The organism is Burkholderia pyrrocinia (assembly GCF_022809715.1).
Classification (GTDB): Bacteria; Pseudomonadota; Gammaproteobacteria; order Burkholderiales; family Burkholderiaceae; genus Burkholderia; species Burkholderia pyrrocinia_C.
The window spans coordinates 57,672-115,342 of the sequence record NZ_CP094460.1 but is presented as its reverse complement, the minus strand read 5'-3'; the positions used below and the strand labels follow the sequence as shown (position 1 = coordinate 115,342).

Here is a 57,671-nt window from a genome sequence, read left to right as displayed (position 1 = left end):
TAGTCGAGGTCGTAGATGCTGCCGTTCCACACGACCTTCAGGTTCTTGCCTTCCTTCTGCGCGGCATCGATGCGGCCGTTGTACGCGGTCGACATCACGACGTCGCCGGCGACGAGGAACTGCGGCGGCTGCGCGCCCGCTTCCCACCACTGGATGTACGGCTTCAGCTCGTCGAGCTTCTTGAACGCGCGGTCCTGGCCGGCCTTCGTGCCGAGCACCTTGTACACGTCCTTCGTCGCGACGCCGTCGGCCATCAGCGCGAATTCGAGGTTGTAGCGCGCGCCCTTGCGCATCCCGCGCTTGCCGGGGAATTTCTTCACGTTCCAGAAATCGGCCCAGCCGGTCGGTGCCGACTTCAGCTTGTCCGCGTTGTACGACAGCGCCGTCGACCACACGAAGAAGCCGACGCCGCACGTTTGCGGCGATTCCGGAATCAGGTCGGACTTCTTCGCGATCTTCGACCAGTCGAGCTTCTCGTACAGCCCTTCGTCGCAACCGCGGTTCAGGTCGCCCGACTCGACTTCGACCACGTCCCAGTTGACGTGCTTCGCCTCGACCATCGCCTTCACCTTCGCCTGCTCGCCGTTGTATTCGACGGCGGTGACCTTGTTGCCGGTTGCCTTCTCGAACGGCTGGTTGAACGCGACCTTCTGCGCGTCGCCGTTCGCGCCGCCGAAGTTGACGACCGTGAGTTCGGCGGCCGTTGCCGATGCGCCGACTACGGCGAGCGCCAGTGCCAGCGCGGTGCGACGCGCCGTGAAGCTTGCTCGTTTCATGATGGTTCCTCTCCTCTCGTGGTGGAAGTGGGCAGTTGTTGTTGACGACGTGCTGCGGTAAATCGGGGAAACCCTGTTCATGCGAACACGCGCAGGTGCTCGGGCGCGAATGCAAGCGAGACCGGCGCGCCGGGCGAGAACGCATCGAGCGCGCCGGTACCGAGCGGCACCTTCACGAAGCATTCGTCCTGGCCCGGCAGCGCGCAGCGCATGCGCACGTGATCGCCGAAATAGATGAGGCTGCGCGCCTCGCCGGTCAGCCGGTTCGCGGCCGCGCCGTTCGCATGCCCGTTCGCGCCGTGCGCGGCGAGGCTCATGCGTTCGGGGCGGATGCACGCGACGGCCGACGCGCCCTCGGCGGCTTCGCCGATATGACGGCCGACGAGCTTCGTGCCGTCGTCGAGCCGGAACTCGCAGAATTCGCCGTCGACGCTCGCAATGGTGCCGCGCAGCCGGTTGCTGTCGCCGATGAAGTTCGCGACGAATTCGTTGCAAGGCGATTCGTACAGGCGGTCGACGGTGTCGAGCTGCTGCACGATGCCCTTGTCGAACACGGCCACACGATCGGACATCGTCAGCGCCTCGCCCTGGTCGTGCGTCACGTACACGAAGGTCACGCCGAGCTTTTCGTGCAGCGCCTTCAGTTCGTACTGCATGTGTTCGCGCAGCTGCTTGTCGAGCGCGCCGAGCGGCTCGTCCATCAGCACGAGCTTCGGCTCGAACACGAGCGCACGCGCCAGCGCGATACGCTGCTGCTGGCCGCCCGACAGCTGCGCCGGGTAGCGTTTCGCGAAGCGCTCCATCTGCACCATCTTCAGCGCATGCGCGACGCGCTCCGTGCGCTCGGCGGCCGGCAGCTTGCGCACGGTCAGCGGATACGCGACGTTCTGCTCGACCGTCAGGTGCGGGAACAGCGCGTAGTTCTGGAACACCATGCCGATGTTGCGCTTGTGCGGCGGCACGTTGTTCAGGAGTTCGCCGTCGAGGCGGATCTCGCCGCCGGTCGGAAACTCGAAACCGGCGAGCATCATCAGGCAGGTCGTCTTGCCCGAACCCGACGGCCCGAGCAGCGTCAGGAATTCCCCTCGGTGGATATCGAGGTCGAGCGATTTGACGACCAGCGTTTCACCGTCATAGGTCTTCCGCACGCCGCGAAAGCTGACGATCACATCATCGGACTTCATCATGCTGTCCCCTTGCGTCGCGACAATCGTTTTTGAGATGCGATCCACTATACGGTGCGCACGGTTCTATACTAGGGAACCATTTCAATATTCCAAGTAGGACCACTTTGGATACCGTGATCCTTGCCGACTGGCTCTCCGCCCGCCTCGACCGCGGCTCGTCCGAGCCGATGTACCGGCAGTTGCTGCAACAGATGCAGCAGGCCATCCTGACCGGAGAATTGGGGCCAGGAACAAAGCTGCCCAGTTCCCGGACGCTCGCGGCGGACCTGTCGATCGCGCGCAATACCGTGCTGCACGTGTACGACCAGCTGACGGCCGAAGGCTATGTGCTGACGACGACCGGCAGCGGCACCTACGTGGCCGACACGCGGCCGGACGCCGCCGCGATTCGCGCGCCGGGCGCCGCGCCGCCGCCGTCCGACGCCGGCGCGCTGCCGCCGCCGGACGCGCAGGGCAGCCTGTCGATGCGCGGCCGGCAACTGATCGAGCACGCGGGCGTGTCGCGGCGCCAGTGGGGTGCGTTCATGCCGGGCGTGCCGGACGTGTCGGAGTTTCCGAGCCGCACGTGGAGCCGCCTGCAGGCGCGGCTGTGGAAGGACGCGAACCCCGAGCTGCTGACCTATGCGCCGGGCGGCGGCTACCGGCCGTTACGGCGCGCGCTCGCCGATTACCTGCGCGTCGCGCGCTCGGTCAAATGCTCGCCGGACCAGGTGATCATCACGACCGGCATTCATCAGTCGATCGATCTCGCGGTGCGGCTGCTGTCCGACATCGGCGATCGCGCGTGGGTCGAGGAACCGTGCTACTGGGGCGTGCGCAGCGTATTGCAGGCGGCCGGCCTCACGCTCGCGCCGGTGCCGGTCGACCAGGAAGGGCTCGCGCCGCGTGCCGGCGACATGCAGCATCCGCCGCGGCTCGTGCTCGTCACGCCGTCGCATCAGTACCCGCTCGGGATGGTGATGAGCCTCGCACGGCGCCGGATGCTGCTCGAATACGCGCGTCAGCACCGCTGCTGGATCATCGAGGACGACTACGACAGCGAATTCCGCTACGGCAGCCGCCCGCTCGCGTCGCTGCAGGGGCTCGACGACGGCGGCCGCGTGATCTACGTCGGCAGCCTCGGCAAGATGCTGTTCCCGGGCCTGCGGATGGGCTACATGGTCGTGCCCGAGCATCTGGTCGACACCTTCCGCACCGGGCTGTCGGAGCTGTACCGCGAGGGCCAGCTGATGCAGCAGGCCGTGCTCGCCGAATTCATCATGGACGGCCACCTGACGTCGCACGTCAGGCGCATGCGCACGCTGTACGGCGAGCGCCGGCAACTGATGATCGACGCGATCCGAGCGCGCTTCGGCGACGCGCTGCCCGTGATGGGCGACGAGGCCGGCCTGCACCTGGTGCTCGGCCTGCCCGACACGTGCGACGATCGCGCGGTCACGCAGAGCGCATTCGACGCGGGCGTGATCGTACGCCCGCTCACCAGCTACTACAGCAACCTCGACACCGCTCGGCGCGGCCTGCTGCTCGGCTATGCGTGCGTCCCGCACGAAAGCATCGGGCCCGCGTTCGACACGCTCGCGGATACCATCGAGCAGCATCTGCCGCGGCACATCACGCGCGCGGCATAAGGCCGGTCACATGCGGCGGCGCCCGCGTTACTGCGCGCTGCCCGCGCCGCGATCGAGCGACGCCGCGCGCACGGCTTCGCCGGGCTTCGTGAACATGCGCTGCCGCAGTGCGGCGATCTGCGCGTCGCGGTCCGGCGGCGACAGGCCGGCCGACTCGATCTGCGCACGCTGTGCCGCATAGTCCGCGTAGCGGCTCTGCCACGATGCGTCGTCCTGCTGCATCTGCGCGACGCGTGCGGCGGCCTCGGGCCCGAGCGTCTGCGTCAGTTGCGCGCGCATCGCATCGGGCGTCGCCCCGCTCTTCTGCAACTGCGCGATCTGGTCGATCGCGGCCCGCTGCCGGTCGACCCGCTGCTGCGCCGCGCGTTCGTCGGCCGGCATCTGCTGCTCGAGCGCCGCGAGCCGTTCGGCCTTCTGCGCATCGGTCAGCGTGCGATCCTGCGCGATCTTCAGCCGTGCGAGATCGTAGCGCTGCCGCCACTGCTCCACGCCGAAGAACGGCTGACTCCAGTCGCCGAGCGTGCGATACGCGATCGACGCGCGCTGGTCGAGCGCGAGCTGCAGCGCGCCCAGGTCGGACTTGTCGACCGCGCCGGCATCGCGCAGTTTCGCGAGCGCGTCGAGATACGCGCGATACCGGCGCCACACGTCGAGCGCGTCGGCCTGCGCAGCCGTACCGTCGAGCTGCGCGGCAATCTCGCGCGCGACGAGCGCATCGAGCGCGGCCGCACTGAGATCGCTCTGCGCGGTCAGGCAGTAATCGAAGAAATCGCGTACCGCGCGCACCTTCGCGAGATGGCCGCCGGCATCGAGCGGCAGCCGCGGCGCGCTGGAACCGGCCAGCGACGACGGCAGGCCCGCGCTCGCCGGCACGGCGGCCCGCGGCGGTGCCGCAGCCACGCCGCCCACCGCCGCAGCATCGGGCGACTCGCCGGTGCTACCCGTATCGCGATGCCATCCCGCACCGCTCCACATCGCGACGCCGACGATCGCCGCCAGCCCCGCGACACCGTAGACCACAGCGCGCCGCGCCCGCGGCGCGCGCCCTTCACGTGCCGTCATCGATTACACGCCCGCCAGTTTCAGCCGGTTCGCATGCGTGCGGATCACCGCGACCGGATCTTCCGCATACGCGCCGCGCACGCCAAGCAACTGGTTGATCTCGTCGATATGGTTCCACTTGTAGCTCGTGCTCAGCACCTGGCCGTACAGCGCGCTGCACTTCGACACGAGCCCGTCGTTCTGGCCCGAGCCGCGGTTGATCATCACCGTGCCCGTGCCGAACAGCGCGAGCGTCGACAGATCGAGCGCGTTCGCCGGGTCGACGAGCGGAATGGTGCTCGTATCCGTCGCACCCGTGACACCGAACACGGAGAGCGTCGGCTGGATCGCCGTGCCGGCCCACGAATACAGCAGATGCGTGTTGCCGCCGACGGTTTCCGTCGGTGCGCCGGTCTGGCAACTGCCCGGCGCGCCAAGGCCCGCGCTCGGATAGTTCTGGTTGTACGTGGCGGCCTGTGCGGTCGTCAGCGTCTTCAGCGACGCGAGCGCGTCCTGGTTCGTGTTGTGACTGCTGCTCGTCAGGATTCCGAACACATTGACGAACGCGGCGATCACCGACGACGAAAGCCCGGTCGGATCGTATGCGAGCACGCTCTGCACGAAGTCGGCGAACTCGGAGCCGCGATGCGGCGTGCCGATCGTCGTCACCGACGCGACGAGATCGGGCGCGACGGCCGCGACATAACGCGACGTGAGCCCGCCCTGGCTGTGACCGACGAGATTGACCTTGGTCGCGCCCGTCGCGGCGAGCACCGTCTTCACGTAAGCGAGCAGCTGTTCGCCGCGCCCGTTCGGGCCGTCATCGCTCTGGAAGCCCGACAGGTTCGCGACGTAGACGGTCGCGCCATGCTGCTGCAGGTCTTCCTGGATGCCGTACCAGTACTCGAGCACGCCCGCGTACTTGTCGGTGCCCGTGAGCCCGTGCACGAGGATGATCGGATAACGCGTCGTCGCGTAGTCGTCGGCGGGCCCGGTCGCCGCCATCGCCGCGTGCGTCGTCGCAAGCGTCATCACCGCGGTCGTCCCCGCGAACGGCGCGACGCTCATCGCGCATGCCACTGCCCCTGCCACCACCCTGGAACGCATCGATCTGGCCATGCATGTTCTCCTGATTATTGTGCTGCCGGTACGAATGAACTCGAATCGACGCACGCGGCACCCTCGTGTGCGCCGTGACCGTCGAATGCCGGAGTGAAACACGAGCGGCCAACGTTTGCGCCCCGACTAGACACGGTTCTCTAATCGGTTGACGCGCCCCGCCCGTTCGGGCGGGGCTGCGTTCATGTGCGCGCATGCTGCAACGCACACGCGCAACGCGCTACAGCTTTGCGCTCACGCGTACCCATGCGGTACGGCCCGGCTCCATCACCGGCGCGTTCGCGGGATAGCCGAAGCCGGCATTACCCGCGAGGTTCAGATGCTCGGTGTAGGCCTTGTTCAGCACGTTGTCGACGCCGACCGAGACCTGCACGGTCTTGCTGACGTTGTATTGCGTATGCAGCGACAGCACGCCGAATCCGGCGCTCGGGCCGAAGTCCTTGCCGACCACGTTGCCCTCGTTCAGCGCATAACGATGCTGCGGCGCAACGATCCGCCACAGGCCGCCGGCCGACCACGCGCCGCGCGTGTATTCGAGCCCGATGCGCGCCTCGAGCGGCGGCATTTGCGGCAGCGGATCGCCGCTCGCCACGTTGCGCCCCCATGCATACGCGAGCGACGTCTCGACGCGCAGCGGCGCAACCGGCCGCCACGACACGCCTGCTTCGCCGCCCATGATCTGCGCGTTGACGTTGGTCGCCTGCGTGGTCGGGCCCATCATGCCGGCCGCGTAGTTGAACAGGATGAAGTCCTGCACGTAGCCTGCGTAGGCCGACACCCACGCATCGAACCGGTCGCTCTTGTATTGCGCGCCGATGTCGAGCTGCGTGGTCTTCTCCGGCTGCACCGCCGAGAATGCGTTGACCGAACCGGTCGGCCCGCGCTTCGCGGAGAACAACTCCCAGTAGTCGGGATAGCGCTCCGCATGACCGATCCCCGCGTACCACGTGACGGGCAGCGACGCGAGATCGCGCTCGTAGCGCACGAAGCCGCTCGGCAGCACACGTGCGCGGTCGTCGTCGAAGGTCGGGTTGGGTTTTTTCATCATCATCCCGCTCGTCGTCGCGCGCTTGTCGCGTGCGCTCGCATAGTCGACACGCGCGCCGCCGATCACGCGCGACACGTCGCTCGCGTACCACGTCAACTCGCCGAACGCGCCCGCGTTCCACATCGTCGCCTGCGCATCCCACGGCTGGTCGCCGTAGTTCTGCCGCCCCATCGCCGAGCGCGAATCGAGCCGGTTCGACTGCGCGTCGACACCCGTCACGAGCTTGAAGTCGTCGCCGAAACGGAACGTCGCGGCAGCGCGCGCGCCGACCGTGCGGCGGCGCACCTCCGACGCCATCCGCATCGGCATGCTGCTGGTCGGGTCGGGCTGCCGCAACGTGTAGTTGTCCATCACGTGGTCGGCTTCGTTGTAGTACACGCGTGCCTCGATCCGGTCGAGCACGTCGCCGAGATGCCGCTTGTCGAACGACAGGCCGAACGTCTCGCGGCGAAAATGCGCGCCGTCCATCCCGCGGCCCGCATACTTCGCGTAGCCGTCGCCCGTGCCGGCCGTCAGTTCGACCCGCGTATGGTCGTCGGGCGTCCAGCCGAGCGCCGCATCGGCGTTCCACTTGTCCCACTGCGACGGCACCGTGTTGCCGTTGCCGTCCTTGTAGTCCTGCGAATGCGCGTGGTTCGCGGTCACACGGCCATAGACGTCCGGCGTGCCGGCCGTCACGTCGATGTTCTGGTCGTTGCGACCGAACGAGCCGCCGACGAGGCTGCCCTCGAAACGCATGCCCGGCTTGTCGAAACGCGGCGTCACGCGCTCGAACAGCACGGTGCCGGCCGACGCGCCCGGGCCGTACAGCACGGTCTGCGGCCCCTTCACGACGGTGACCTTGTCATAGCTTTCCGGCGCGATGTACGACGTCGGCGCATCCATCCGGTTCGGGCAGGCACCGAGCGTCGGCATCCCGTTCGCCAGGATATTCAGCCGCGAACCGAACATCCCGCGCAGCACGGGGTCGCCGTTCGTGCCGCCGCCGCGGATCGACGTGAAGCCGGGGATCGTCTTCAGGTAATCCGCGCCGTCGCTGGCGGGCAGCGGCTGGCGCGGCGCCTTCGGATCCGTGACGACGACGAGCGGCGTCGTCAGCGGCGACGCGACGACCTCGACGGGCGGCAGCAGCGCGGCCGCGTCGTCCGCAGGCGCGCCGGCCGCGCGAGCCGTTTCGGCCGCGGCAGCGGTCGCGGCCAGCGCGCCGACGGCGAGCGCGGGAACGGTGAGTTTCAACATGCGCGGCACGCGCCGCGCACAGGCATTGCGTGACGCCCGCGGCGCACGCAACTGGAAAATGGTCATGATCGAAAGCCCGAGTGACGCCCTCCACGCGGCCTCGACGGGCCGCACGGATATCGGCGGTGGAAAGAACGGAAGACAGCGCGTCAGGCGCGCTCGGGCGGTGCGCGTGGATACGCGCGCGGATAGCGGTCGGCGCGCGCCGCGACGGCTGGCGACGCGGCGGCGGAAACGGAAACGACGGAAACGGAAGCGAACGACGCGGCGGCAGGCGCGCCGATCGCGGGGCTGTGTGCGAAGAATCCGCAATAGCCGCACGCATCGAGATGCAGCGCATGATCGTGCATGCGGCCCGCATCGGGCGACCGATGCGCGCCGTGCTCTGCACTGCAGACGATCGCGTCGGGTGTGGCCGCCTGCGCGATGCGCCACTGCGACACCAGCGGCGCCGCGATCGCGAACCAGATCGCGAGCACGCCAAGCCAGGCGGTCAGGTGACGATGTCGGTGCAGCATGCGCGGCGGCGAGTAAGCGGAACGTAAAAACAGCCGAGATGTTACAGAATGTTCGCCTCGATGGCCAGCCGCGGATGACGGTAAACGAAGCGGGGCGCATGGTTGTCAACACAACCATGCGCCCCCGCCTGCTGCGCGCGTCCGGAGTGCGGCGATCAGGGCACCATGCGCCGCAGCACGTTATCGCGCCGGATGAAATGGTGGTACAACGTGGCCAGCGCATGCAGGCCGATCACGAAGTAGAACGCGTTGCCGATCAACTCATGCGCTTCCTTGATCGTCGGCCGCAGCGCCTTGTCTGGGCCGAACAGCGTGAACGACACGCCGAGCCAGTCGAGCGACACCGGCTTGCCGCCCATATTGATCATCATGATGCCGAGCAGCGGCTGCGCGATGATGAACACGTAGAGCGCCAAATGCGCGAGCTTCGAGAGCCAGCGCAGCAGCGCGGCCTGCGGAATGGCTTCCGGCACGCGGCTGACGACCCGCCACAGCACGCGCAGCACCGACAGCACGAGCACGAACGTGCCCGCGGTGAGATGCACGTTCATCCAGAACACCCGGCTGTCGCTGCCTTTCGGCCCGCGGATCTCGATGGCCAGGTACGCCAGCGCGACCAGCAGGAAGATGGCCCAGTGGAAGAAGATCGCGGGCGAGCTGTAGCGCGTCTGTTTCGCGAGGATGTTTTTCATGCTTGGTCTCGTGTTGTATGCGGGGAGGGGCGCATGCCGCAGCCGGCTCTGCGCCCGGCGGAGCTGCCACGATTGTAGCCGCACGGACGTCCGGTTTTGCTCGGCGCGGTCAAATATCCGACGAATCGTCAACACGCACCGCGCGCGGCTGCCATATGGAAAATCCGCATCGCGCACGGGAACGGCTGTGGCACGATGAAGCTTTGGTGTCGACGTTGCGCGCGCATCATGAGCAAGGCGTTCTTCGTTGCGGCCTACCGGCTGACTGCCGCGTTGCTCGCGGTGTCCACGACGTTGCACAGCATCGCCGGCTACTGGGGCATGCCCGCAATTCATCTCGGCAACTTCCTCAGCTATTTCACGCAACTGAGCAGCCTCTATGCGTCGGCGATGCTGACCGCGGGGATCTGGTGCATCGCGCGTCCCGGCTCGGCCCGCTACGAATCGATGCGCGGCGCGGCCGTTTTGTACGTGCTGATCACCGCGATCGTCTACGAACTGCTGCTCGCACGCCTCGATACGCTGCATCACGTCACACCTGCGTTCAATAACTGGGTGCTGCACCGGATCGTGCCGCTCGTCATGCTGTGCGACTGGCTGTACGTGGAGCCGCGCTCGCCGATCGCACGGCGCAGCGCGTTCGCGTGGCTCGGTTTTCCGGTCGTCTATCTCGGCTATACGCTCGTGCGCGGCGCGCTGGAGAACTGGTATCCCTACCCGTTCGTCGATCCGCGGCCGCATGGCTACCTGCCGGTCGCGATCCAGTGCTCGCTGATCGCGCTCGGCGCGGCGGCGCTCGCATTGGGCATCCGCTGGCTCGGCAATCACGCGAGACAATCCGACACCGCGACGCTGAAGGAAGGATGAAAGCGAAAGAAGGCGGGAGCGTGTGCGCCGCCCGGCGCACACGCGGCGATGCGGCTCGTCAGCCGCCGTTGCGCGGCAGGAAGTTCATCGGATCGACGACCTTGCCGTTCTGGCGGACTTCGAACTCGAACGTCGAACGGCCGTTTGCGTCGGCGCCCATCTCGGCGACCGGCTGGCCCTGGCGCACCGCGTCGCCTTCGTTGACGAGCAGCTTGCCGTTATGACCGTAGGCCGTGATGAGCCCGTTGTCGTGCTTCAGGATCACGAGCGGGCCGTACGCCTTGACGCCGGACCCGGCATAGACCACCCGCCCGTTCGCCGCGGCCCGCACCGAACGGTCGGGCCCGGACGCGGCGATCACGATGCCGCGCGTCTTGCCGGCCGCAAACGGCGCCGTGACGACGCCCGTGGCCGGCCATGCGAGCGAGCCCGGCTGCGCGGCCGCCGCGGGCGGCTGCCCGAACGACGTCGCGGCAGGCGGCGCGACGCGCAGCACCTGGCCGGGCGACACCGCGTCGGTAGGCGCCATGTGGTTCCAGCTCGCCACATCCTGCACGCGCTGCCCGTAGGCGTTCGCGATGCCCGCGAGCGTGTCGCCCGGGTTCACGCGGTAATAGCCGGCGATCACGCCCGGGGTCGCGGCCGACGTCGGCCCCGACGAACGCGCCGGCTGCCAGTTGTCGGTCCACGGCGTCAGCGTACAGCCCGACAGCGCGACGGCCGCGGCGACGAGCGCCGCCTGCGGCAGCCAGTGCGCCAGCGAATCGTGGATGGGAATAGTTTTTCTCAAGGGTCCTCCCGGATTTGCGTCGTTGCGCCGCCCACCGCCCTCCGGCGCGCGACGCACGATGTCCGGCCGGACGGCCGGACCAACCAGTATCCGACCGCTCTCGCGGCCGTCAGTTTCCACAGCGGAACGTCGGCGCGAACGGGCTCACCGGCCCCTTTTTCGCGTCGCTCCGACCGGCAAAGATACCATTTGTCGCGGTCAGGGCCGCGACAGACGCAGGTTCCGGCAACAATCTTGCGGCTTCGCCGATGCGGGCCGGCGGCCCGCGAACCGCACCGCGCGGGCCGTCCGGCGGCCCAGCCGCAGGTCTTCCGCCCGCGTCGCAGCCGTCTGCCGTCTCGGCTCCGTCACATTCTCCCCTTCGATCGCCGCCTATACTCGGTGATGCGCAGCGTAATCCAACGACAACGAGGAGCATGACAATGAACAATGCGACGTTTCTTTCCGTGCAGCTCAATGCGGACGATTTCGCCGGTTCCAGCGGCCTGGTCGAATTGCTCAACCGGCACCTGCTGTTCGCGACCGACGTCGCCGAGGCGGCCGATGCGCTCGTTCAGCTGGCGAGCGTCGCGCACCTGACGGGCGCCACGCGCCACAGCGTCGAGCTGCCGGTCCTTGCGATCGAGCGGCTGCGCGACGCGCTCGACACGCTGAGCGGCTACGACGAAACGTGGCTGCAGGTGCTGGAGCCGGCCGAAGCGCTGTTCCGGGAGATCGGGCGCGGCACGCGCCCGCTGCACTGACTGCCGGCGCCGCAGGCGCCACCAATGAAAACAGCCCGTCGTTTCGCGTTGCGAAACGACGGGCTGTTTGTACTACATGGGGTCAGGTCCGGCCGCCGGGGCGGCCGCGCCATTAACGACCCTTGTAGACCGGTGCGCCGTCAGCGATACGCTTGACTTGCCAGCCGGTCTTTGCTGCGGCCGGAGCGCCGGATTCCTGCGCGGCGGCCGGTTGCGCGCCATAGCCGGTCGTGTCGGCGGCGGCGACGTTCTGTTGCGGGTTCACACGAGCTTCAGCTGCCTGGATGCCTGCCGGGTAGTCCGTGCGGTCGCTGCCCAGCTTGTAGCCGGCCTGTTGCAGTTGAACCAGTTCGGCCTTCACCTGCGCACGGGTAACGGGCGCGTTCTGTTGGGCGAACGAGACGGCGGGAACGGCGAGGACAGCAGCTGCAGCGAACGTTGCGATCAGCGATTTCATGATTACCTCCGGGATTTTTTTTGCTCCGCCGCACACACCATGTCTGCAGCGATGGAACAGAGTTTAGTCCCGACGTCCCCTAGGGAAAACCATGAAAGAGCGAAAACACTGTTTCCCCGGAGCCAACAATGTCGGCATCCGGGATAGAAAAACCCTATTCAAAGAATAGATTTTCGCAACAATGCGCCCGCGGGCCGGTTACGACCAGTTCGCGTGGAAGCTGCCCGGCTTGTCGGTGCGCTCGAACGTGTGCGCGCCGAAGAAGTCGCGCTGTGCCTGCACGAGGTTCGCCGGCAGCCGCTCGGAACGGTAGCTGTCGAAGTACGCGACCGCCGACGCGAACGCCGGCACCGGCACGCCGGCCTTCACCGCGGCGACCACGACGTCGCGCAGCGATGCCTGGTAGTTCGCTGCGATGTCCTGGAAGTACGGATCGAGCAGCAGGTTCGCGAGCGCCGGATCCTTCGCGTAAGCCTCCGTGATCTTCTGCAGGAAGCGCGCGCGGATGATGCAGCCCGCGCGGAAGATCTTCGCGATCGTCCCGAGGTCGAGATTCCAGCCGTACTCTTCGGACGCCGTGCGCAGCTGCGCGAAGCCCTGCGCGTACGAGATCACCTTGCTCAGGTACAGCGCACGGCGCACCGCTTCGACGAACCCGGCGCGATCGCCGTCGAACGGCGCTTCAGTCGGGCCCGACAGGATCTTGCTGGCCGCGACGCGCTCGGTCTTCAGCGACGACAGCACGCGCGCGAACACCGATTCCGTGATGAGCGGCAGCGGCACGCCGAGATCCAGCGCGTTCTGGCTCGTCCACTTGCCGGTGCCCTTCTGCGCGGCGCGATCGAGGATCACGTCGACGAGGTGCTTGCCGGTCTCTTCGTCCTTCTTGCCGAAGATCTTCGACGTGATCTCGATCAGGTAGCTGTCGAGCTCGCCCTGGTTCCATTCGGTGTACACCGCGCCGAGCTCGTCGTTGGTCAGGCCTGCGACGTTCTTCAGCACCGAGTAGCTTTCGGCGATCAATTGCATGTCGCCGTATTCGATGCCGTTGTGAACCATCTTCACGTAGTGGCCCGCGCCATCCGGGCCCATGTACGCGACGCACGGCTCGCCGTCCGACGGTGCCTTCGCGGCGATCTGCTTGAGGATCGGCTCGACGAGGTCGTACGCGTCGCGCTGGCCGCCGGGCATGATCGACGGGCCGCGCAGCGCGCCCTCTTCGCCGCCCGACACGCCGGTGCCGATGAAATGCAGGCCCGATTGCGCGAGTTCCTGGTTGCGGCGGATCGTGTCGGTGAAGTGCGTATTGCCGCCGTCGATCAGCACGTCGCCCTTCTCGAGCAACGGCTTGAGCGACGCGATCGTCGCATCGGTCGCCTCGCCTGCCTTCACCATCATCAGGATCCGGCGCGGCGTTTCGAGCGACGCGACGAATTCCTCGAGCGTGTAGGTCGGCACCAGATTGCGGCCGGGGAATTCGGCGATCAGTTCGTCGGTTTTCTCGCGGCTGCGGTTGTACACCGACACCGCATAACCGCGGCTCTCGATATTGAGTGCGAGATTGCGGCCCATCACCGCGAGTCCGATCACACCGATTGCTTGTTTGCCCATTAGTCAATTCTCCGGAAAAAACAGGGCGCGACCCGACCCGGGCCGCGCGCACAGGCGAAAGGATAGTGGAAACCCGGCGGCGATGCGCGCTTGCGTGTCATTGCTCCGCGTGCGGAAGCCGCCGGAACACGACGCTCAGGTTGTTCGCCGGCATCTCGACGACCTCGATGCAGTCGAGCCCGCGATCGAGTCCGAGCGCGACGACAGTCTCGAGATCGCGCACGCCCCAAGACGGGTCGCGGCTGCGCAACTGCAGGTCGAACGCTTCGTTCGACGGCGCCGTATGCCGGCCCTCGCGACGATACGGGCCGTACAGGAACAGCACGCCGCCCGGCCGCAGCAGGCGCGACGCGCCCGCTAACAGCGCGTCGGTGCAGGCCCACGGCGAGATGTGAATCATGTTGATGCAGACGATCGCGTCGAGCGCGTCGACCGGCCACGACGCGTCGCGCACGTCGAACGCCAGCGGCCCGGCGACGTTCGCGACGCCCGCATGCGCGATCCACGCGGCGATCGAGCGCCGCGCGTGCGCGTCGGGATCGCTCGGCTGCCAGCGCAGGCCCGGCAACGCCTGCGCGAAATGGACGACGTGCTGCCCCGTGCCGCTCGCGATTTCGAGCACGCTGCCGGTCGCCGGCAGCACGCGGCGCAACACGTCGAGGATCGGCCCGCGATTGCGTTCGGCCGCCGGCGCCGACAACCGCGCGGACGGATCGGGCGTAGGTGTCGAGCCGCTCACGATGCGTGCTCCGGTGCGTTGCCCGCGAGGCCCAGCCGCGCAGTCAGTGCGTCGAGCGCCGGTGCGCACTGCGCCTCGACCTTCAGCGTCAGCATCGGATCGGCGCGCGTATGGCCGAGATTGAGCGCGGCGACCGGCTTGTGCTGCGCCTGTGCCCACACGCAGAAGCGGTACCCGGAATACACCATCAGCGACGACCCGACGACGAGCAATGCATCGGCCGCATCGAGCGCCTGCGCGGCCAGCGTCACGCGCTCGCGCGGCACGTTCTCGCCGAAGAACACGACCGCCGGCTTCAGCAGGCCGCCGCACGCGGGGCACGCCGGGATGCGGAACGTGTCGAGCGCGGCCCATTCGAGGTGCGCGTCGCCGTCGGCGGCCGGCTCGGCCTGCGCGCCCAGCAGTTCGGGATTGTCGGCTTCGAGCACGGTTTGGATCGTCGCGCGCGCATGATGCGCGCCGCATTCGAGGCACGTCACGCCGTTGATCCCGCCGTGCAGCTCGATCACGTCGTCGCTGCCCGCGCGCTGATGCAGGCCGTCGACATTCTGCGTGACGAGGCGCTCGATCCGGCCTGCGCGGCCGAGCCGCGCCAGCGCGTCGTGCGACCGGTTCGGCTGCGCGCGGCCAACGACGGGCCAGCCGATCATGCTGCGCGCCCAGTAGCGTCGCCGCGCCGCGTCGGAGCCGAGGAATTCGTGGAGCTGGATCGGCGGCGAGCGCATCCATTGGCCATTACGGTCGCGATAGCCGGGAATGCCGGAATCGGTGCTGATGCCCGCGCCGGTCAGCACGAGCAGGCGCGGATGACGCTCGACAAACGTGTGCAGCGCGTCGAGCGCGGTCGGCTCGACACAGGCGGATAAGGGGTCGTGCAAGGCTTGATCGTTCATGTTGGCAACGCGTGAGCGGGCGCGCCGGCCAGCCGTGCGACCGCACGAGCGGCCCGCGCGCCAGCACATGATACAGAACGCCGCGCGATCCGGCCGGCGCCACGCACGGCAAACCCGCGCACAAAAAAGACGCCCATCGCCGCTCGGCGATGGGCGCTTCAACAATTGATCCATCGGGGTAGTGGATCAACTGACAGCACAATATTGCGGCGTCCGCCGCGCTGAGAATGGCGAACGCTTCCCCTGGACTACGCGTGTTCCGCGATGCCGCACGCATCGTTGCGCCACCGGCTTTCCCGTGCGATCCGGTTCTTCGGGCCCGTCACGCCGACGCAATGCGCGGCGCGCGAACGCATCCGCCGCACGACGACTCGCGTTGCGCCGCGAAATGACGATCCGGGATCAAGGCCGGGGCCATCCGCATGCATTCGCAGTTCATCCCCGACGGCCGACCGGCACCGGTCGGCCTCGTGCGTCACACATGCACGTCGTCGTTCGGAACGAACCCGATTACTCGGATGGAACGGAAAGCCGTGCGCTCACGTCGCCGCGATCAACGGCGAAGCGAATACCCTGGCAGGTCGGCGATTCATATTTGCAACATGACATGTCGCGGTTCGGTCTCTTTTCATTCTCTTGTCCCCGTATTCGATACGTCCGACCCACTGAAGCGATCGCCGGGTCGACTGCACCTGCGATCGCACTCACGGCACGCACAGATATGCAAGGAGCGCACCATGCTTCATGCCGCAAGGCCGCGCGGGCCGCCGAAATGCCGTCGGTGCGAATCGCGCACCGGCAAAAAGCGCGAATGTTTCGGAACTGAAACACGGAACGCGGCCCGACCGACGCCGGCCGGGCTCGCCATCGGGCCGTCCGGGCGCGGCCCCGACGGGCATCGGGGGCGTTGCATCTGCGCGCCGCCGCCAATCGCCTTACAATCGCCCGACGGCGGCTGCACGCGCCTGAACCGACGCGTGCGCCTGGCCTTGCTTCGCGCGGCTCCGCGCCGCCTTGCCCGGAAACCCACCGCGCGTCCGCCTTGCACCGCCTCCAGGGATTCGACATGACCACGCACGCCCCCGCCCGCGCCGACGTCGCACGCCGCGTCTTTTCGGCCGGACAGTTGTCGATCGGCCTCACGCTGCCGCTGCTTCGCAGCGGCAATATCGTCGCCGACTTCAACGAACAGCTCGAACTCGCGGCGCTTGCCGATACGCTCGGCTTTCGCGCACTGTGGATTCGCGACGTGCCGCTGAACAGCGCCGACTATCCCGACCCGGTCGGCCACCTCGACCCGTGGGTGCTGCTCGGTTCACTGGCGTCGCGCACGCGCCGGATCGCGCTCGCCAGCGGCGCGATCGTGCTGCCGCTGCGTCATCCGCTGCATATCGCGAAAGGCGCGCTGTCGGTCGCGACGCTGTCGGGCGGACGCTTCATCCTCGGGCTCGGCTCCGGCGACCGGCCGCCTGAATACGCGGCGTTCGGCGTCGATGCGGAAACGCGGCGCGACCGCTATCGCGCACACTGGGACGTCGTTGCGACCGCGCTCGGCGTGCCGTCGCGCGTGCTGCCCGACGAAGCGCCGCCCGACGCGCCTGAATTCACGCTGCTGCCGCGCGGCGGCGACGCGGTGCCGATGCTCGCGGTCGGCTCGGGCGGACAGAGCGTCGACTGGATCGCGCGGCACTCGATCGGCTGGATGACGTACCACCGCGATCCAGACACGCAGCGCGCCCGTTATTCGATGTGGCGCGCTGCGGTCGACCGGCTCGCGTCGCCGGCCTTGCGTGCGTTCGGCGTGTCGATGCGGCTCGACCTCGCCGCGCATCCCGACGCGCCGGCCACCGCGCTGCCGCTCGGTTATGCCACCGGACGCCGCGCATTGGTCGACATCCTGCGGGACATGCGCGCGGCGGGCACGCATCACGTCACGCTGAATCCGGGAGCGGACCGGCCCGTGCGCGAGGTCATCGAAGAACTCGCCGAGCATGTGCTGCCGTTTTTTCACGACGCGCAGTCGTGATTCTTCAGGAATACGAAACCATCAGATGCGACGTGCGTGTCGCGATGATCGTCGTTTGTTCACGATCGGGCGAACGCTCGCGTAACGACGCACCATTCACGTTCAAAAACCGTTCCCGGTCCACATCTGCACGCCGGGGCACCAACAAGCACGTGTTACAGGACGCTTACGATTCGATAAAAAGGACGTGTCCGCATATCGGACTGTCTACAGGCACGAACAAGCCGCAAACGCCCGCGCCGCCTCGCGCATGCCCGATTTGAATATTCGTCGATGGAACTATTCGGTTCCGATCGCGATCATGTTAACTTCCGTCCATCGTTCAGCTCCGCGGGCCGCGCGCCGATGCGCGCCCGCATGCCTACCCATGCGACATTTCCTCCTCGGCTGGCTACTTGCCGCCGTCGTCTCGGCCGCGCATGCGGCCGCTCCCGCACCGGCCGCCGCGTCGGCCGCTTCCGGCACTGCGCCCGCGCTGACGCCGCAACAGGCCCGGCAGGCACTCGACGTGCTCGAAAACCCGCGCGATCGCGCCCAGGTCGAAACGACGCTGCGTGCGATCGCGGCCGTCGGCGCATTGAGCGCGCCCGCGGTCACGGCAAGCGAAGCGGCTGCGGCCAGCGGCGCGTCGGCTGCCGCCGCGCCTGCCGCGCTCACGTCGAACGGGCTCGCGTCGATGCTCGTCCGCCAGGGCGCGCGCTGGACCACCGAAATCGGCAGCGCGCTGAAGGAATCGCTGCGCTCGCTGCTCGATGTCGGCTCGGTCGGAAGCTGGTGGCATGACAAGCTGGTGCGCGCCGACGGGCGCGCCGATCTCTCTCGCGCGATCTGGATCATCGTCGCCGTGCTCGTGCCCGCGTTCCTGTTCGAATGGTTCGCGAAGCGGCTGCTGCGGCGCGCGCTGGCCGCGCTGGCCGCACGGCGCGCCGACTCGGCGCACGGCACCGCGCCCGATGCCGTCACGTCCGACGACGACAACGCGCCGCCGCCGGAATCATCCGCTCCGCCCGACGCCGCCCACGCTCCCGACACCGCACCCACATCATCGCAAGGTCGCGGCGACGCGCAGCGCCACACCACGCTGCTGCACCGGATGCCGCGCGCGCTCGTCAGCCTCGCGCTGCGCGCGGTGCCACTGCTCGTATTCGTCGGCGTCGCGAGCCTGACGATGTCGATGATCGGCGACGCAGGCACGCCGATCGAATCCGCGCTCGAATCGCTGATCGACATCTACGTGATCGGACGGCTCGTCACGATCGTCAGCCGGCTGTTCTTCCAGCCCGATGCGCGGCAATTGCGGCTGCTGCACATCAGCGATGCATGGGCCGACTTCGCGCAACGCTCGATCGCGCGGATCGTGATCGTGGTCGGCGTGTGCACGGCCGCGGTCGAGATCGCCGCGAACATCGGCCTCAGCGAGGCCGGTCACGTCGCGCTGCTGAAAGCGGTCGCGCTCGTCGGGCACGTGATGATCGCGGCGCTGATCCTGCAGTGCCGCCGGCCGGTCGCCGCGCGGATCCGTGCAGCCGGCGCGGACCGGCCGACCTTCGCGGTAATCGGCAACGCGCTCGCGGACGCCTGGGCGCCCGTGTCGGTATTCATCGTGATGGCGCTGTGGTTCGTGTGGGCGCTCGACGTCCACAACGGCTACCGCGTGCTGATCACGCTCGGCGGCCGTTCGATCGCCGCGATGATCGGCATGCGGATCGTGTCGATCGTCGTGTTCGGCGCGCTCGCGCGGCTGTTCCAGCGCCGCGACGAAGACCGCACGCTCGTCCATCTGCACGCGTACCGCTACTACCCGCTGCTGCGCCGGATCGTATCGGGCGCGCTCGGCATCGTGACGGTCGTGCTGTTGTTGCAGATCTGGGGCGTGCCGATCTTCCGCGCGTTCGAGACCGGCACGATCGGCCATCGGCTCGCGTCGGCGCTGGTGACGATCGCGATCGCGGCCATCGTCGCGCTCGTCGTATGGGAAGCCGCGAACATCGCGATCGAGCGCCGTCTGCAGCGCTGGACCCGCGAAGGCAATCTCGTGCGCGCGGCGCGGCTGCGCACGCTGCTGCCGATGCTGCGCTCGCTGCTGTTCGTGATGATCGCGCTGGTCGTCGTGCTGACGGGCCTCAGCGAACTCGGCGTAAACGTCGGCCCGCTGCTGGCCGGCGCCAGCATCTTCGGCGTCGCGCTCGGCTTCGGCTCGCAGAAGCTCGTGCAGGATTTCATCACCGGCATCTTCCTGCTGATGGAAAACGCGATGCAGGTCGGCGACTGGGTCACGCTCGCCGGCGTGTCGGGCACGGTCGAATACCTGTCGATCCGCACCGTGCGGCTGCGCGCGGGCGACGGGTCGCTGTACACGATTCCGTTCAGCTCGGTGACGACCGTCAACAATACGAATCGCGGGCTCGGCAACGCGGCCGTCAAGGTCAGCATCGCGTACGGCGAGGACATCGATCGCGCGATCGCGACGCTCAAGGAGATCGGCACCGCATTGCGCGACGATCCGAAGTACCAAGACGGCATCCTGTCCGACTTCAGCTACTGGGGCATCGACCAGGTCGACGGCGCGGCCGTTGCGCTCGCGGGGCAGATGCAGTGCACGGACTCGACGCGCTGGAGCGTGCAGCGTGAATTCAACCGGCGGATCGCGGAGACGTTCCGCGAACGCGGCATCCGGATCGCCAATCCGCAACGCAGCCTCGTTGCGTACGCCGATGGATCGCGGCCGGAAGGCAACGGCGAAAGCGAGGACGAAGGCGAAAGCGGCAGCAACACCCGCAACGGCAATGCCGCCGCAACGGCGGCCCGGCCGCCGTCGGCCGGCGAACCGGAGCGCAAGCCGAGCTGACCGGCAGCGGCTAACGGCGCGCGGCGGTCAACACGCGGCGGGCTTCGTCGCGCGACGAAGCGAAAGTGAATTACCAGAAGGCGGTGCTCGGCGCGCTGCAGGATGCGAACACCGCACTGCAGCGCTATGGGCACCGACGTCGTTACGCTCACCATGGTGCAAACATCGGCCGTGCATTCCCGCTCGCTGATGGACGAACGCTATCGCGCGGGCGCCGCGTCGATGATCGACCTGCTCGATACGCAACGCGGAGCGCTATCCGCGCAGCAGAACGTGATTGCCGGGCAAGCCGAACCGATCGAGGATTACGTGTCGCTGCAGAAGAGCCTCGGGCTCGGACGGCAGGCGGGCGCGGGTTGACGATGCCTGCGCGATACATGCACGACCGCGGCATCATTCGCCGCGCAATAACGCATTGCGCGCACAACACTATTCGTTTCTTCCGCAACGACCGGGCCCGCCCCGCACCGACGCCGCGGCTATCGAAAACATATCCAATATCAATTAGCCAATCGTCTGACGATCTCTTCTAATTCAGTCGGTTTCCCCACCACCGATCGGATTCAAGGAGTTCCATCGTCATGTCCTCATCCTCCCATCGCGTGCTGAGACACGCAGTCGCCGCAATCTGCGTTGCGTTCTCCGCGTCTCCGTACGCCGCCGAACTCACCCGGGACTCGGGCGCGCCCGTCGGCGACAACCAGAATTCGCAGACGGCCGGCCCTGCCGGCCCCGTGCTCCTGCAGGACTCCGCGCTCATCGAAAAACTGCAGCGCTTCGATCGCGAGCGCATTCCGGAACGTGTCGTGCATGCGCGCGGCACCGGCGCATTCGGCGAGTTCGTGCCGACCGCCGACATCTCGGACCTGACGAAAGCGAAGGTCTTCACGCCTGGCACCCGCACGCCGGTATTCGTGCGGTTCTCCACCGTGATGGGCTCCCGCGGCTCGCCCGAACAGGCGCGCGACCCGCGCGGCTTCGCGGTAAAGTTCTATACGCAGCAGGGCAACTGGGACATGGTCGGCATCAACTGGCCCGTGTTCTTCATTCGCGACGGCATCAAGTTCCCCGACTTCGTTCACGCGAACAAGCCGAGCGCCGTAACCGGCGTGCAGGATCCGAACCTCGCATTCGACTTCTTCGCGAACACGCCCGAAGCGACGCACATGCTGACGATGCTGTACACGAATGCCGGCATGCCCGATTCGTATCGCCACATGGACGGCTTTGCCGTGCATGCGTTCAAGTTCGTCAATGCGCACGGCGACGTGCACTACGTGAAGTTCCACTGGAAAAGCCAGCAAGGCGTGCACGGCCTGCGTCCGCAGGACATCGCCGCGTCGATCGGGCGCGACTGGAACATGATGACGAACGACCTGTACGGCGCGCTGAAGCAAGGCGACTACCCGAAGTGGGATCTGTACGTGCAGGTGCTCACGCCGAAGGACCTGAACCGCTTCGACTTCGATGCGCTGGACGACACGAAGGTCTGGACCGGCGTCCCTGAACGCAAGATCGGCACGATGACGCTGAACCGCGTGCCCGACAACTACTTCCAGTCGACCGAGGAATCGGCGTTTGCGCCGTCGCGGCTCGTGCCGGGCATCGAGCCGTCCGAAGACCGGATGTTGCAGGATCGCCTGTTCGCGTACGCCGACACGCAGCTGTACCGGCTCGGCTCGAACTACATGGACCTGCCGATCAACCGGCCCGCCGTACCGGTGGTCAACAACAACCAGGACGGCAAGATGAACGCCGGCGACCGCAAGGGCGAGGTGAACTACGAACCGTCGACGCTGCACGAGCTCGCGCAGGATCCGCAGTACAAGTCCGTACGCACGACGCTCGCCGGAACGACGCAGCAGGAAGCGATCCGCAAGAAGCTGCTGTTCCGTCAGGCGGGCGAGTACTACCGCGGCCTGTCGCAGCAGGACAAGGATGACCTGATCACCGCGCTGTCCGGCGATCTCGGCAAGGTGACGAACGCGCGCAACCAGTACGCGATGCTGTCGTACTTCTACAAGGCCGACGCCGACTACGGCACGCGTCTCGCGCAAGCCGTTCACGCGAACGTTCAGCAGGTGCAGTCGCTCGCGGCGAAGCTGAACGAGGACTGATCCCGCGACTCCGGTCGCCGTCGACGTGCAGGGTTGCGCCGCGCACGTCGACCTTACCCCTTCATCAGGACATCCCCATGCGATCAGAACGCCTGACACGCACGATCCGCGCGACCGCAGCGGCCCTGGCGCTGGCCGCGATCGCCGGCTGCGCGCAACTTCCAGACCAACCGGCGTATTCCAAAGCCGATCCCGCCGCGCTGCGCCGTTATGACGGCGACTGGTTCGACGCGGCCCGCGTCGGACGCGTCGACATCCTGCGTGCATTGCACGACGCCGGTTATCCGATCGACGCCACCGACAGCCGCGGCTATACGGCCGTGATACTCGCGTCCTACGACGGCCAGCCCGCCGCGCTCGACTACCTGCTGTCGGCCGGCGCCAACGCGTGCGCCGGCGATCGCCACGGCAACACCGCGCTGATGGGCGCTCTCTTCAAGAACGAACCCGACATCGCGCGGCGCCTGCTCGACACGCGTTGCCCGATCGACCAGACGAACGGCGCCGGCGAAACCGCGCTGGGGTTCGCAACGCTGTTCAATCGTTTCGAGCTGATCCCGCTACTCGTCGCGCACGGCGCGAATCCGAACCATGTCGATCGGCGCGGCCAGTCGCTGCTGCGGCTCGCGCTGACGCACGACAACACGGAAGCCGCGGATGCACTGCGGCGCGCCGGTGCCGGACAGTAGCGCGGCGCCGATCGAACCTCCCGTACCCGCGAAATGGCGCGCCATCCGCTGCCGAGATCCGCTTCGATATCGCGCGCCGCCAGTGCCGGATCCAGATAGCGATCGGCCACGCCCAGGCGGCAGCAATCGCCCATTCGCCAGAGCATTGCAACGCCCGCCGACACCTTCATTTCCGCGCCTTTCGCCCGCTCCATCGAATCTCCATCTTTCCGCATCAAAGACGCCAACTATTCGACGCAAACTCCGCCCGGTCAAAGCAGGCAGTGGGCTGCCTGCGCTTCCTGGAGTCGCTATGAAGAATCAAGAACGATGCTGCTACGGCGCCGTATGCGCGCTGGTGGCGGCGATGCTGGCGGGTTGCGGGCCCTCCGAGCAGCAGGCCGCCGCACCGGCCACCCCGGTTGCGGCGATGACGCTGACAGCCTCGCGCCTCGACGTGACCGAAGACCTGCCGGGCCGTGTCGCGGCCGTGCGGACCGCCGAGATCCGGCCGCAGGTCAGCGGGATCGTGCAGCGCCGGCTGTTCGAGCAAGGCACCGAAGTGCGTACGGGCCAGCCGCTGTTCCAGATCAATCCGGCGCCGTTCAAGGCCGACATGGATACGGCCTCGGCGTCGCTGCAGCGCGCGCAGGCCGCACTCGAGCGCGCGAAGGTGCAGACGGCGCGCTTCAAGCCGCTCGTCGAAGCCGATGCAATCAGCCGCCAGGTGTACGACGACGCCGTGTCGCAGCGCGACCAGGCGGCCGCCGACGTCGCCCAGGCCCGCGCGACGCTCGCGCGCCGCCAGCTCGACCTGAAATTCGCGGCGGTGGAAGCCCCGATCACCGGCCGCATCGACCAGGCGCTCGTGACCGAGGGAGCGCTGGTCGCCAGCACCGACAGCCAGCCGATGGCGCGCATCCAGCAGATCGACCAGGTCTACGTGGACGTGCGCCAGCCGGCCGTGTCGCTCGAATCGCTGCGCGGCGCGCTCGCGTCGCAGCCGGAAAGCACGGGCAACGGCCTGCCGGTCGACGTGCTGCGCGGCGACGACACGCGCTACGACGTGAAGGGCCGCATGCTGTTCTCGGGCATCAACGTCGACCCGGGCACCGGCGACGTGCTGGTGCGCGTGCTGGTCGACAACCCGAAGCGCCAACTGCTGCCGGGCATGTACGTGCGCGCCCGCATTCCGCGCGCGCACTACGCGAACGCGCTGACGGTGCCGCAGCAGGCCATCGTGCGCGCCGGCGGCAAACCGCAGGTCTGGGTGCTCGACGCGAAGGGCACCGCACATCTGAAGGCCGTCGAAGTCGGCGAGCTGACGAACCGCAGCTATCGCATCAAGTCGGGCCTGCAGGCGGGGCAGAAGATCGTCGTCGAAGGCATGGAGCGCCTGATCGATGGCGCATCGACCGCCGCAACCGACTGGAAGTCGCCTGACGCGGCCGCCACCGCGTCCGCGCACTGAGTCACAGGGAGCCTCCTTTCATGGCTGAATTCTTTATCCGCCGCCCGGTCTTTGCGTGGGTGATCGCCCTCTTCATCATCCTGATGGGGCTGATCGCGATCCCGCAACTGCCGATCGCGCGCTATCCGTCGGTCGCGCCGCCGACCGTCACGATTACCGCAACCTACCCCGGCTCCACGCCGCAGACGATGAACGACGGCGTGCTGAGCCTCATCGAACGCGAACTGTCCGGCGTCAAGAACCTGCTTTACTTCGAATCGTCGGCCGACACGTCCGGCAGCGCGCAGATCACGGTGACGTTCAAGCCCGGCACCGATCCGGCGATGGCGCAGGTCGACGTGCAGAACAAGCTCAAGACAGTCGAGCCGCGCCTGCCGTCGGTCGTGCGCCAGAACGGCGTGATCGTGGAATCCGCGACGTCCGGCTTCCTGATGCTCGTCGGCCTGCGTTCCGACAGCGGCCGCTTCGACGAAGGCGCGCTCAGCGATTACATGGCGCGCAGCGTGGCCGAGGAGCTGCGCCGGATCGACGGCGTGGGCCGCGTGCAGCTGTTCGGCTCCGAACGCGCGATGCGCGTGTGGGTGAATCCGCAGAAGCTGATCGACTACGGCCTGTCGATGAGCGACCTGACGACCGCGATCGGCCAGCAGAACGTACAGATCGCGCCGGGCAGCCTCGGCGCGTCGCCCGCGCTGCCGGGCCAGCGCGTGAGCGTGCCGCTCACCGTCCAGGGCCAGCTCACGACGCCGGAAGAATTCGCGGCCGTCGTACTGCGCGCGAACGCGGACGGCTCCAGGGTAGTGCTCGGCGACGTCGCTCGCGTCGAGCTCGGCTCGCAGGGTTACGGCTTCGTGAACCGCGAGAACGGCAAGCCGGCCACCCTCGCCGGCGTGCTGCTCTCGCCGGGCGCGAATGCGGTGAAGACCGCCGATGCCGTGCGTACCCGGATGGCCGAACTGAGCAAGGCGATGCCGTCGGGCATGACCTACTCGATTCCGTTCGATACGTCGCCGTTCGTCAAGATCTCGATCGAGAAGGTGCTGCACACGCTGATCGAGGCGATGGTGCTCGTGTTCCTCGTGATGTACCTGTTCCTGCAAAACGTACGCTACACGCTGATTCCGGCCATCGTCGCACCGGTCGCGATGCTCGGCACGTTCACGATCATGGCGATGACGGGCTTCTCGATCAACGTGCTGACGATGTTCGGCATGGTGCTCGCAATCGGCATCATCGTCGACGACGCGATCGTCGTCGTCGAGAACGTCGAGCGCCTGATGGCCGAGGAAGGCCTGTCGCCGAAGGAAGCGACGTCGAAGGCGATGAAGGAAATCACGGGCGCCATCGTCGGCATCACGCTCGTCCTGACCGCCGTGTTCATTCCGATGGCCATGTCGAGCGGCTCGGTCAGCGTGATCTACAAGCAGTTCACGCTGTCGATGGCCGTGTCGATCCTGTTCTCGGCGCTGCTCGCGCTGACGCTCACGCCGGCCCTGTGCGCGACGATGCTCAAGCCGCTCGAACCGGGTCATCACGAGAAGCGCGGCTTCTTCGGCTGGTTCAACCGCCGCTTCGACCGCCTGACGAAATGGTACGAGACGCGCGTCGGCCGCCTGGTCCGCCGCACGGGTCGCATGATGCTGCTGTTCGTCGCGATCGCGGGCGCGCTGGTGTTCGGCTTCAAGAACCTGCCGTCGTCGTTCCTGCCCGACGAGGACCAGGGCTACTTCATGACCAGCTTCCTGCTGCCCGCCGACGCGACCACCGAGCGCACGCATGACGTCGTCAAGAAGCTGGAGAGGCATCTTGCTTCCCGCGCTGCGATCCAGTCGAACATTTCCGTGATGGGCTACGGCTTCTCCGGCCAGGGCTCGAACGCCGCGCTGAACTGGGCGGTGCTCAAGGACTGGAAGAACCGCGGCGGCTCGTCGACGCTCGAGGAAAGCATGCTCGCCCAGCAGGCGATGGCCGGTGCGACCGAAGGTGCGGTGATGAGCCTGCTGCCGCCGGCGATCGACGAAATGGGCAACAGCTCGGGCTTCACGATGCGCCTCGAGGACCGCGCCAACCAGGGCGAGGCCGCGCTCAAGGCGGCCGAAGCGAAGCTGCTCGGACTGGCCGCGCAAAGCAGGATCGTGACGGGCGTGTATCCGGACAGTCTGCCGGCCGGCACGAGCGTGCGCCTGGAGATCGATCGTGCGAAGGCGCAAGCGCTCGGCGTGTCGTTCACGACGCTCAGCGACACGCTGTCGACCGCGATGGGCTCGACCTACGTGAACGACTTCCCGAACGCGGGCCGCATGCAGCAGGTGATCATCCAGGCCGATGCGCCGGCGCGCATGCAGATCGACAACGTGATGAAGCTCTACGTGCGCAACGCGGCCGGCGGTATGGTCCCGCTGTCCGAAATGGTCCGCCCGGTCTGGACCGACACGCCGCTGCAGATGGTGCGCTTCCAGGGCTACCCGTCCGCGCGTATTTCGGGCGGTGCCGCACCCGGCCAGTCGAGCGGCGCGGCCATGGCCGAGATGGAGCGTCTCGCCGCGCAATTGCCGCCCGGCTTCGCGGTCGAATGGACCGGGCAGTCGCTGCAGGAACGCCAGTCGGCGTCGCAGGCGCCGATGCTGATGGTGCTGTCGATGATCGTCGTGTTCCTGGTGCTGGCCGCGCTGTACGAGAGCTGGTCGATTCCGCTGTCGGTGATGCTGGTGGTGCCGCTCGGCCTGATCGGTGCAATCGGCGCGGTGCTGCTGCGCGGATTGCCGAACGACGTGTTCTTCAAGGTCGGGATGATCACCGTGATCGGCCTGTCCGCAAAGAACGCGATCCTGATCGTCGAATTCGCGAAGCAGTTGCGCGACGAAGGCAAGGGCTTGATCGAAGCGGCCGTGCAGGCGTCGAAGCTGCGCCTGCGCCCGATCCTGATGACCTCCCTCGCGTTCGGCCTCGGCGTCGTCCCGCTGATGATCGCGACCGGCGCGAGCGCCGAGACGCAGCACGCGATCGGTACCGGCGTGTTCGGCGGCATGGTGACCGCCACCGTGCTGGCCATTTTCTTCGTCCCCGTTTTCTTTGTGTTCGTGATGAGTATCCAGGAGCGTATCTCCGCATGGCGGGCCTCCCGCAAGCAGCCTGCTACCCCGAATCACGGACAGGAAGGTTGATGCCATGCGATTGCTTGTTCTTCCCCTCGTTCTTGCCCTTGCCCTGTCGGCGTGTTCGATGGCGCCGACGCTGGTCAAACCGGCAATGCCGGTGCCGACGGCCTACACGGCCGCCGCGGCCGCCGATCAGCACGCGAACGCGGCCGATCTCGGCTGGCGCACGATGTTCGGCGACCGCCGCCTGCAGCGCCTGATCGAGATCGCGCTCGACAACAACCGCGACCTGCGCCTCGCGGCGCTGAATGTCGACGCCGCCGAAGCGCAGTACGGCATTCAGCGCTCGGCGCGCCTGCCGTCCATCGGTGCCGGCGCGAACTTCACGCGCCAGCGCACGGCGGCCGACCCGCAGTCGAACCCGCCGCTGTTCGAAACGACGCAAACCCAGTACGGCGTGAACGTCGGCATCAGCGCGTTCGAGATCGACCTGTTCGGCCGCGTGAAGTCGCAGTCGGATGCGGCATTCGCGCGCTACCTCGCGACCGATCACGGCCGCCGCGCGGTGCAGATCTCGCTCGTCGGCGCGGTGGCGGACGCGTATTTCGCGGAACGCCTCGCCCAGGAGCAGCGCCGGTTGTCCGAGCGCACGCTCGGCGACTGGCAGCAGTCGCTCGATCTCGCACGACGCCTCAAGGAAGCGCATCAGGCGAGCGGTGTCGACATCGCGCAGGCCGAAGGCCAGGTCGCGAGCGCCACCGCCGATCTGGAAGCACGCACGCGTGCCGTCGAACAGGCGCGCAACGCGCTGCGCCTGCTGCTCGGCACCGAGCCGCCGAAGGATCTGCCCGACGCGCTGCCGCTGCACCAACAGCCGGTGATGACGCAACTGCCGGCCGGCCTGCCGTCCGAACTGCTGTTCCGCCGCCCGGATATCCAGCAGGCCGAACAGAATCTCGTCGCCGCGAATGCGGACATCGGCGCCGCGCGCGCCGCGTTTTTCCCGCGCCTGTCGCTGACCTCGTCGATCGGCTTCCTCAGCCCGGCGATGGGCAGCCTGTTCGCCGGCGGCCAGAACGTGTGGAGCTTCGCACCGCAGGTCTCGGTGCCGATCTTCCAGGGCGGCCGGCTGCGCGCCGAGCTGCGCCTCGCGGAAGTGCGCAAGTCCAGCGCGGTGGCCGAATACGAACGCTCGATCCAGACCGCGTTCCGCGAAGTCGCCGACGGCCTCGCCGGGCGCGAAACCTTCGGCCACCAGATCGAAGCGCAGACGCGCGTGGTCAGCTCGGCCGAACGCCGCACCGACCTGTCGAACCTGCGCTATCGCGCGGGTGTCGAGGGGCGGCTGGAGTTGCTGGATTCGCAGCGGCAGCTCTATGCGGCACGGCAGGCGCTGCTCGACCTGCGTCGCAGCGAGCTCGGCAATGCCGTCGCGCTGTACAAGGCGCTCGGCGGCGGCCTGACGGAACAGGATGTCGCACCTTCAACGAGCGTGGTGCAGAACTGAACGACGGGCGCGGCGCCTTCCGCGGCGGCATGCGGAACGGCGCAGCGCGATTCAGCCCGGCAACGGGCTGCTCCGATGGTTCGACATCGCACGGCAAACCCAATGACGAATTCCCTGATACTGATTGCAGAAGACGAACCCGAGATCTCCGACATCCTCGACTCGTACCTGACGCACGACGGCTTTCGCACCTACCGCGTCGCGGACGGGCAGGCGGTGCTCGACGTTCAACCTCACCTGAAGCCCGACCTGATCCTGCTCGACGTGAAGATGCCGCAAAAGAACGGCTGGGATGTGCTCGCCGAGCTTCGGCGGCGCTGCAATACGCCGGTCGTCGTCATCACCGCGTTCGATCGAGACCTCGACCGGCTGCAGGCATTGCGCTCCGGCGCGGACGACTACATCGTCAAGCCGTTCAACCCGGCCGAGGTCGTCGCGCGGCTTCGCGCGATCCTGCGCCGCGCGGGCAAGCCACCGACCGCGCGCATGCTGCGGGTCGGCGATCTGGAGATCGACACCGAAAGCTATCTGGCGCGCGTGCGGACGGAATCGGCCGAGGTGCAGATTGCTCTAACGCTGACCGAATTCCGGCTGCTCGCGTACATGGCGAGATCGCCGAGCCGCGTCTTCACGCGCGGCGAACTGCTCGATGCGTGCATGGCCGATGTGAGTGTGATGGAACGCACGATCGACAGCCACATCTGCAGGCTGCGCAGGAAGCTCGAACAGGCCGGTGCGCCGGGCATGCCCGAAGTGATGCGCGGTGTCGGCTACCGGCTGCGGGGCGCGCAATGACCGTGCCGGCGAAGCCGAGCCGGCAGATCGGGCTGGCGATCGGCCTGCTCGCGATCGCCGTCATGCTGATCGCCGGCACCGGTGCCTTCTTCATTTGTGCATTGCGCGAGCCGGTTGCGTTGCCGCACGACGCAACGGCCGACGCGACGATCCGCAACGCGTCCACCTGCCTGGTGCTCGCGGCGGCGCTGTTCGTCGGCCTGCTCGCCGCCGCGTTCGACCTGCTCAGGCTGATTCGCCGCACGCTCGGGTCGCTCGACTCGGTGGCGGAAAGCGCCGGCCGCGTCGTGATCGGCGATTTTTCCGCGCATGCGGTTTCCCGCGACGGATGCCTGACCGACATGTCTCGATTCATTGAGAACTTCAATACGATGACCATTCGACTGAAACCCCTGACTTCGTTCAATGCGGCAACCGCGGCCGCCGGTGGCGGCAACGCAATGCACGCACGACTCGCGGAACTCGAAACCCGGCTCGAAGAAATCCGGGGGCTCGCCACCGAAGCGGATGCATCGTCGCGCGAAGCCCTGCTTCACTGTGTCGACGGGCTGTTCCGGTTCGTCGACGACCTTCGGGTCGCCGAGCAACCGGAAGCGCCGGCCATTCGAGCACTTCCTCGATAAGCGGTCGGCCCATTACATGACGAATAGGAACGGATCGGCGAATCGAATTCCGCATTACCTGCGAAAGCGATTTTGAACATTACAAAATACTGCCGATCTTTTCAAAAACATTTCACGTTATTCGATTTAATTTTGTTTCATATAATCAAAAAAAGTTTGACACTCCGCTTTCGTTCTTGATACCGTCCGATTCAAGCAATCGGACGAATTGTTCACCACGCAATCGATTCCGCTCTACGTTTTTTCGCTTCCGCCGCACCGAAGTGCTCGCCGCCGGCCGTGTCGTTCGCGCACCGGCGCATGCAATATCCCGATGCATCTCATTGGACGACTGCCATCCGGCAGCGGGCCGAAGGATCGAATGAAATGAGCAGGATAACGAAGCTGTTGCTCTAGCAATCCCGCCCGCGCCATGTCCGCGCGGCTGCCCCGCATCGCGGCGCAGCCCTTCCGCTACCGCGTTTTCCGTATTTCGCCCCCGGAGAGAAACCACTTTTCCGGATCGGGCGAAAGGCCCTGTCGCGTCCGCGCCAACCGTGCGAGCGCGACAGAATGCGGCGATGCATGACCCGCACCGCCGTCGACCGTTGTTGTTCGTGCCGTTCGATGTTCAACCGGAGGGGTAATTCAAATGAATCAGGTTGCAGACAAGAAACAAAAGCACATTCGCATCGTCAAGCTCGCATGCGCCGCCGCGGCCGCTTCGTTCGGCATGGCGACCGCCCACGCCGCGCCGGCAGCCGGCTGGACGGAAACGCGCACCAAGGGGTTCCTGCCGCTCGTGCAGCAGAGCGAAGCCGGCGTGGCCGGCGCGCCTGCCGCGAGCACGGCCGCCGCCGCAGCCGCGGCCATCGAAATGGCGCCCGGCGAATCGGTGGACATCGTGCTCGGGCTGAACCTGCGCAACGAGGCGCAACTCGACAAGTACCTGCGCGACCTGCATACGCCCGGCTCGCCGCACTACCGGCAGTTCCTCACGCCCGCGCAGTTCGCCGCGCAATATGCGCCGACCGACCAGCAGGTCGCGTCCGTCGTCGCGCACCTGCGCAAGGAAGGTTTCGTGAACATCGTGGTCGCGCCGAACCGGCTGCTGGTGTCCGCATCCGGCACCGCGGCGACCATCAAGTCGGCGTTCCGCACGACGCTCAAGCGCTTCACGCGCAACGGCCGCAGCGTCTATGCGAATACCGACGCCGCGCAAGTGCCGAACGCGATCGGCGGCATCGTGGGCGCGGTGCTCGGCCTGCAGAACGTCGAGCTGATGCATACCGGCGCGGGCAGCAAGCCGCAAGGCAACACCAGCAACCTGACGATCCCGGCCGGCGCGTCGGCAGTGCCGCACAACCCGACCGAATTCTCGTCGCTCTACGGCGGCGACAGCACGCCGACGGCCTCGCAAACCACGGTCGGCATCATCTCCGAAGGCGACCTGTCGCAGACGGTGAGCGACCTCAATACGTTCGCCGCGAACAACGGCCTCGGCACGATCAGCAGCAGCGTCGTGCAGACGGGCCCGGCCGGCAGTTCGTACACCGATACGTCCGGCACCGTCGAGTGGAACCTCGACAGCCAGTCGATCGTCGGCGCCGCCGGCGGCAGCGTGAAGCAGGTCGTGTTCTACGCGGCGCCGTCGATGACGCTCACAGCGATCACGGCCGCGTACAACAAGGTGGTGACGGACAACGTCGCGAAGGTGATCAACGTGTCGCTCGGCGTGTGCGAATCATCCGCAAACAGCACCGGCTCGCAGGCGACCGACGACACCATCTTCAAGCAGGCGGTCGCTCAAGGGCAAACCTTCTCCGTATCCGCAGGCGACCATGGCGCGTACGAATGCGCGAGCGGCACGCCGTCGCGCTCGACCTACACGGTGAGCGAACCGGCGACGTCGCCGTACGTGATCGCCGTGGGCGGCACGACGCTGTTCACCAACACGTCGACCAACGCGTACAACAGCGAGATCGTCTGGAACGATCCGAGCTGGCAGCCGGGCACCGTGTGGTCGACGGGCGGCGGATACAGCAAGTACGAGGCTGCGCCGTCGTGGCAATCGTCGACCCTCACCGGGTCGACCAAGCGCGCGCTGCCGGACGTCGGCTTCGACGCCGACCTGCGCACCGGCGCGATTCTGGTGGTGAACGGCCAGACGTCCGACACGCTGTGGGGCTCGGGATACCTGAACAACGAAGGCGGCACGAGCCTCGCCGCGCCTATCTTCACGGGCATCTGGGCGCGGCTGCAGTCGGCGAACAACAATGCGCTCGGGTTCCCCGCGTCGAGCATCTACAAGTACTTCCCGTCCAACGCGGCGCTGTTGCACGACGTCACGTCCGGCAACAACGGCAGCGGCACCTACGGCTACAAGGCGAAGGCCGGCTGGGACGCGACGACGGGCTTCGGCAGCGTGAACATCTCGAAGCTGAACGCGTTCATCCAGAGCACGTCGGATTTCGCGCGCTGATGGATCGATGATCGATGCGGTTCCGGGTGCGCGCCGTTTCGTGCGCCCGGAACCGCATGCAACTGGGTAAAGAACCCGCGAAGGCTGCGAAGCCGTCGCGGGTCTTCTGCATTCGCGTACGGCGCGCGCCGCCGTATTCTCCGAAGCCTCCCGGTCTTGCCGCGGTACTCAATCGGCCCAGTTCCGGACGTAGTCCGGCACGGGCACGCTGCCGCTTTCGTCGGCATGAACCGGCGTGCCACGCGTCGTCTTCAGCGGCAGAATTCCCGCCCACACGGCGAGCGCGAGATCTTCCTCCTTGTCGGAAGGCAGCGAATCGCTGACTTTCACGGCCGCTTCCGCAAGGGAAATCCGCAGCACGCTGGTTGCATTGAGTTCCTTCGAATTGCCCGGTCGCGCTTCATGCTTGCGGCCCGCGGCGATCTTGTCCATGAAGGCATCCAGCGCCGCGAGTTTTTCCGCGCCGCCGTCCACTACGTCGAACTGCCCGTAGACCACCACCGATCGATAATTCATCGAATGACTGAAGGCCGACTTGGCCAGCACGAGCCCATCCAGCAGCGTAATCGCCACGGACGCCTGCGCGCCCGCAGACAACGCCTTGACCATCCGGCTCCCGTTGGACCCGTGAATATAAAGGTCATCGCCCCTTCTCCAGTGCGCGGTCGGGATGCAGTGCGTGTCGTGTCCATCGCTGAACGCGATGTGACAGACGTACGCATCGTCCACGATGCGGTGAAGCATCGTGCGATCGCGATTCGCCAGTTCTGGCAGGCGGCGAATGGTGGTACGGGATGTAGGAGAGATGTGGGTCTGGTCTTTCATGTTTGATTTTCCTGTTCGTGCGCCACCTGGCGCGCATCGAGCGGTCCGCGTTTCGGCAACACACGGAATTAGATCGAAAATATCTATGCACTGCGAAATGAATCGAATCGGAATCGTGCAGCATCCCCGCCCGAACGACGGGTCGATCGACTCATCGACAGCCGCTCGCCAAATCGATCAAAATACGCGATTGCGACGATCGTCCGACATACCGGCCATCTGCCGCGAATCGCCCGGCACGGGCCTGCACCGCAAGAACGTGAACAATACGATGTGCGTTGATTCTTAAAAAGAACCAGCCCAAGGAAAAAAACTGGAACCAGCCGATGGACCTGGCGCTACTCATCTCCTCGCTGTCCAGACAGGACGGCACGACAAGACACAGCCAGCAGGAAGCCCTGTACCGGGGCCTGCGCAACATGCTGCTGGACGGGCACATTCCGCCCGGCACGCGGCTCGTGTCGACGCGCGTGCTCGCGACGGAGCTGGGCATCGCGCGCAACTCCGCGGTCTATGCGTACGAGCGTCTTGCCGAAGAAGGCTTCGTGGCGGCCACGCGCAACGGCACGATCACGCTGTGGGATGGATGCGGCCGTTCGAGCGCCGGGAATGACGACAGCCCGGCCCCGGTTCATCTGGCCGAGCGCGTGTACGGCCTGGAGAACGCCGATCCCGAGCCCGAGCGCATGCTGCCGTTCGTCCCCGGCCTTCCTTCGCTCGACGAATTCCCGGTCGCCCAGTGGCGCCGTTGCATCGAGCGCGCATGGAAAGCCGTCAAGCCCGCCCAGCTCGCGTATGGCCCGGTCGAAGGGCTGCCCGAATTGCGGCGCGCCGTGGCCGCCTATATCCGGGTTTCGCGAGGCGTGCGCTGCGAGACCGGCCAGGTATTCATCACCGACGGCACGCAGAGCAGCCTCGAGTTATGTGCGCGCATGCTCGCGAATCCCGGCGAATTCGGCTGGCTCGAAAACCCCTGCTATAACGGCGCACGCACGGCATTCCGCTCGACCGGCCTGAATATCGTGCCGATCGAGGTCGACCATGAAGGCATGGCGCCGACCGACGAACAGTGGCGCGCCCACCCGCCCAGGCTGATCTATACGACGCCGTCGCACCAATATCCGCTCGGCGCGCTGATGAGCCCGCGGCGGCGAGCGGCGCTCGTCGAGCATGCGCGTGCCTGCGGTGCGTGGATCATCGAGGACGATTACGACAGCGAGTTCCGCCATGGCGGCCAGCCGCTCCCGGCGATCCAGGGCCTCTATGCCGACGCGCCCGTCTGTTATCTCGGCACGTTCAGCAAGACGATGTTTCCCGCCCTCCGGCTCGGCTTCATGGTGGTGCCACCGGTGCTGGTCGACCGCTTCACCAGGACGCTGCGCGAACTCGTCCATCGCGGCCATTCGGCCGATCAGCTGGCGATGGCCGAATTCATCGACACCGGCCTCTTTGCGCGGCACCTGCGCCGCATGCGGGCGCTGTACGCCGCGCGGCGCAGCAGCCTCGAAGCGGCACTCGCCCGCCATCTCGGCACATCGTTGAGCGTTCGGGAAAGCCCGGGCGGCATGCATCTTTCCGCGGATCTCGCGCTACCGCAGCACGACACCGAAGTCGCGCGCGCCGCGTCCGCGCATGGCTTGCTGCTTCAGCCGCTGAGCAGCTACGCCGTCGGCGACGGCCGCCGGTACAACGGCTTCGTGCTCGGGTATTCCGGGCTGACCGACGCGATGATCGAGACAGCGACGATCCAGCTCGCGGACGTCATCGAAAAGCACGGCCGCACGCGGTGCTGAGCGCAGCACGACGCATCGTCGCTCACAGTTGCGATTCGATCGGAAACAGCCCGAGAAACCAGACTTCCATCCGACGCGCAGCCGACACTTCCGGTTCGTGATCGAGCTCGGTGAGCTTCCCGTCCGAATCGGTCTGAACCCACTTGAGCTGCCCTTTCCCCGCCGGATCGGTCCTCGGCTCGACGCGCCACGCGATCCGGTCGAGTCGGGATTCCAGGTCGTTTGCAACCTGCGACGCAATCGCCGGACTCTCGCAGTAAACGCCGATCTCCGTATTGAGGTTCAGCGAGCGCGGATCGAGGTTCATCGATCCGATGAAAATGCTCTTGTGGTCGAACACGTAGGTCTTCGCATGCAGCGACGCACGCGACGACCCGATGATGACCTGCTTCGAAATGCTCTTGTCGCCCGACGGCCGCCGCTCGTAAAGCCGCACGCCGGCCGCCACGAGATCGCTTCGGTAGCGACGGTAGCCGGCATGCACGGCCGCCACGTCGGTCGACGCGAGCGAATTGGTCAGCACCGTCACGCGCACGCCGCGCGCCGCGAGCGCGCGCAGCCGCTCGACGACGGCCTTGCCCGGCACGAAATACGGCGACACGATCAGCAGGTCATGTTCGGGCTGCAATGCGAGCGCGCGCAACTGCGGCATCAGATGCCCGTCGCTGTCCTTCGGCGAATGCGCGATCTTCGACGGATCGTCGTACAGCACCGTCGCGCGCCCCCACGACAGTTCCGTGCCCTGCCCATGAACGATCCGGTCGAGCCGTTGCCTCGCTTCGAGCACGTAAGGATTGTCCTCCATCGCCCTCAGGTAGTCGCGCAACCGTTCGCGCTCGCGGTCCAGCCCGCCCGGCGCCGCGTCGTGCCCGACCAGCGCGTCGATCGGATACGCATACGGGGAATTCCAGAACGTATCGAATTCCGTCGAGATGTCCTTCACGACCGGACCATGGACGACGACATCGAGATCGCCGAACTCCAGCATCGACGATGCGCCGAAGTATTCGTCGCCGATATTGCGGCCGCCGACGATCGCCGCCTGGTTGTCCGCGATCATCGCCTTGTTGTGCATGCGCCGGTTGACGCGCGAGAACTCGAACACCGTGCCGATCTTCTTGAACGTGCGCGTGGCAACCGGATTGAACAGCCGGATCTCGATGTTCGGGTGCGAGCTGATCTCGAGCAGCTTGCGGTCGTCCGCGTTCGTGCCGAGATCGTCGAGCAGCGCGCGGACGCGCACGCCGCGATCGGCCGCGCGAATGATCGCGTCGGCCAGTTCGTGCCCGGTCAGGTCGTCGTGCCAGATGTAGTACTGGAGGTCCAGCGAGCGGTCCGCGCGGTCCGCAAGCAGCACACGCGCATCCAGCGCATCGACCGGATCGGTCAGCAGATGAAACGCGTCCTGCCCCGGATGCATGCCGGCCTGCTGGCGGAACGCAACGCCCAGCCGCGTGTTTTCCGTGTCGGCGAACGCATGTGTCGGCGCGCGGTCGGCCTGCGGCGGCAGGCTGGCGCACGCGACAAGCGCCAGCAACGAAAGAATCGCACCCCACGAACGCAGCATGATCATGATTGCCGTCGCCACTCCCCGGCGAAGTATGTTTATTCTGGCCACCGGATGGATCACGGGGCTCGACGGCTACCCGGGCGCCCGAAAGGCATCGCGCGCGGACCGTGCCGCGCCACAGCATACTTCGATTGCCATCGGGACGGCACCCTCTCCGTGTTTTCCCTGCGGCGGTGTCCTGAAGATGCGCGACACGCCGCTGTCGCTCGCGGCGGAAACGCTCGCGCGGATGGTCAGGGTGGAGATCGATGCGGGCACAAGCAGCGCATGCGGCATGCTGCCTGCATCGCTTCCAGCAGCGTGCGAACTATCCTTCTGCTCGCTACCGTGCTAGGCATTTGCCCTTGCTCGCGACACGCAGCCGCGAAGCGCGGCTGGTCAAATAGCCTGTCGGTCGGCTAGCGTAGATGCGCCCGCAGGCCGCGCGATGCTCGGGTTGCCGAAGCAGACGCGTACGACGACTCGGACGCAGCGCAATCTGATGAAGAGCAAGCGTCCGGCACCGGACAGACATGCGGCGCGAATAGCCGCATTGGTGAGAGGCGAGGCGAGCCGGTCCTGTCAGTCAGACCGGCGCTACCGCCACACCTCGACTCCCCTCCGAATCCTCCAGGAGATCCGTCATGAAAACATCCGCGTCCTTGGTGCGCGCGCTCCTTCTAAGCGCCACGTTAGTTGGAATCGCCCCGGTTGCAGCCGACGACAACCTCCCTCCGGTGCAGCACACCGATCAGGTTGCCTATTTGTCGGGCGGCATCGGACTCGATCAATCGGTCGCCATCAAGGGCGTCATGCGCGACTACGCTCTCGTGCTCACCTTCGTCCGCCGGGCCCCAAGCGGGAACGAATACTTGTCCGACGTACTGGTGACCATCACGGACATGAAAGGCAATACGATTCTGGAGGCGCCGTCTGATGGCCCGTTCATGCTGGCCAATCTGAGGAACGGACGTTATGCGATCAATGCCAGCTACAACGGCCAGTCCGAACGATACATCGTGAACATTTCGGCATCCCGGCACGCACGCCATACGTTTATCTGGTTCATGTAGACATGAGCAGCGCCCCCTCCGCGCACAAGCGGCTGCCTGCGCAACGGCCTCTCGAGCCGGCAAGCTCGCACCGGTACGCCCTGCATTGATTACATCCGTAGTACTACCGATGAAACGACAATCCTCGATGCGATTGCGCCGTCAGTGGCCAATGTGCGTGACAGGAAGGCGTGGCCGCCAGGCATCCACTCGACGCCACCGTCCGCGCGACTTGTGAAGGCCAGCAACGCATCGTCCTTCCGATTCCGGTCGATTCGTTATCCGGATCTGCATCGATCCGACAGATCCATGTTCGATCCGGTGCACACTTTGTACGCTGTCGTACCGCGCCGGCCGTCCGTTTCCAGTACCGTGAAAGCATGCCGTACATCCGTCACGACGCCACGCCAGCCTGTACACCTACCGCGTGCATGAACGGGAGCGGCACGAATCGCTCCGGATCCACGAGCGAGCGACTGGACGCCACCGCACGGCATGCGGTTCAGCCGGATCATCGACATGCCGCGCATCGATCTGACGAGAACATCATGCTACGAAGCATCAAGGAATTGCACGGAAGTGCGGTGCGCGCGAAGGACGGCGACATCGGACACGTCAATCAAGCCTATTTCGACGACGACAACTGGTGCATCCGCTACCTCGTCGTCGAGACGGGCGACTGGCTGCACGAGAGGCTGGTGCTCATCTCGCCCTATTCCGTCAAGCACACCGACTCCCGGTCCAGCACGCTGCATGTCGACCTTACGCGCCAACAGGTAGGAGACAGCCCGGACCTGGACGCACACAAGCCGGTATCCCGCCAACACGAAATCGAATACCTGCGTTACTACCATTACCCGCCCTACTGGGGTGGCCCGAACCTGTGGGGCATGGCCGCATCCCCAGCGTTCCATTCTGCCGCCCTGTCGCAAGATCTCGAGGCGGGAAATCCGCTGCCCGCCTGCGCAACGCCGGGCGATGCGCCAGCAGATGCGCCGACGGATACGCATCTGCGCGGCACCGGCAAGGTCAAGGGTTATCGGCTCGAAACCACGGCCGGACGCATCGGCCGCGTGTCTGACTTCATCTACGACGATGAAGCCTGGGTGATCCGCTATCTCGCGATCAGCGCGCGGAACTGGTGGTTGACCAACAGGGAAGTCCTGATCGCGACGCACTGGCTCGACCGGGTGGACTGGGCCACGGAAACGGTATCGACCACGCTCAACCGCGACTCGATTCGCCACAGCCCCGAATACGACGATTCGCAGCCCGTCTATCGAAGCGACGAGATTGCGCTGCATCAGTTCTACGGCAAGCACGGCTACTGGTTGAATGCCGAATCGTCGACGGCCCGCGGTGCGCTTTGACGCCGCGGCCTCGGACCGCGCGAGATCCCGCAACCTTCCCGCTCGTCCGTCCTGAACGCTTTATCAGTACGCGCCGGAGAAGTTCCATGTCCGCTTTCATGCCCGTCATCTCGGCCAGGCAATTCATCGAACTGGTCAATCAACGCCTGCCCTCGCATCACGTATTCAAGGCCGGGATGCGCGTGTTTCTCGTGAGGCCGGCATCCGCCGATGCCGATGCGACCGAGTTCGACTATTCACCGAGGACGCGCCGGGCGAGCGGCGTGGTCCTCTACGTCGTCGATCATGTGAAATCCCAATTCCTGGTCGAGCCGGACCTGCGGTTGGCCGGCTCCGGATAGCGCCGTTCGATGCGGCCGCCGGTCGAAGCCGGCTCGGATTCCAACCTGGATTCCATCTCGTCCGTCGATCAACCGCCCCCGAGCGCTTCGATCGAATCCACGGCCTCGATCATCCTCTCGGCCTGCGCGTTCAATACCGACAGCGGAGCAGCCGGCGCCGCTGCCTACGCGACGGCGACGGTCGTGTAGTACCGCATCCCCTTGACGCCCCGAAAAACAAAAAACCCGCGAAGCCTTGCGGCTATCGCGGGTTTGCAGCATTTGTGCCGTTAAGCATAAGTCGTCCGCCATATAAAGCATAAACGGCCCTCGCGTTATGGCGTTGCCGCCAGCCACATTATCCACAAAAAACCATTAGTTGACCACTCGCGCAAATATAAAGCATATACCGTCCGTGAAAATCACCGATAAAATAGTCTAGTTTTTCTCTTTAATGCGACGCAAACTCGAATACCATGAATGACAGCGCAGTATCGATGGGCCGCCAAGGAGAGAGTCGACATTTTCCCGCCGGGCCCTCATTGGTGAACAGGAGATGCTCATGACTATTTGGAGAATCGCCCCAGTGAGTGAGGAACCTGGGGTAACGTTATCGCGCTGGAGAATCATGGAAACTGGAGTTGCCCCTGTAATACCGGACACAGCATCACACTAAGGTTGCTGAATCCATCGAGCGCCGGAACTCGCGAGGCGAGCGGAATTTCAGCGCGCTATGGGGATGCTTCTCGTTGTAATGCTCGAACGCGATGGCCAAGTTGCGTGCAGCAGTCGCTGCGTCCGGCTTCGGCATGAAGGCGACGTAGTCGCGTTTCATCGTCTTTACGAAGCTCTCGGCCATCCCATTACTTTGTGGGCTGCACACCGGTGTGGTCAATGGCTTCAGGCCGATGGCCACTGCGAACCGGCGCGTGTCGTCGGCCGTGTAGCCCGAACCATTATCGCTCAGCCACTCGATTTCGGACGTGTATGCAGTTCGTTGCCAAACCGATTTTCCACTGCAGCCAGCATCACGTCTCGCACGATGTCGCCGCTGTGGCCTGCCGTCGTGGCGGCCCAGCTTATCGCCTCACGATCACAGCAATCCAGCGCGAACGTTACACGCAGCGGCTCGCCATTGTCGCAGCGGAACTCGAAGCCGTCCGAGCACCATCGCTGATTGCTGCGCGCTACGGCCACCTTGCCGTCGTGTCGACGTTGGGGGCGAAGCGGAATCGGCCGACGCTGCATCAGCAACCCATGTGTGCGCATGACGCGATAGATGCGCTTGGCATTGAACGGCCCCAGCCCAACCGCGACGCGCTCGTTGCGCAATATGCCCCAAACCCGGCGATAGCCATAGCTGGGCAAATCGCCGATGACCCGGCGGATTTCCTCGACTGCGACCGCGTCGTCAGTCTGCCTCGATTGACGGCCATCGCGCCACGTCGCCGGACGCGACAGTCGTGCCGATACGTTCGAGCGCGACACGCCGAGAACTTCACAAACCAGTTTCACTGGTCGTCCTCCGGCAGCGAGGGCGAGTGCGCTATCCATTTTTTTGCCCGGCCGTACTCGACTGCTTCGCGGAGAATCTCGTTCTCCATGGTCTTTTTGCCGAGCATACGTTGCAGCTCACGAATCTGCTTGAGCGCGTCGGCCAGCTCTGAGGCGGGAACCACTTCCTCGCCAGCCTTGACCGCTGACAGGCTCCCGTCCTGGTACAGCTTGCGCCAGTGGAACAGTTGGTTCGGATTCACGCCGTGCTGGCGCGCGACCATCGAAACCGATTTCCCCGGCTCGAAACTCTCGCGAACCATCGCCAGCTTCTGCTCCGCCGTCCAGCGCCGCCGACGCTCCGGGCCCGTCAACACTTCCATCACTTCCTGCCTGGTGTTAGTCAAAAACACAGTCTTATGCCTACCCGTTATTGTAAGTGGGTGACTGTGTCCGGCGTTTCAGGGGGCTGCTCCAGTGGCTAAGGGCAGTCGTAGAAAGTCAGGGAATGATGAATGCACCCAGTGAAATTGATTGACGCTGCACGAACTCAATAGAACAGTCGCTTAAGCATACCCACATCCGCAGAACGGCTAGAGAGACGATTGGCTTCGCCAAAGTAGTGAATGCGCGCGCTTTCGTCAAGAATAAGTCCATTGACGGCGAACTTCCTCAGTTGCGTTTGGCCAGTGTATTCGCTCCTGCTCCAGACGACGGCGTTCGCCCCATCGTCCGGTTTGAAGATCGGACAGTAGTTGCGCTTCGTCCTTCGTGAGATTCACGGCAGGCCGCTTGTCCTGAGTCGGCTCGTCGGTCAGGAGATGTCGATGCGACTCAACGACCTCCTCCGTCATCAGAACCGACCTCAGATCTGGGAAGATTTCGCGAGCCCGGGACAGTATATGCAAGCCCCAAGTATCGATGTCGCCCCAGTAGAGAACATCCGCAGCCGGCGCCCATTCTATTCCCCGTAGAGCAGTCACATTGTTCCCGAGCGCCATCACGACTGCCACTCCTTCGATATCCGGAAGCGCCAGCCCGCTCTCGAGGTTCTCGACAATCAGTAGTCGCTTTGGTGGATACCGAAACACATGGTTCCACTGGCCTACGGGGATCTGAAGATCCTCCATGCCCAGCAGTTGCTCGCGAAGCCCGACATCGAGCAGTCTCATCCGTACCGTATCGGGTGAACGCCGCAGCCCCATGACTTCACGAACATCCCCCTCCTTGCCGATAAGGATTCGAAGCAGCGGTTCCACGACGCCACGCCGCCCCTCAACCCATTTCGTGTCTATGTCTACCAGTGGCAATTGGCGCAGGTAGAGTCCGCTCGCCGGGTTCTGCCTGCACCAGGCCAGCAATTCCATCAGTCGTCGGAAATCATCGTCAGACCAGTCGGCGGTTCTTATGACAGCATTGGTGCAATCGCGCTGGCCGGCCAAGACCGGATACCGCTCTCCTATCTTCCGCCACCGCGCATGAAGGGTATCCCAATGCCGGCGCAGTCCTGCACAATCCGCCACAGCCTGCGCATCTTCGAACAATACCTTTTCCGGTACAGTGACGCTGCCCATGGTCCGCCAGTTCACCGAGCGCCACACGGCAGCGGACCTTCGCCCCTTATCCTTGGAAACCCTGTCGAAATCATTCCACGCGCCAAGCCAAGCCCGCATCGCCCCCGGCGCGCTGGCCGCAAGCCTGTCCGACGGGCCTCGCAGTGCAACCGATAACGGCCACGAGCCCTCCAATGGCTGCGCCAGCCAGTCGGCCTGATAACGCTCCAGCTGACGCCGGCACGCAACTGCGAGATCATCAGGCAGCAATGCGCCGCCGAGTTCATTCAGTGGCATTAGTTGTCGCTCTGAGGTATTTCATCATCGACGTTACCTTTCTCTTCGGGCCGCTGATTGCTGAGACCAACCAGTCGCCGATGCGCCATGTCGTACTCGATCGCAACCGCGCCAGAACTGTTGCGCAACTTGTTGCTAAAGACGTGGGCCCCACCGATGAATGGCTCGAGTGTTCTTACTGCCTTCATCGGTGTAGCCATCAGCATCTGGAATCCGAATGTATTGAAGATGTTCAGCGTCATTGCGGTGAACTCGCTATCAGCTTTGTCGAACGCCTCATCCATCAATACCGTGCAAAACTGCGGCAGCGGTCTCTGCGTCCCGGCGAGTTGATAGCGCAATGCCGCCGCCAGGCATGTCGCAGCCAGCTTTTGTCGCTGTCCGCCAGACTTACCGGCGCCGGACTGAAAAATGTCGCGCACTCGGCCATCAGCATCAAATTCTTTTGCCACAAATTCGACGTGCTGCCGTACGTCTAGCACAAGTGCTTTCCAGCGCTCGTCCTCCGGCTTGTCACTGTGCAACCGTTGGACGATTGTATTGAGGGCCTTAAACTGCTCCTCTCGCTCCTCGCGGGTCACATCTGGCTTGATATTGCGCTCGAGGCAGCTCTTGAGCTCGGCCAGGAACGCGGTCACATCCGGCAGCGTTCGAGGCCGGTTCTCCAAAACCAGATAGGTACCAGCGTTGAACTCCGACTGCGACAGTGCGTCGTTGACAATATTCATGCGCCCCCGTATCTCATCCTTCTCGGTAATGAGACGCTGCCTTAGTCGGGCCAGATGGCGATCGCTCTGTTCGTTGAGCAGCTTGAAAAAACGCTCCTCGAATCGGGGTAGATCGTCCTCCTCGATTTTGGCTAACAGCCGGGCATAGTCGGGCCAATCGTCCAGCGTCGCCCCCATATCCGCAGCTGCCATCTTGTGTTCACGCTGAAACATACGGAGAACTTCCTCAAGCAAGTTCCGCTCATTTGCTTGAGCCTTATCGGCGTCGTTCCTTCTGTCCTTCAGTTCACTGCGCGCAGATAGGCGTCGCTGCTCCAGGTTCTCCAGCGTCAGGTCGTCCAAGTTCCCAAATAATGACTGAAGCTCATCCCCGTCTACCGACGGCATACGCGCATCGTCGCGCGTATTTTCCAGATCCCGGATCAACCCGTTGATCTGCTGTTCGGTGTCAGCATATTTATTCCTTTCTGTTTCATGCGCGCTGCCCGCCTGGGCGGCCTTTGCCCCCTGCGCCTTGATTCGCTCATCGAGTTCCTGGATCTCCGGGTGTGAACGTTGCGCCTCTTCTATCTGGTTCAGCAAACGCTGCACCTCGTCGGCCACCGAGACGTCGTCGATGTCCTCCCAGACCACCTGCGTCAATTCCGCTGCTGCGTTCAGCTTCTCCCGTTCCTTGTTCTGCGTCGCCTGAAGTTCGGCTAGCTCCCGACTGGCTTCGCTTTCCACCTTCTGCTGAGCGTGGATTTCATCGAGAAGCTCAAGTTTTTTTTGCTCGTTGGAAAAACCGATCGCCCAACCCCGACGTTCATCAAGGCGGGTACGGTCATTTTTCTCATGCCGTGCACCTCCTCGCTTGACCTGACCGTGCAGGCTGATGGCCCGCGGTGAATTACGAAACTCCTCAGCCGTTTCTGCGCACACGAACTCGCCGTAATGTGCGGCTATCTCGTCGCGCAGCCAGCCGCCGTATTCATCCGCCGATGAATCCAGCATCCTGCCGGGAGCCTTCGGACCATTATCGAAACGCTTCTGATGCGGGCGCATACGCAGGTAAAGCACATGCTGTCCCGTATGATTCGACTCGAGCCAGTTCACAACTCCCGGATAGTGTTCCTCCGGCACGAGAAACGAGCGGGTAAGAGGAGCCAGCAAACGCTCCAGAGCACCTTGCCACCGCCTGAATTTCTCGGGTACGTCGAGCAGTTCACCGCCGAATGGAAGCGAAGCGGGATCCAAATTCAGGGTGAGTGCAATCTGGTCGCGGACATTGACCAGTTCACGCGGCAAGTTCGATTTTCTCTGTTCAAGCGAGGTCGCATCAGCAAGCAGTTCCTTGAGCTGCCGTTCCGCCTCAAATCTCTTCTGGCGCAGTTCCTCGGCCTTCGCCTCGCCTTCTTCACCCGGACCGCGACCCCGCAGCACTCCGGCGCGACCGATACATTCGCCAAAATGGCCAGCATCTTGCGGCTCAGGCCACCCGAGCGTCTGGAGCCAGACTGACACCCGGGCACGCGCACGGCGAACCTGCTTCAATTGCGTTTCCTTGGTGGCCAGCTGCGACTGTAGCCCTGCGACATTGCCGTCGTTCATGCCGGCACGCAGCGCCATCAATCGCTGGAGTTCGGTCTGCTGGTCGTCCGCCTTACGAGCCAATGCATCGACGCTCTGACGCAGCCCTTCGAGCGCGATCTTCAACTCGTCCACACGCCGGCCACGCAACGTGTATTGCAGATATTCGCGGTGGTGGTCAAGTTGCGCCAGCAGTTCGTCAACCCGGGCGACCTCCGCGTGATGCTCCTGATACAACTTATGATGCGAACGTGCGAGATTAAGCAGATCGCGCTGCTTACGAGCCTCCACGACGTCCTGGTGGGCCGCTGCCAGCGTGTTGAAGTCCTCGCAGAGCGCTTTGGCAAGGCCGAACGTTTGGGGCTCGTCCAGCATATTGTCACGCATGAACGCGTTGATATCGCCCAGATTCTTCGACGACTGTGTCCTGTGAAGCAATCGCAACGCTAGGTCGTGGTCTATACCTAGGCGCGCCTTGAAGCGTTCACGGAAGGACGCGTGCGTTTCAAAAGGTTTGACTTCAGGAAGATGCTTTGCAAACGAGCGCAGGTTGTAGTCGGCCTGCATGAAGAACGACAGTTCCTTGAGACTGAATTCCCGTTCGATCACGAAGAAACAGTGTCGCACGTCCTTTGCGAGTGTCGACTTACCCTTGATCCACCACATGCCGACCAGCGTCAGCATCTGCCCCTGTGCGTTTGCATACACCTCGGCGACTGCACTGAGGGTGGTGTCGGGTCGCAGATACTGCGCCGCGATGATCCCTTCCTCCGATTCCTGCGTAGCCCAGGCTCCACGTACATAAGTGACCATCGTCCGATCACGGGTGACTTTATCGTTACCCCGGGCCGCAGCATTGAACTCTGAATTCGGCGGCGCCATCAACGCCGAATGTGCATCGAGAATGGTCGATTTTCCCGATCCGGACGGCCCAACGAGCAAGTGACCGCGCGGCGAAATATCGAATACGTGGAGCTTGCTAAACGTCCCCCAGTTCATGACCTGCATTTGCCGCAGCCTGAACTGCTGCTGCTCTGCTTCTTCGAGATCACGATCGCTCCATGTCGGGCGAGAACCCTCTTCCCTACGCGCTGCCCCGTCCGCCGCTGCCGGCGACAATTCCGGATCCTCGAATAGCTGGGCTGTCTCCACGTTCGATCACTCCCCGTCCATCACACTGTCTTCATCAAATTCGTCCGGCTCATCGACGCTCGGCAAGCTCCCTGCATCATCCTCTACTGCTGGTCTCCCGTCTGCCTGTTCCCTGATACGCCGATAGGTTAGCGACAGTTCGCTTATCTGTTCATGTGAGAACACCAGCTTGAGCGCTGGCGACACCTCGAAGCGGTCTCCGCTATTGCGAATCAGGCGAAGGAAGTTGTACTTCTTGGCCTTTTCAATCGCTGCTTCGACCTGCCTGCTAAAACGCACCCGGTCAACGATATCACTGGCTTCGTACGCTTTCAGATGATCGACCATTTCCGACCGGGAAATCGTTGCACGGCGACCTTCGGCTTCAGCCAGAGTCAACTCCATCCTCAAGAAAAGCACCAGAGCGGAATCAACGAAGGTAAGCCGGACTTCCCGCAGAAGTTGCGGCACGTCGAGCTCCGGAGCATAGGCCGGGCGTGCAAATGCGATTTTTTGCTCTCGGTCAATGACGAGATCGAGGAAGGCCGCATGCAGCAATTGTCGCAATCGCGGCTCGTGGTCTATCAGGACTGGCCAGAGTCTGCTGTGACGTTCGTCGATTGAGGGACCGCGAAGCAGCAACGCGTACGCCCGGCGCACGTCATACGGTAGCGTCGACGAGTCACCTTCGAAGAGCGCCTTCTCCTGGCCGCCGTCGACTGGACGATGGAATTCGTCGTCTGCTTCATCAGGCAACTCTGCGTGCCTGTCCAGGTCACCCGCCTCGGGCGCATCGCCTATCGCGTCCGCTATACCCGTCCGAAATTCGGTCCCACCGCCCATCCGCCGGAAGACGGGTTGACGGTTATGGCGTTTGCTAATCGAGGTCATTCAGGCAGTCCCTCGTAAATAGTATCTGTGCAATCCGTGCGTGGCGCACGACACCATCTTGTCCGGCCCACGACACCCGTTCCCATGGATGGAATTCACGCTCGCTGTTCTGGAGAACGATACCGTATCTCTGACCAAGGGACATATAGCCAACTATTGACGCAAGCCCCTGGGTGACCTCGAACATACGGGTCAATTCTCCAACACTCACCTGATTGCGCTCGGCTAGTGCGGACCGGACGTTCTGCTTAAGTAGCGGAATGTCGATATCCGCGTTGTCGATCATCTCACGCATGGCCTCAAGGTCGATTTCCGGCGCCTCGGCCTCGTCGACTGAAGTTTCTCCGGGGCGCTCCTGTGGATCAGCGAGTACCAGTTGCGCCACCGAACGCAAGCTGCTGGTCGACAACGTCAGGGTGAAATCCAAAGTTCGGCCATTGGTCAGTTGGTCCTTCAGCGCCAGTGACTCCGCGATCGCAGAGCGGATCAAACGCTGAATCTTGCGCTGCTCCTGGAACTCCCGACTTTGCACAAAGGTTTTCAGACTACGGCTCAGCGTTGCCATAACGTCCTGAACCATCCCGCCTTCGACGAGCAATGTCTCCGTCACACGAAAAAGCCGTCGGCGCTCCTCGAGGCCCAGTGAACGGATAAATGGTCGAGACTCCAGCGCTTCCAGCGCAGCTTTTAATCCTTCAGATTGCGAAGGGTCAGTCAACAACCGCCAAAATGCGAGAAAAGACTTACCCTCGTCACTTTCCGCAATGACGTCGCTCCCAAGGAATACCTTCTCCAATACCTCTCCGCGAGATCCATCGTGCTCGACCAGTTGTCGGCGCAAGTCGCGATTGAGGCGTTCAAATGCTTCACGCACCCGCCTGAAATCGACTGCAATCGCCTCCGTCATCGCAACGATATGACGCCCCCGTTCGCTGGCACGAGCGGGATCCAGAGGCGACACACCATGCTTCATGACATGCCGGATTTCCTCAGTAATGCGCCTGGACTCCTCATGGAGAGTCGTCAGTCGAGATGCCGGATCTGGGTCGGTGTCGGAAGCCAAGCGGAGCACAGAATCGATAACGACCGCCAGGCCGCTTTCAGTAGCCGTCTGCCTCGGCTCAAGCTGTCCTCTGACCAGTTGCAGCGCTGGCACTACGTCTGCCGAGAGCTCATATAGCTCTTCGCTGGCCCCCTCCGGAAAACTGCGAGCTAGCCATTTGGCCTGCACCCACTCGGCAACCAGAATCTGCGGCGTCTTTTCAATATCCTCTCCGCGGGCACGTAATCCGTCCAGTTCGACCGAGAGCTTCTCCATTAGACTCGCCGAACCCAACTGCGTCGAGCTTTCGGAAAACAGCGATTGCAATAGCGCTATGGTCAAAGGCGCCTGATGGGAGCCGAGCAGCATCCACATCGGTTTCTCTCGAATTGCCTTGAGTTCATGCAGCACCAGTGCGGTTTTCATGTCACGCTCGTCTTCAGCTCGGCCTTCGCGGGTTGATTCTCTGACGGTTGGCTACACCTGTTCACTCAAACGTGACTTCCGAAACCCACCATCGCTTACTCGGCATTGCTACCGGCACTTCCGAGCTCTCTAGCAAAAGCCAGCGCTCCACCGATATCGAGATGTGTCGACGCGAACGCACGTCGTCTCACTTTTTCAGGTAGAGCCCAATCCCATTTCTCTTGCTCGAGATTTTCAATTTTCCCGAGCGAATCCAGGGCCGTCGTTGCATCCCATTCACCGATCCCCCTAAAAACGTCGACTAGGCGGTCCACGTGTGCGTTGGTAACGCTGACCACAACACCACCGTTGAAGGCATCGATTTTGTGCGCCTTGAGCAGTAAGGCGAGTGTGTCGTTAATCCAGTCACCTCGCCAAGTAGCGATGTGCACAGCTGCACCTTCCTGTACGAACACGGCGGAGGCCAACGAGGCATCGGCATAGAAGCGACGCGCTTCTTGCAGCAGTTCACGACCTCGTGCGTCCAGGGTCGGTTCCGCTGCGTCACTTGCAAGAACACGTCGCATTTCACGCCGAACTTCGTCGTGAACCATAGCACCGTTCCCGTCAAACTGCGGCGGGGCGCCGCCGTGGTCCGGCAACACATAGATGGTCTTGTTTTCCTGATCTACTTCCTGGACGCGCCAGCGCCGCCCAGCAAAAATCAAACCCTGTCCGATGGTCAGTGGATGGGCAACTGGCAGGCTCCCGAGCTGGCGCCCTTTAGCAATCAGTCGGAACTCCTCGTCAGTCGCAAACGCGGAATAGAACTCATAGTGGTTGACCAACTTCTCGCCTGCCTCGCCGTGCAGCAGCAGGCCATTTGACGACTGCACAATGAGGTCAAGCTTGCCAAGATGAAGCAGAATTTCCGTGAATGTCGACTTGTCGATCGCGTCGAACGTACCGCTCGCAATCAGACTGCTCCATAGATATCCCGCAGTGCATCCTCCGCGTTCAGCGATGATTGAAAGAATTTGTTGTACAAGAGACGATGCATGGAGGCCGCCGATTCGTGGTGGCTCGAACCATTTCCGCATCAGCAGATGCACCATAGCGACTGACTGAACCAGACTTTCGCGTATCCTGTCCGAAAAATCGGACTGTGGCGCCAGATCGGATTCGATACAGTAGCCACGCAGGATGGACGGTTCTCCTTTGCGCCGGCCGGATCGACCGAGACGCTGACGCAGACTCGCCACCGAGGGAGGAGCTCCAATCTGCGCAATGCTCTTCACCGAGCCGATATCGATTCCGAGCTCGAGTGTAGTTGTGCAAATGGCGCTAGCCGGTCTTGCCCCCTCCTTCAGGACTCTCTCGGTATCCTCCCGCAGTTCCTTCGAAAGGCTTCCGTGGTGAGGCCAGAATTCGTTGGGATACCCGTCCCGCTCGCACGCGCGACGCAAAAGATCCGCGTACGTTTCCACCTGTCTGCGGCTGTTCGGAAATATGAGATTGTTAGAACCGCGCAGCGACGCATATAGCTGATTCGCAACATCAACGGTACTTCCTGGGACTGCGTCCTCGAGATTCGGACTTTCAAGATCAGGTTCGCGCTCCACTCGTGGCGGTCGGTGCACGAAACCCTTGATCAAGACCTTCAGCTCCTGAGTGGTACTTTTTGACTCGATGATACCAATCGCCGACTCGCCACCCGGACGCAAGAATCGTGCAGCGAGCTGCATGTCACCTAGGGTCGCCGATAGTCCGACACGTGGCACAGTATGACCACATGCTCGCTCGACGCGGTACATCAAGGACTGAAGCTGCTTTCCTCGCTCGGAGCCGATAAAAGCGTGCAATTCATCGACAACGATGTAGCGCAGAGAAGCGAATGTCGCCGCCATGGACGACCCGCGGTTGACGAACATCGCTTCTAGGGACTCAGGTGTTATCAGAAGAACACCCGTCGGATTCTTGAAAAATCGCTGCTTTCTACTGCTTGAAACATCGCCGTGCCACCCGACAACAGAAATCTCCAGTTCCTCGCAAAGGCTATCCAGTCGAGACCACTGGTCATTGATGAGAGCCTTGAGAGGACTGACGTAAAGAACTGACCCACTGCACGGCGACTCGCGGAGCAGGTTTGACAAGATCGGAAGAAATGCCGCTTCAGTCTTCCCAGCCGCTGTTTGAGCCGCAATGATGATGTCTCGGTCGGCATTGATTAGCGCAGGCACCGCACGTTCCTGCGCGTCGCGCAACTCAGTCCACCCTTCTCTCCAGATCCACCGGCGAATCCTTTCGTCGAGAAGGTCAAAGCTCCTCGAATCAGCCGAGGCGGAAGCTTGCGAATTCATCGTCACCCTCGGTCGCTACGTCACTCATACCCCCAGTGTCTTTCTCTACTTCGAGCGCTCCGATCAGTTGCTGCCATTCAGCAGTCTGGTTCTGTTCGAGTACGGCCAAGAGATTGATAAATGCGGTAATCGTAGTTCGTGGCGTGCGAAAGTATTGGTCGCCAAGGCGCATCGCGCAATGAGCCATGAAAGCGGGAATTGCTTCCGCCGGCAGTTGCGCCTTCGCCTCGTCGCCGAAGGCATGCACGAGACGAATCTTGTCCAGCAGAACATAAAAATCTTCCGGCGTAAGGCTGGCAAGCCGGATGACCGGACCCGTGTAATCAACGAACCCACTCGTTGCGAACGTGTTTTCGGCGAGTCGCGACTGGAGTGCCGTATAGCTGTAAAGCCCGCGTTTCGTGTCTAATAAAAATTCAGGCGTTCCGCCGAGGACGAATCCGAGCCCTTCAGCAGAACCCTGAAGAGAGTCGTTCAGGATCCGCAGGATTTGTTCGTAGTTCGCGTTACGAGCCTGGACGTTCGCGAGCTTGTAAAGATTGACCAATTCATCGAGGCACACCAGTAGTCCGCTGTACCCTGCAAGTCTTACGAAACGTGCCATTAGCTTAAGCTGGTCATAGATCGACGCATCATCAATGATAGTGCGTACACCCAGCGCCGCGCGTGCATCCGTCTTCGTAGTGAACTCACCCCTCAACCAACGAACGGCATCACCCTTGAGCTGCTCATTGCCCTCTTCAAACCCACGGCAATATGCGGCGATGACGTCGGCGAAATCATATCCGTTGACCATCTCGGTCAACTGGTTGAGTTGGGCCCGAATAACCTCTTCGCTCGCTCGACCCGCAGCCTTCGCTTCAGTTTTGGCCTGGCCGATGAATTTCTCGACGATGGCCGCCATGGCACCGCCATCAGCTTTCGTACGTGTCGAGATATTCTTCGCCAGTTCAGCGTACAACGAGCGCGCCTGTCCGCCCGACGCGTGTAAGCGGCGGTCGGGATTCAGGTCGGCGTGGACCGTGACAAGTTTCTTCTCCAGGGCAATAGCTCGCACGAGATTCAGGAAAAACGTCTTGCCCGCGCCGTACTCACCGATCACCACGCGGAAACTCGACCCACCGTCGGCGACTCGCGCAATATCCTGGATCAGCGCGTCGAGTTCTTTGTGGCGCCCCACCTGGATAAGATGTTGTCCGATTCGCGGAACAACGCCCGCGCGGAGTGACTGAAGAACCGCATCGCGGTCCTTGGGACGAATTGTTGTCATGCTGCTAACCGTTGTGCAAGTTCCTGATTGATTTCGATTGGGTCCTCCCCGTCAATGAGCGGTTCGTCCCAGTGATCAAGCGCAGCCTCATTGACCTGTTCAATGGCGCCATCTAGCATCATGTCAAGGTCAGAAGCAGCATCGACCAACTCCGCGCGCGTCCATTTCGGCCTCGTCAGCAGCAGCCGGAGGAGCGCTGAGTGAGCATCATCCATCCCGAGCAAGCTAAAGGATTCTGGCTTCGTTGCCAGGGTGGCAGCTGGCTCTGAAACTGGCTGGATGCCTGACTCCTCGTCGGCAAACACGTCGGCCAACATTGCGGAAACCCTTGCGGTTTCCTTTTGAAGCGCTTCGATTCGAGCCGGATCAAGTGCGAAGCCCGGCTGCGACGGCACAAGCTTCAACGGGGATGCGTTGGTATGCGCTTGCGGCGAGATCGGAGAACCAACAACGGCATTACCGTGGAGATCCCCATATAACTGCTGCGGGTCAAGTCCGAGCGCCTGGTAAACCTTTTCAAGCAGCTTGACCTCTGCCGGTGACACGACACCGTCCGAGTTTGCCGTCTGGACCAGCAGCACTGCAAGGGAATGCTTCTCATCCACCGACAATGGTTCTAGCCGCTTTTTGAGGCTTGCCAAGGTCGATGGTTGTGCGATCTGCACCTGCACACGTGCCTTGAGCCGATCCTGCTGACGTGGTGCCATCTGCGACCACGAATCAATCTGTCGATAGATGAGCGCAATTTCAGGTTCTGTTGCCGCTCCATCAGCCATCGCGATCGAGGCAGCCATGTCCACCATCAGTGCCAGCGTGAGATATGTCTCATCCGCTAGATTTGTTGAATTGCTGGGTGGCGTCGCGTACAGCGCGACAGAATCCGTCTTCTTCGGGGTGCGCCCCGAAATTCTCACGTCCGGCTCCATTGCAACACCAGCTTCTCCAAGCACACGGGCAAGGACAGATAGTTTGTCTCGCGTGAGATTTCCTGTTGCCTTGAATCGCTCAAACAGGCTTCCGAAAGTTGTCACGACGATACCACTAGCGACTGTCGTGACGAGCGTATCGAGTTCGCGCCGCGCGCTATCCTGCCAAAGCTCAACCGGGAGCAAAAGCGCGCTTTCCAACGCGCCTCCGGCATCAGGATTCCGTCCCAAAAATCTGCTGTAAGCGTCCAGGGCATCGGTGCACTCGTACACCAGCTCCTGTAGCTTGTTTCTCGGGCCGGTCACGGCTGTAAGATCGGGCAACGAGGTAATGTAGTCCGGATACACAATTTCGCGGAGCGCGTAGAACGACGTGTACCCAGGTGCACGAAGCTTCGTTTTGTTTATGGGAAGTCTCATCCCGTCGCGATACTTTTCGGCATACTTCCGCTCGAACAACTGACGAAATTCACGGGCACAACGGGTCACCGGCGTACGCTTATTGACCGCACCGTCACCCAACACCCACGCGAGCGCCCATTCGATGGGAACGGGTACCTTGTCCATCGATGCTTGGCCGAAAGCTACGCGTATGCTAAGTGGCACTTCGAATGTGTTGCTGATCGGGCCTGGCTTCTGCTCATATTGCCGCCGAGGATGCACCGAATGTACCGAGATGAACTCAAGCAGATTGTCGATAGCGCTCGTGGAAAGCGTGTTCGAATATACAGTTTTCAGACGCTGCAACTCAGTCGCGATAGCGTCGAACTCCTCCTTTTCGACGTGCCCCTGCATTCCGTCCACGAGAACACGACGTTCGAGCCCGTAGAGGTAGAACTGTACGAAGCTTCGATGCAACTGCGGATCTGACCGGTCGGATGCCAGCCACTGAATATATGTTCGTCGATGTGCTGCAGAAAACGAGTTGTAGCTCAGCCAGTAGTCTTCGGAACCAACTGAGCTTTCGCTCCCTTTCGCTGCCACGTTCGAATTCGGAACAACGGCGCACGCATCGAGGCCCTGGCACGCCTCACCCCGTCGTGGTGTGCCGAAAAAGAACATGCCGCCGATAATAGTCGTCCCAGCGATATCCACCGCCTCACCTTGATTGACCCAGCGGACTTTCGGCGACGTCTCGAAGTTCGGGGGCGCGATCCGATAGGACGATTTGGTTGAATCGGACGACAGTGTTACTGTCAAAAATTCTTCATCCTGCTCCGATCGGGTCCCCGGTCTAGATTTCGGCACGGCCTCCACTGAGGTTGTATGCTGCGGCTCCGTCGAGCTTGGACTCATGGATTTCGTTATTGTTGGCGGCGGCTTCTTTTTCGTTAGGGCGGAAAAGGCTACGCAAAGCAGGGCGAACACAAAGAAGATCGTCCACCCACCTTTCGGGGCCAGACCGATTGCAATCAATAGAGCCACGGCGAGCGTGACTACCCCAGCACCCGATTCTTTTGCCTGGCGGCTCATAGTTTTGGTCTCTCGCTTCTTCGAACTCAGCTCCCGTCCGGTCGAGCGGTTCGTTTGGACGATTATATTACGTTGGAATATTCGTCCTCGGAAATTGCGCTCGAAATCATGCGGCGCCTTCCCTTCGAAGTCCCTTTCCGTGGTGAGTAGTTCTGCACACCCTAGAGCGGGGAAAGGCACATGGGGAGTCGACGCTCCGTCTACGCGACGGCTACCCCACTATGAAATCACCGTGCTCGCCCAAGTGAGAATGATTCACATGAAGAAAGCAAATATGCAAATAAAGCCGCAGACCTTCACGCCGGAATGACCGACTGCAGGTTCACCGTAGGCAATCTGACCTCGCCCCCGTTTTTCCTTGCTGCGGAATACGTGTATCAGCCACGCCCACGGTTCTAGCAAGACTTCGACTTGACATATTTCGTGAATGCGACGACCCGCTGCGTCCCAAATTGGCGCGTAGCTGTCGAAAGCGACAACAGGAGTGTGGACGTATTGCTACAGGACATCGAGGGATTTTTGCATTGCAACGCATTGGATGAAGCCAACGCCGAAATGATGCTGGCGCTGCCGGCTCACGAGCGACCGTCAGATGCTACCTCAGCGTTCGATTGGCTATGCGCTCAATTCGCCAGAAAGGGATTGAAGTCAAAACTCGAGTTCGCGAGGCGCGATGGCGATGCCTGCGGCGAGCATGCACTCATCGTTCTGCATTGCCTTGAGGAAGCAGTTGCCGTACGCACAGTAGAGAGACTCGGGGCTACCATAGCCACGGATATCGCGACGACATCATGAACGGGTGCATATCAGAGGACACGGATGCAAGCGACGATGAAGATTGACTTGCCACCCTCGCGCCTCCGAGCGCATGCCGGGCGCAGAGTGACCTCTCTCAAGCGCAGGCGTTTCGCGCGCATACTCAATGAGGTCATGACGGGCATCCACGGTGCCATAGACGTACGCCAAGGGCCTCAGAAGGCGCTCGGACTAAACTAGGTGACCTCAGACTCAGAAACGAAAAAGCCGGCCCACTGGGCCGGCTTTTTTGCGTCCAATCCCGGTCGGTTGCACCGCGAAACAAACTTTCGAACATACAGCCGATTCCCGATAAAGCAAAACGTGGCCAATCGGGAAATAAGGCATAACGAGTCCAGGTGGACAACTTATGCTTAACGGCACAGCATTCCATGGAACACCCTGGAAGCGAATCTGGTGGGCCCGGCGGGGTTCGAACCCGCGACCAATCGATTATGAGTCGACTGCTCTAACCGCTGAGCTACAAGCCCTGATGAGATTTGACGCGTGCTACACGCAGCCCCGGCAAAGAAGCCGGGCCGGCATTGTAACAACAAAGGAGACAAACGCCACCGGCATCACGCAGATGCCGGCGGCGTTCGCAGGAGAAACGCTGGAAATCAGTTCCCTTCGAGGAACGACTTCAGCTTGTCGGAACGGCTCGGGTGACGCAGCTTGCGCAGCGCCTTGGCCTCGATCTGACGGATCCGCTCGCGCGTGACGTCGAATTGCTTGCCGACTTCCTCGAGCGTGTGGTCCGTGCTCATCTCGATGCCGAAGCGCATCCGCAGCACCTTCGCCTCGCGCGGCGTCAGCGAATCGAGCACATCCTTCACGACGTCGCGCATGCTTGCATGCAGCGCGGCATCCGCCGGCGCGACCGTGTTGGTGTCCTCGATGAAGTCGCCGAGATGGGAATCGTCGTCGTCACCGATCGGCGTTTCCATCGAGATCGGCTCCTTCGCGATCTTCATGATCTTGCGGATCTTGTCTTCCGGCATTTCCATCTTCTCGGCAAGCGTTGCCGGATCCGGCTCGAGACCGGTTTCCTGCAGGATCTGCCGCGAGATGCGGTTCATCTTGTTGATCGTCTCGATCATGTGAACCGGAATACGGATCGTGCGCGCCTGGTCCGCGATCGAACGCGTGATGGCCTGACGAATCCACCACGTCGCATAGGTCGAGAACTTGTAGCCGCGACGGTATTCGAACTTGTCCACCGCCTTCATCAGGCCGATGTTGCCTTCCTGGATCAGGTCGAGGAACTGCAGGCCGCGGTTCGTGTACTTCTTCGCGATCGAGATCACGAGACGCAGGTTGGCCTCGGTCATTTCGCGCTTCGCCTGGCGTGCCTTCAGTTCGCCGGCCGCCATCTGGCGGTTGGTTTCCTTCAGGTCCTTCAGCGGCAGCACGACGCGCGCCTGCAGGTCGAGCAGGCGCTGCTGCTGTTCGCGGATCGCCGGAACGTTACGCGACAGCACCGCGCTGTACGAATGGCCCTCGGCCGTAATCTTCTCGGCCCAGTCGAGATCCGTCTCGCTGCCCGGGAAGCGCGCGATGAATTCCGAGCGCGGCATGCCGCACTTGTCGACGACGATGTGCAGGATCTGGCGCTCGACCTGACGCACTTCGTCCACCTGCGCACGCAGCGTGTCGCACAGGCGTTCGACGGTACGCGCGGTGAAGCGGATCGTCATCAGTTCGGTCTGGATCGTTTCCTGCGCCTTCAGGTAGGCCTTCGACTTGTAGCCTTCCTTTTCGAACGCGCGGCGCATCTTGTCGAACCACTCGCTGATCTGCGAGAACTTCTCGAGCGAGGCACGCTTGAGGGCTTCGAGCTGGGCGGCGTTGGCCGATGCCTGTGCG

At 63.8% G+C, this 57,671-nt stretch carries 42 protein-coding genes, 1 tRNA gene and 3 pseudogenes (2 of these 46 cut by a window edge); 21 read left to right on the top strand and 25 right to left on the bottom strand.

Annotated features, from left to right (window positions below; genetic code table 11):
* Together MRS60_RS17360 and MRS60_RS17355 are read right to left on the bottom strand one after the other, a co-directional pair.
* Positions 1 to 776: the 5' portion of an ABC transporter substrate-binding protein gene (locus MRS60_RS17360; protein WP_105392770.1), read on the bottom strand. 271 nt of this gene lie to the left of the window's left edge; the window shows 776 of its 1,047 coding nt (coding positions 1-776); its start codon is at positions 774 to 776; the stop codon falls past the left edge of the window.
* 77 nt (positions 777 to 853) lie between these two features.
* Complete coding sequence (locus MRS60_RS17355) at positions 854 to 1,960, bottom strand: ABC transporter ATP-binding protein (RefSeq protein ID WP_105392786.1); 1,107 nt, start codon at positions 1,958 to 1,960, stop codon at positions 854 to 856.
* A gap of 107 nt (positions 1,961 to 2,067) precedes the next feature.
* On the opposite strand from MRS60_RS17355, the gene MRS60_RS17350 reads away from it, so the two are divergent.
* The gene (locus MRS60_RS17350) at positions 2,068 to 3,591 is read left to right on the top strand and encodes a PLP-dependent aminotransferase family protein (protein WP_243566275.1); all 1,524 of its coding nucleotides are present in this window, start codon (positions 2,068 to 2,070) and stop codon (positions 3,589 to 3,591) included.
* Between the two features lie 27 nt (positions 3,592 to 3,618).
* Here the strand turns inward: MRS60_RS17350 and MRS60_RS17345 are convergent, their stop codons facing one another.
* The 5 genes from MRS60_RS17345 to MRS60_RS17325 all read right to left on the bottom strand — a co-directional run bounded on the left by MRS60_RS17345 (position 3,619) and on the right by MRS60_RS17325 (position 9,248).
* Positions 3,619 to 4,653: a lipase secretion chaperone gene (locus tag MRS60_RS17345; protein ID WP_243566274.1), complete on the bottom strand. Its 1,035-nt coding sequence runs from the start codon at positions 4,651 to 4,653 to the stop codon at positions 3,619 to 3,621.
* A gap of 3 nt (positions 4,654 to 4,656) precedes the next feature.
* Positions 4,657 to 5,751, bottom strand: a complete 1,095-nt coding sequence (locus MRS60_RS17340; protein WP_243566273.1) for a triacylglycerol lipase — start codon at positions 5,749 to 5,751, stop codon at positions 4,657 to 4,659.
* Between the two features lie 220 nt (positions 5,752 to 5,971).
* Entirely contained in the window at positions 5,972 to 8,104 is a 2,133-nt protein-coding gene (locus MRS60_RS17335) for a TonB-dependent copper receptor (RefSeq protein WP_243566272.1), read from the bottom strand.
* Positions 8,105 to 8,187: 83 nt separating this feature from the next.
* Positions 8,188 to 8,556: a DUF2946 domain-containing protein gene (locus tag MRS60_RS17330; RefSeq protein WP_034180032.1), complete on the bottom strand. Its 369-nt coding sequence runs from the start codon at positions 8,554 to 8,556 to the stop codon at positions 8,188 to 8,190.
* 155 nt (positions 8,557 to 8,711) lie between these two features.
* Positions 8,712 to 9,248: a cytochrome b gene (locus MRS60_RS17325; protein ID WP_034180033.1), complete on the bottom strand. Its 537-nt coding sequence runs from the start codon at positions 9,246 to 9,248 to the stop codon at positions 8,712 to 8,714.
* Between the two features lie 228 nt (positions 9,249 to 9,476).
* On the opposite strand from MRS60_RS17325, the gene MRS60_RS17320 reads away from it, so the two are divergent.
* Positions 9,477 to 10,115, top strand: coding sequence for a Pr6Pr family membrane protein (locus MRS60_RS17320; RefSeq protein ID WP_243566271.1), 639 nt, complete (start codon positions 9,477 to 9,479; stop codon positions 10,113 to 10,115).
* A 58-nt stretch (positions 10,116 to 10,173) separates the two neighbouring features.
* Here MRS60_RS17320 and MRS60_RS17315 read toward each other — a convergent pair whose 3' ends face one another.
* Positions 10,174 to 10,905 (bottom strand): peptidoglycan DD-metalloendopeptidase family protein, encoded by a 732-nt coding sequence (locus tag MRS60_RS17315; RefSeq protein ID WP_034180035.1) that lies wholly within the window; start codon positions 10,903 to 10,905, stop codon positions 10,174 to 10,176.
* 422 nt (positions 10,906 to 11,327) lie between these two features.
* Here MRS60_RS17315 and MRS60_RS17310 point away from each other — a divergent pair, with 422 nt between their 5' ends.
* On the top strand, positions 11,328 to 11,648 hold the full coding sequence (locus MRS60_RS17310; protein WP_072439461.1) for a hypothetical protein: 321 nt from the start codon (positions 11,328 to 11,330) through the stop codon (positions 11,646 to 11,648).
* Between the two features lie 112 nt (positions 11,649 to 11,760).
* Here MRS60_RS17310 and MRS60_RS17305 read toward each other — a convergent pair whose 3' ends face one another.
* The 4 genes from MRS60_RS17305 to MRS60_RS17290 form a co-directional block, all read right to left on the bottom strand.
* Positions 11,761 to 12,105 (bottom strand): DUF4148 domain-containing protein, encoded by a 345-nt coding sequence (locus MRS60_RS17305; RefSeq protein ID WP_034180037.1) that lies wholly within the window; start codon positions 12,103 to 12,105, stop codon positions 11,761 to 11,763.
* Between the two features lie 198 nt (positions 12,106 to 12,303).
* Complete coding sequence (gene gndA / locus MRS60_RS17300; RefSeq protein ID WP_243566270.1) at positions 12,304 to 13,716, bottom strand: NADP-dependent phosphogluconate dehydrogenase; 1,413 nt, start codon at positions 13,714 to 13,716, stop codon at positions 12,304 to 12,306.
* Positions 13,717 to 13,813: 97 nt separating this feature from the next.
* On the bottom strand, positions 13,814 to 14,455 hold the full coding sequence (locus tag MRS60_RS17295; RefSeq protein ID WP_243566269.1) for a DUF938 domain-containing protein: 642 nt from the start codon (positions 14,453 to 14,455) through the stop codon (positions 13,814 to 13,816).
* The gene (locus MRS60_RS17290; protein WP_243566268.1) at positions 14,452 to 15,348 is read right to left on the bottom strand and encodes an NAD-dependent protein deacetylase; all 897 of its coding nucleotides are present in this window, start codon (positions 15,346 to 15,348) and stop codon (positions 14,452 to 14,454) included. The genes MRS60_RS17295 and MRS60_RS17290 overlap by 4 nt, the downstream gene beginning before the upstream one ends.
* A gap of 1,066 nt (positions 15,349 to 16,414) precedes the next feature.
* Here MRS60_RS17290 and MRS60_RS17285 point away from each other — a divergent pair.
* The 5 genes and pseudogenes from MRS60_RS17285 (at position 16,415) to MRS60_RS17265 (ending at position 23,028) form a co-directional block, all read left to right on the top strand.
* Positions 16,415 to 17,374 carry an LLM class oxidoreductase gene (locus tag MRS60_RS17285; protein ID WP_243566267.1) on the top strand — a complete coding sequence of 320 codons (960 nt, stop codon included), beginning with the start codon at positions 16,415 to 16,417 and terminating at the stop codon, positions 17,372 to 17,374.
* Between the two features lie 367 nt (positions 17,375 to 17,741).
* Entirely contained in the window at positions 17,742 to 20,222 is a 2,481-nt protein-coding gene (locus tag MRS60_RS17280; RefSeq protein WP_243566266.1) for a mechanosensitive ion channel family protein, read from the top strand.
* 47 nt (positions 20,223 to 20,269) lie between these two features.
* Positions 20,270 to 20,582 (top strand): annotated as a pseudogene (locus tag MRS60_RS17275) (efflux transporter outer membrane subunit); the annotation flags it as partial.
* A gap of 221 nt (positions 20,583 to 20,803) precedes the next feature.
* The gene (locus MRS60_RS17270) at positions 20,804 to 22,339 is read left to right on the top strand and encodes a catalase (RefSeq protein ID WP_243566265.1); all 1,536 of its coding nucleotides are present in this window, start codon (positions 20,804 to 20,806) and stop codon (positions 22,337 to 22,339) included.
* Positions 22,340 to 22,416: 77 nt separating this feature from the next.
* On the top strand, positions 22,417 to 23,028 hold the full coding sequence (locus tag MRS60_RS17265; RefSeq protein WP_131949332.1) for an ankyrin repeat domain-containing protein: 612 nt from the start codon (positions 22,417 to 22,419) through the stop codon (positions 23,026 to 23,028).
* 41 nt (positions 23,029 to 23,069) lie between these two features.
* On the opposite strand, the pseudogene MRS60_RS17260 reads toward MRS60_RS17265, so the two are convergent.
* Positions 23,070 to 23,156 (bottom strand): annotated as a pseudogene (locus MRS60_RS17260) (APH(3') family aminoglycoside O-phosphotransferase); the annotation flags it as partial.
* Between the two features lie 164 nt (positions 23,157 to 23,320).
* On the opposite strand from MRS60_RS17260, the gene MRS60_RS17255 reads away from it, so the two are divergent.
* The 6 genes from MRS60_RS17255 to MRS60_RS17230 all read left to right on the top strand — a co-directional run bounded on the left by MRS60_RS17255 (position 23,321) and on the right by MRS60_RS17230 (position 32,962).
* Positions 23,321 to 24,478: an efflux RND transporter periplasmic adaptor subunit gene (locus tag MRS60_RS17255; protein WP_131949333.1), complete on the top strand. Its 1,158-nt coding sequence runs from the start codon at positions 23,321 to 23,323 to the stop codon at positions 24,476 to 24,478.
* Between the two features lie 20 nt (positions 24,479 to 24,498).
* Complete coding sequence (locus tag MRS60_RS17250; RefSeq protein WP_243566263.1) at positions 24,499 to 27,642, top strand: multidrug efflux RND transporter permease subunit; 3,144 nt, start codon at positions 24,499 to 24,501, stop codon at positions 27,640 to 27,642.
* Positions 27,643 to 27,646: 4 nt separating this feature from the next.
* Positions 27,647 to 29,083 (top strand): efflux transporter outer membrane subunit, encoded by a 1,437-nt coding sequence (locus MRS60_RS17245; protein WP_243566262.1) that lies wholly within the window; start codon positions 27,647 to 27,649, stop codon positions 29,081 to 29,083.
* Positions 29,084 to 29,185: 102 nt separating this feature from the next.
* Positions 29,186 to 29,878, top strand: coding sequence for a response regulator (locus MRS60_RS17240; protein WP_131949336.1), 693 nt, complete (start codon positions 29,186 to 29,188; stop codon positions 29,876 to 29,878).
* 62 nt (positions 29,879 to 29,940) lie between these two features.
* On the top strand, positions 29,941 to 30,501 hold the full coding sequence (locus MRS60_RS17235) for a histidine kinase (RefSeq protein ID WP_243566261.1): 561 nt from the start codon (positions 29,941 to 29,943) through the stop codon (positions 30,499 to 30,501).
* Positions 30,502 to 31,132: 631 nt separating this feature from the next.
* Positions 31,133 to 32,962 (top strand): S53 family peptidase, encoded by a 1,830-nt coding sequence (locus MRS60_RS17230; RefSeq protein ID WP_243566260.1) that lies wholly within the window; start codon positions 31,133 to 31,135, stop codon positions 32,960 to 32,962.
* Between the two features lie 168 nt (positions 32,963 to 33,130).
* Here the strand turns inward: MRS60_RS17230 and MRS60_RS17225 are convergent, their stop codons facing one another.
* Positions 33,131 to 33,787 carry a pyridoxamine 5'-phosphate oxidase family protein gene (locus MRS60_RS17225; RefSeq protein ID WP_131949339.1) on the bottom strand — a complete coding sequence of 219 codons (657 nt, stop codon included), beginning with the start codon at positions 33,785 to 33,787 and terminating at the stop codon, positions 33,131 to 33,133.
* 326 nt (positions 33,788 to 34,113) lie between these two features.
* On the opposite strand from MRS60_RS17225, the gene MRS60_RS17220 reads away from it, so the two are divergent.
* Positions 34,114 to 35,580: a PLP-dependent aminotransferase family protein gene (locus MRS60_RS17220; RefSeq protein ID WP_131949340.1), complete on the top strand. Its 1,467-nt coding sequence runs from the start codon at positions 34,114 to 34,116 to the stop codon at positions 35,578 to 35,580.
* Positions 35,581 to 35,602: 22 nt separating this feature from the next.
* On the opposite strand, the gene MRS60_RS17215 is transcribed toward MRS60_RS17220, so the two are convergent.
* On the bottom strand, positions 35,603 to 37,153 hold the full coding sequence (locus MRS60_RS17215; RefSeq protein WP_243566259.1) for a phospholipase D family protein: 1,551 nt from the start codon (positions 37,151 to 37,153) through the stop codon (positions 35,603 to 35,605).
* On the opposite strand from MRS60_RS17215, the gene MRS60_RS17210 reads away from it, so the two are divergent.
* The 5 genes from MRS60_RS17210 to MRS60_RS17190 all read left to right on the top strand — a co-directional run bounded on the left by MRS60_RS17210 (position 37,146) and on the right by MRS60_RS17190 (position 40,081).
* Entirely contained in the window at positions 37,146 to 37,484 is a 339-nt protein-coding gene (locus MRS60_RS17210; protein ID WP_243566258.1) for a hypothetical protein, read from the top strand. The two genes, MRS60_RS17215 and MRS60_RS17210, sit on opposite strands and share 8 nt — an antisense overlap.
* A 289-nt stretch (positions 37,485 to 37,773) precedes the next feature.
* Positions 37,774 to 38,202 carry a carboxypeptidase regulatory-like domain-containing protein gene (locus tag MRS60_RS17205; RefSeq protein WP_243566257.1) on the top strand — a complete coding sequence of 143 codons (429 nt, stop codon included), beginning with the start codon at positions 37,774 to 37,776 and terminating at the stop codon, positions 38,200 to 38,202.
* A 527-nt stretch (positions 38,203 to 38,729) separates the two neighbouring features.
* Positions 38,730 to 39,551, top strand: coding sequence for a PRC-barrel domain-containing protein (locus MRS60_RS17200; RefSeq protein ID WP_243566256.1), 822 nt, complete (start codon positions 38,730 to 38,732; stop codon positions 39,549 to 39,551).
* Positions 39,552 to 39,637: 86 nt separating this feature from the next.
* Positions 39,638 to 39,892, top strand: a complete 255-nt coding sequence (locus MRS60_RS17195) for a hypothetical protein (RefSeq protein ID WP_034180052.1) — start codon at positions 39,638 to 39,640, stop codon at positions 39,890 to 39,892.
* Between the two features lie 9 nt (positions 39,893 to 39,901).
* Positions 39,902 to 40,081: a hypothetical protein gene (locus MRS60_RS17190; RefSeq protein WP_243566255.1), complete on the top strand. Its 180-nt coding sequence runs from the start codon at positions 39,902 to 39,904 to the stop codon at positions 40,079 to 40,081.
* A 457-nt stretch (positions 40,082 to 40,538) separates the two neighbouring features.
* Here MRS60_RS17190 and MRS60_RS17185 read toward each other — a convergent pair.
* From MRS60_RS17185 to MRS60_RS17150, 8 genes and pseudogenes are all read right to left on the bottom strand, one after another.
* Positions 40,539 to 41,748, bottom strand: a pseudogene (locus MRS60_RS17185) (IS3 family transposase).
* Between the two features lie 258 nt (positions 41,749 to 42,006).
* Complete coding sequence (locus tag MRS60_RS17180; RefSeq protein WP_243566254.1) at positions 42,007 to 43,215, bottom strand: Wadjet anti-phage system protein JetD domain-containing protein; 1,209 nt, start codon at positions 43,213 to 43,215, stop codon at positions 42,007 to 42,009.
* Positions 43,215 to 46,664 carry an ATP-binding protein gene (locus tag MRS60_RS17175; RefSeq protein ID WP_243566253.1) on the bottom strand — a complete coding sequence of 1,150 codons (3,450 nt, stop codon included), beginning with the start codon at positions 46,662 to 46,664 and terminating at the stop codon, positions 43,215 to 43,217. Before MRS60_RS17175 ends, MRS60_RS17180 begins: the two co-directional genes overlap by 1 nt.
* A 6-nt stretch (positions 46,665 to 46,670) precedes the next feature.
* Complete coding sequence (locus tag MRS60_RS17170; RefSeq protein WP_243566252.1) at positions 46,671 to 47,534, bottom strand: DUF4194 domain-containing protein; 864 nt, start codon at positions 47,532 to 47,534, stop codon at positions 46,671 to 46,673.
* Positions 47,521 to 49,002 carry a DUF3375 domain-containing protein gene (locus MRS60_RS17165; protein WP_243566251.1) on the bottom strand — a complete coding sequence of 494 codons (1,482 nt, stop codon included), beginning with the start codon at positions 49,000 to 49,002 and terminating at the stop codon, positions 47,521 to 47,523. Before MRS60_RS17165 ends, MRS60_RS17170 begins: the two co-directional genes overlap by 14 nt.
* Before the next feature lie 95 nt (positions 49,003 to 49,097).
* A complete protein-coding gene (locus tag MRS60_RS17160) occupies positions 49,098 to 51,341 on the bottom strand; it encodes a DEAD/DEAH box helicase (RefSeq protein ID WP_243566250.1) in 2,244 nt (747 codons plus the stop codon).
* Positions 51,313 to 52,611 carry an ATP-binding protein gene (locus MRS60_RS17155; RefSeq protein WP_243566249.1) on the bottom strand — a complete coding sequence of 433 codons (1,299 nt, stop codon included), beginning with the start codon at positions 52,609 to 52,611 and terminating at the stop codon, positions 51,313 to 51,315. Before MRS60_RS17155 ends, MRS60_RS17160 begins: the two co-directional genes overlap by 29 nt.
* Positions 52,608 to 55,010, bottom strand: coding sequence for a TerB N-terminal domain-containing protein (locus MRS60_RS17150; protein WP_243566248.1), 2,403 nt, complete (start codon positions 55,008 to 55,010; stop codon positions 52,608 to 52,610). Before MRS60_RS17150 ends, MRS60_RS17155 begins: the two co-directional genes overlap by 4 nt.
* Before the next feature lie 495 nt (positions 55,011 to 55,505).
* On the opposite strand from MRS60_RS17150, the gene MRS60_RS17145 reads away from it, so the two are divergent.
* A complete protein-coding gene (locus tag MRS60_RS17145) occupies positions 55,506 to 55,805 on the top strand; it encodes a hypothetical protein (protein ID WP_243566247.1) in 300 nt (99 codons plus the stop codon).
* A gap of 415 nt (positions 55,806 to 56,220) precedes the next feature.
* Here MRS60_RS17145 and MRS60_RS17140 read toward each other — a convergent pair.
* Together MRS60_RS17140 and rpoD are read right to left on the bottom strand one after the other, a co-directional pair.
* Positions 56,221 to 56,296 (bottom strand) — tRNA-Ile (locus tag MRS60_RS17140).
* 129 nt (positions 56,297 to 56,425) lie between these two features.
* Positions 56,426 to 57,671 carry the 3' portion of an RNA polymerase sigma factor RpoD gene (gene rpoD / locus MRS60_RS17135; protein ID WP_081938390.1) on the bottom strand. The gene runs 1,172 nt beyond the window's last position, so the window shows 1,246 of its 2,418 coding nt (coding positions 1,173-2,418); the start codon falls outside the window, past its right edge — the gene reads right to left on this strand; its stop codon occupies positions 56,426 to 56,428.

Bases quoted from the DNA above. Each gene is read 5' to 3' on its own strand.
- MRS60_RS17355 (WP_105392786.1), bottom strand. From the start codon at position 1,960: ATGAAGTCCGATGATGTGATCGTCAGCTTTCGCGGCGTGCGGAAGACC.
- MRS60_RS17345 (WP_243566274.1), bottom strand. From the start codon at position 4,653: ATGACGGCACGTGAAGGGCGCGCGCCGCGGGCGCGGCGCGCTGTGGTC.
- MRS60_RS17340 (WP_243566273.1), bottom strand. From the start codon at position 5,751: ATGGCCAGATCGATGCGTTCCAGGGTGGTGGCAGGGGCAGTGGCATGC.
- MRS60_RS17335 (WP_243566272.1), bottom strand. From the start codon at position 8,104: ATGACCATTTTCCAGTTGCGTGCGCCGCGGGCGTCACGCAATGCCTGT.
- MRS60_RS17330 (WP_034180032.1), bottom strand. From the start codon at position 8,556: ATGCTGCACCGACATCGTCACCTGACCGCCTGGCTTGGCGTGCTCGCG.
- MRS60_RS17325 (WP_034180033.1), bottom strand. From the start codon at position 9,248: ATGAAAAACATCCTCGCGAAACAGACGCGCTACAGCTCGCCCGCGATC.
- MRS60_RS17320 (WP_243566271.1), top strand. From the start codon at position 9,477: ATGAGCAAGGCGTTCTTCGTTGCGGCCTACCGGCTGACTGCCGCGTTG.
- MRS60_RS17310 (WP_072439461.1), top strand. From the start codon at position 11,328: ATGAACAATGCGACGTTTCTTTCCGTGCAGCTCAATGCGGACGATTTC.
- MRS60_RS17305 (WP_034180037.1), bottom strand. From the start codon at position 12,105: ATGAAATCGCTGATCGCAACGTTCGCTGCAGCTGCTGTCCTCGCCGTT.
- gndA (WP_243566270.1), bottom strand. From the start codon at position 13,716: ATGGGCAAACAAGCAATCGGTGTGATCGGACTCGCGGTGATGGGCCGC.
- MRS60_RS17290 (WP_243566268.1), bottom strand. From the start codon at position 15,348: ATGAACGATCAAGCCTTGCACGACCCCTTATCCGCCTGTGTCGAGCCG.
- MRS60_RS17285 (WP_243566267.1), top strand. From the start codon at position 16,415: ATGACCACGCACGCCCCCGCCCGCGCCGACGTCGCACGCCGCGTCTTT.
- MRS60_RS17280 (WP_243566266.1), top strand. From the start codon at position 17,742: ATGCGACATTTCCTCCTCGGCTGGCTACTTGCCGCCGTCGTCTCGGCC.
- MRS60_RS17270 (WP_243566265.1), top strand. From the start codon at position 20,804: ATGTCCTCATCCTCCCATCGCGTGCTGAGACACGCAGTCGCCGCAATC.
- MRS60_RS17265 (WP_131949332.1), top strand. From the start codon at position 22,417: ATGCGATCAGAACGCCTGACACGCACGATCCGCGCGACCGCAGCGGCC.
- MRS60_RS17255 (WP_131949333.1), top strand. From the start codon at position 23,321: ATGAAGAATCAAGAACGATGCTGCTACGGCGCCGTATGCGCGCTGGTG.
- MRS60_RS17250 (WP_243566263.1), top strand. From the start codon at position 24,499: ATGGCTGAATTCTTTATCCGCCGCCCGGTCTTTGCGTGGGTGATCGCC.
- MRS60_RS17245 (WP_243566262.1), top strand. From the start codon at position 27,647: ATGCGATTGCTTGTTCTTCCCCTCGTTCTTGCCCTTGCCCTGTCGGCG.
- MRS60_RS17240 (WP_131949336.1), top strand. From the start codon at position 29,186: ATGACGAATTCCCTGATACTGATTGCAGAAGACGAACCCGAGATCTCC.
- MRS60_RS17235 (WP_243566261.1), top strand. From the start codon at position 29,941: ATGCTGATCGCCGGCACCGGTGCCTTCTTCATTTGTGCATTGCGCGAG.
- MRS60_RS17230 (WP_243566260.1), top strand. From the start codon at position 31,133: ATGAATCAGGTTGCAGACAAGAAACAAAAGCACATTCGCATCGTCAAG.
- MRS60_RS17225 (WP_131949339.1), bottom strand. From the start codon at position 33,787: ATGAAAGACCAGACCCACATCTCTCCTACATCCCGTACCACCATTCGC.
- MRS60_RS17220 (WP_131949340.1), top strand. From the start codon at position 34,114: ATGGACCTGGCGCTACTCATCTCCTCGCTGTCCAGACAGGACGGCACG.
- MRS60_RS17210 (WP_243566258.1), top strand. From the start codon at position 37,146: ATGATCATGATTGCCGTCGCCACTCCCCGGCGAAGTATGTTTATTCTG.
- MRS60_RS17215 (WP_243566259.1), bottom strand. From the start codon at position 37,153: ATGATCATGCTGCGTTCGTGGGGTGCGATTCTTTCGTTGCTGGCGCTT.
- MRS60_RS17205 (WP_243566257.1), top strand. From the start codon at position 37,774: ATGAAAACATCCGCGTCCTTGGTGCGCGCGCTCCTTCTAAGCGCCACG.
- MRS60_RS17200 (WP_243566256.1), top strand. From the start codon at position 38,730: ATGCTACGAAGCATCAAGGAATTGCACGGAAGTGCGGTGCGCGCGAAG.
- MRS60_RS17195 (WP_034180052.1), top strand. From the start codon at position 39,638: ATGTCCGCTTTCATGCCCGTCATCTCGGCCAGGCAATTCATCGAACTG.
- MRS60_RS17190 (WP_243566255.1), top strand. From the start codon at position 39,902: ATGCGGCCGCCGGTCGAAGCCGGCTCGGATTCCAACCTGGATTCCATC.
- MRS60_RS17180 (WP_243566254.1), bottom strand. From the start codon at position 43,215: ATGCCACTGAATGAACTCGGCGGCGCATTGCTGCCTGATGATCTCGCA.
- MRS60_RS17170 (WP_243566252.1), bottom strand. From the start codon at position 47,534: ATGACCTCGATTAGCAAACGCCATAACCGTCAACCCGTCTTCCGGCGG.
- MRS60_RS17165 (WP_243566251.1), bottom strand. From the start codon at position 49,002: ATGAAAACCGCACTGGTGCTGCATGAACTCAAGGCAATTCGAGAGAAA.
- MRS60_RS17160 (WP_243566250.1), bottom strand. From the start codon at position 51,341: ATGAATTCGCAAGCTTCCGCCTCGGCTGATTCGAGGAGCTTTGACCTT.
- MRS60_RS17155 (WP_243566249.1), bottom strand. From the start codon at position 52,611: ATGACAACAATTCGTCCCAAGGACCGCGATGCGGTTCTTCAGTCACTC.
- MRS60_RS17150 (WP_243566248.1), bottom strand. From the start codon at position 55,010: ATGAGCCGCCAGGCAAAAGAATCGGGTGCTGGGGTAGTCACGCTCGCC.